We start from the raw sequence: 57,074 nt of genomic DNA on the forward strand, positions 1-57,074 counted from the left end.
TGCCTCTTTTGCTTTGCAAAAAGTAACAGAGGCAATGTTCTGACTGTGAAGCCGGGCTGTAAGGCATCCGGTGGAGTGATCAGAAGTGAGAATGTTGACATGAGTAGCGACAAACAGGGTGAGAGACCCTGTCGCCGAAAGTCCAAGGGTTCCTGCTTAAAGCTAATCTGAGCAGGGTAAGCCGGCCCCTAAGGCGAGGCCGAAAGGCGTAGTCGATGGGAACCAGGTTAATATTCCTGGGCCAGGAGATGGTGACGGATCCCAGAGGTAGTTCATCCTTATCGGATTGAATGGGCTGCTGAGGGGTTCCTGGAAATAGCCCTCCACAAGACCGTACCCTAAACCGACACAGGTGGACTGGTAGAGAATACCAAGGCGCTTGAGAGAACCACATTTAAGGAACTCGGCAAAATACCTCCGTAAGTTCGCGAGAAGGAGGCCCCGTTTGTAGGCAACTATAGGCGGGGGGCACAAATCAGGGGGTGGCGACTGTTTACTAAAAACACAGGGCTCTGCGAAGTCGTAAGACGACGTATAGGGTCTGACGCCTGCCCGGTGCCGGAAGGTTAAAAGGAGGAGTGCAAGCTCTGAATTGAAGCCCCGGTAAACGGCGGCCGTAACTATAACGGTCCTAAGGTAGCGAAATTCCTTGTCGGGTAAGTTCCGACCTGCACGAATGGCGTAACGACTTCCCCGCTGTCTCAAATGTGGACTCAGCGAAATTGAATTGTCTGTGAAGATGCAGACTTCCCGCGGTTAGACGGAAAGACCCCATGCACCTTTACTATAGCTTCGCACTGGCATCAGGATTGTGATGTGCAGGATAGGTGGTAGGCGCTGAAACCGGGACGCCAGTTCCGGTGGAGCCATCCTTGAGATACCACCCTTCGCACTCTTGATGTCTAACCGCGGTCCGTTATCCGGATCCGGGACCCTGCGTGGTGGGTAGTTTGACTGGGGCGGTCGCCTCCCAAAGAGTAACGGAGGCGCGCGAAGGTTGGCTCAGAGCGGTCGGAAATCGCTCGTTGAGTGCAATGGCAGAAGCCAGCCTGACTGCAAGACTGACAAGTCGAGCAGAGACGAAAGTCGGCCATAGTGATCCGGTGGTCCCGAGTGGAAGGGCCATCGCTCAACGGATAAAAGGTACGCTGGGGATAACAGGCTGATGATGCCCAAGAGTCCATATCGACGGCATCGTTTGGCACCTCGATGTCGGCTCATCTCATCCTGGGGCTGGAGCAGGTCCCAAGGGTACGGCTGTTCGCCGTTTAAAGAGGTACGTGAGCTGGGTTTAGAACGTCGTGAGACAGTTCGGTCCCTATCTGCCGTGGGTGTAGGATACTTGAGAGGAGTTGCCCCTAGTACGAGAGGACCGGGGTGAACGTTCCACTGGTGGACCAGTTGTCGTGCCAACGGCAGTGCTGGGTAGCTATGAACGGACAGGATAAACGCTGAAGGCATCTAAGCGTGAAGCCCCCCTCAAAACAAGGTATCCCTTGAGAGCCGTGGAAGACCACCACGTCGATAGGCCAGAGGTGTAAGCGCAGCAATGCGTTCAGCTGACTGGTACTAATGGCTCGATAGGCTTGATTTGATCCGGAAGAAGACAGACCTGTCTAAACTTCCAAAAGCATCAATACTTGGACAAACCGATCCCGAAAGGGAAACGCCGATTGCTTCTTTCCTGGTCTGGTGGCCAAAGCACGAGCGAAACACCCGATCCCATCCCGAACTCGGCAGTTAAGCGCCGTCGCGCCAATGGTACTGCGTCCTAAGACGTGGGAGAGTAGGTCACCGCCAGACCTGGTAAGAAGCAAACATATCTCTCATAAACGATGATAAAAAAAAGCGCCGCAAAACCAGCAGCGCAACCGGCGCGGGGTAGAGCAGCCCGGTAGCTCGTCAGGCTCATAACCTGAAGGTCACAGGTTCAAATCCTGTCCCCGCAACCAAATCCAAATATAGATACAGAACAACCTCGCTCCGCGGGGATGTCCTTGTTCGTCGTCCTCGCGAAATAAGCCGAAGCCTCAAAGCTTGAGGACGGCTGATAGGCACATCCCCATGCAGATGCGTGGTCGTAGGATGGCATCCCGAAGCACATCCACGAAAAAAGACGCCCATCCACGCGGTCGGGCGCCCTCAAGGTACAGAGCACAGCCTCACACCGCCGTCAGACCATAACGCTCCCGGATCGTCTCACCCGACCTATAGGCATCACGGAAAACGCCGCGAAGAGATGCCGGTGGGCCGAGATCATATTCGTGCACCCCGAGAGCATCGGCTCGGAGGAACGCGCACTCAGAACCAACCGATCCACCGCCGAAACACCCGCAAACACGCAGCCTCGAGGATTCCGGGCTTTCCTTTCGTTATGTTTGGTGAGATATAACGAAACCGATGTAGGTGCAGGATGCCTGGCAGGTCCGTCTCGGGGGCCCGGCGGGACCGGATGTGAACATGGCGCGATTTGTCATCTATACCCGCAGCGGCCCCGAGGATCTCGGGCGAGCCGATGTCAGCCTCGCGGCGCAGAACCGCGATATCGAGCTGTATCTGGCCGATTACGTCAGCGCGCCGGATATTCTGGGCCATTATTGTGACCGCCTGACCAGCATCGAGGAGCGCGCGCGCAATCTCGATACGGCGCTCTCGCTCTGTCAGGAGACGGGAGCGACGCTTCTGGTCGCGCGCACCGACCGTTTGCCCTTCGACGATATGGGATTCGCCCCGTTTTTTGCCAATGCGGGTCTGGCCTTGCGGGTAGCCTCGCTGCCCGACGCGCCGAAATCCGAGCTTCTGGTTTTTGCCCGGCTGCAGGCGCAAGAGCGGCGTTTCGATCATCGGCAGGCGCGGCAGGCGTTACCCGATGAGATTACCACGCGTCAGACCTATCAACGCCCGCGTGGCCACGACCAGATCGAGCAGATCGCCCGGATCGCGCTGCCCCTGCGCCACCGTGGCGCGACCATGGGCGATATTGCCTCCGAGCTGAACCGCGCCGGGATCACCACGGCGCGCGGAGCGGCCTGGCGGGCAACCAATGTCTCGCGGATTCTCAGCTATCTTGAGACCAATCCGGCGACGTGAAGCGCCGCCTTGCGCCGTTCCGGCGGGAAAGCCCCAGCGATGTCTCACCTCTCGGACGCCGAGCTTCAGCGCATTCTCAACGACGATTGCCCCTATTCGGACCCGACCACCGAGGGTCTCGGCATTGCCAATGTCGTCGCTCAGGCAAGTCTGACGGCGCGCTATGATATGACGGTCTGCGCCAGTGAAGAGGCCGCGCGGATGTTCGAGCTGGTCGGTGCGCGGGCCGAGATCCGCGTTCCGACCGGCGGTTTCGCTCCGACGGGCACCTGCTTGCTGCAAGTCGAGGGCTCTGCGGCGGCGCTGCATCGCAGCTACAAGATGGCGCAGACCCTGATGGAGATTCTGTCGGGAATGGCCAGCTCTGCCCGCGCGATCGTTCAGGCCGCCGAGGCGGTGCGTCCCGATATTCGCGTGGCCTGCACCCGCAAGCATATGCCCGGCATGAAGACAGCCGCGCTGCGTGCGATCGAGGCCGGCGGCGCGGTGCCCCATCGCCTGGGCCTTTCCGATTTCGTGCTGATCTTTGAAGAGCACCGCACGCTTCTCGATGCCCAGATCCCGCTCGCCCGCCATTTCGCCCGGCTGCGTGCGCATTCGCCCGAGCGGCGGCTGGCGGTCGAGGCCTCGGGCGTGATCGAGGCCGTCGCCTTTGCCGAAGCCGGGGCCGAAATCGTGCAGGTCGACAAGGCCTCGCCCGAGGAGATCGCCGAAATCGCGCGCTGCTTTGATCTCTTGCCACAGCGCCCGCTGCTGGCAGCGGCGGGCGGGATCAATGCGGGGAATGCGGCCGCTTATACGGCGGCGGGCGCGGATATTCTGGTGACCTCCGCGCCTTATTATGCACCGCCCAAGGATGTGAAGGTGCGCATCTTTCCGCGTTAATCCGGCACAGCCTGCCCGAGCGAGGCCGAGCCGGGCTCGGGCTTGGGTTCGGGCACCTCGCCCTCTTCCCCGGTCATCACCGCAACGATATCGGCGGCCATCGTGCCCAGAAGCTCGATCTCTTCGTCGTCCAATTTGCGCGGCTCGGTGTCGAGCAGACACAAAGCGCCCAGCACATGGCCTTTGTTCGTGGTCAGCGGCGCGCCTGCATAAAAGCGGGTATGCCACAGCCGGATCGCAGGATGTTCGGCGAAATGCGGATCGCGCTCGGTGTCATTGACGACAAGGGTTTCGCCCGAGGCAACGACATGGTCGCAGATCGCATCATCGCGCGGCATGACGATCATCTCGGTGCCGTCACGCGTCAGCTCGCCGGGCAGCTCCATGCTTTGGCCGACGATGAACTCGCGATCGGCGTCGATCGCCGAGATCACCGCGAAACGGACGTTGAAGACATCGGCGGCGCGCTTGGCCAAAGCGTCGAGCTCATCGCGGGCATGGCCGTCGAGAATGTCGGTCTCGAGCAGCGCCTCGACCCGCGCGGCGTCGTTTTCCGGCGCATCTGCGATCAGGGCCTGCTCGGCGATTTCGGGCGAGATCATGCGCGCGATCCGGCGCACCGCCTCGTCGACCGAGGCCACGACCTCATCGGCGCCTAGCGCGCGGATCTGGTCGGGGTCCAGCAGCGTTTCCGGCGCGTTCCAAAGCGCGAGCACGATCTTGCGGCCGGGCCAGCGTTGGCGAAGACGGCGGCAGAAGCTGCGGATCGAGCTTTCGGGATCGCGGCTGAAATAGCTCAGACAGATGATCTCGATCCCGTCGAGATCCAGCTTATCGACATAGCGCGAGGTCAGCGCGCCCTCGCGCCGCTCGGTCGCGGGCAGGCCTTCGAGCGAAAGCGCATGGCTCAGCATCTCGCAGGCGATGCTGTCGACCTCCCATTTGCCGCCGATACAGGCGATGCGCGGGCGGGTCTGACCAGCCGCAGGCGGCGGATAATCGGCGCGCAGATCTTCGAGCAGCAGATCCATGCCATTCGCGACGCGCAGCCGGTGCTCGGCGCGGGCATTGCCCAGAAAATCGTCGCTGGCCTGCCGCAGCACCGCGATGCCGGTGTCGCTGTAAAAGCCCGCGACATCGCCGTCTTCGATGGTGTCCTCGACGATGGTCAGCGCATCATCCGGATCATCCGCCAGCAGGCGTTGATAGATCCGGGTTGGCACATCCAGCACCGGGGCAGAGCCCAGCAAGGTCTCAAGGAACTGCAATTGCGGCAGATAGCGCCCAACCACCAGCAAGCAGACGGTCAGCGGCGTCGACAGCACCAGCCCGACCGGCCCCCAAAGCGCTGTCCAGAAGGTCGCCGCCGCAATGAGCGAGATCGCCGACAGACCCGTCGTGGTGCCATAAAGCAGCGGCTCGATGATATTGCCGCTCACGAGCTCCAGAAAGACGATCAGGATCGTCGTCCAGATCACCATATCCCAGCCCGGATCGACGGCGAAGGCCAGACCGATCGGAAAGATCGCCGAGAGCATCGAGCCGATATAGGGGATGAAGCGCATGAAGGCCGCGAAGACCGCCCAAAGCAACCAGCCCGGAACGCCGAGATACCAAAGCCCGAGCCCCAGAGGCAGCGCATAGGTGACGTTCACGATGATCTGCATCAGCAGATATTTCGAGATCCGCGTCCCGGCTTCGTCCAGCGCATCGGTCGAGCGATGAAGATTGCCGCCCATGAGCCGCAACAGCCGGTCGCGCAGATCTCCGCTGTCGAGCAAGACCAGAAAGACGAAGACCAGCACGATCCCCGCCGTGGCCAAGGGCGACAGCGCGGGGATCAGCCAGTCTTTCGCGGTCTGGAAGGGCGAGGTCGCGGCGGGAACAACCTCGACCTTGCTCACACCCGCAGTCTCGGGGCTGCCCTGAACCGCCTGCGTGACCTCTTTCTGGACGGTGTTGACCGTCTCCAGCGCGCCGTCAAAGACCCCCGGACCGCGCATTTGCTGGGCCAGCGAGTCGATCTTGGTGCGGATCGTTGTCTGATAGGTCGGCAGTTGCGCGCTGAGCGTGCGGACCTGAGAGCCGACCAATGTGCCGATCCCGGCGATGACGATGCCGACGGTCAGCATCACCAGACCGACCGCGAGCAGCCGCGACAGGCCGCGTCGCGCCAGCCAGTTGACCAGCGGACTCAGCACAAAGCTGATGAGAAAGGCGATGGCCAGCGGGATCAGGACGCCCTTGCCGACATAGAGCGTGCCGATGAGGATCGTGACGATCACCAGCGCGGCGGCGAGTTTCACGACATCGGTCTGGTCACTGCGGAAGGTCGGGACTTGGCCGTCAGAGCGAGGATCTTGCGTCATTGCGGCTCTCAGCAGGGAAGGGGTATGAAGACCAACGGCGCGGTGCACGAAATAGTTGCATCCCACGCGCGCTTTGGTCCGAGGGGGGCGACTTGCCATTTTGCCGCGATAGGTCGATAACCCGCGCCTTGGCTCAATCCTGCGAAAGATCTGCGCTTGTCCCCCCCGCTCTCCGCGCCGCTCACCACCGTTTCAGGCATGATCGAGGCCGGGCTCGCCCAACCGGATGAAGCTGCGCGTCTTGAAGAGGTCGCGGCAGAGTTCCGGCTGCGGATCTCGGCGGAAATGCATGGCGCGGTGCGGGCAGGCGATCCGCGCGACCCGGTTGCGGCGCAATTCGTGCCCGATGCGCGCGAGCTGCAGATCCGCCCCGAAGAGCTCGCCGATCCGATTGGCGACGAGGCCCATAGCCCGGTTCCCGGCCTCACCCATCGCTATCCCGACCGCGTCATCTTGCATGTGACGCACAGCTGCGAGGTCTATTGCCGCTTCTGCTTCCGCCGCGAGGTCGTGGGCGAGGATGGCGCGCTGCCCGAGCCGCAGCTTGACGCTGCGCTGGCCTATATCGCGGCCACCCCGGCCATTCGCGAGGTCATTCTAACCGGCGGTGATCCGATGGTCTTTTCGGCGCGGCGCATGGCCGGGCTGATGGCGCGGCTGGGCGCGATTGCCCATCTCGATCTTCTGCGCATTCACACTCGGGTGCCGGTCGTGGCCCCGCATCGGATCGACGCGGCGATGATTGCCGCGCTCAGATCCGCCGGGCGCCCGGTCTGGTTGGTGATCCACACCAATCACGCGCAAGAGCTGACCGAGGCCGCTGCTCAGGCGCTGAACCGGCTGGCCGATGCCGGGATCCCGCTTTTGTCGCAAAGCGTGCTGCTGAAGGGGATCAATGCCGATCCGGCCAGCCTTGAAGACCTGTTTCGCGCGCTGCTGCGGTTGCGGGTGAAGCCCTATTATCTGCATCATTGCGATTTGGCCCGGGGCACCGGCCATTTCCGCACGACCATCGCGGAAGGCCGCGCGATCATCGCGGCTTTGCGTGGGCGGCTGTCCGGCACGGCTTTGCCGACCTATGTGCTCGACCTGCCAGGAGGCTATGGCAAAGTGCCACTCATGCAACAAGATGTTGTTGAGGTCTTGCCGGGTCTATACAAAATCCGCGATTGGCAGGGCCGCGAGCACGAATATCGCGATCCCGAGCCGCTTAATTCGGCAGATTGACCGGCTCCAGCGCGGGTTTGCCGCCCTGATCGGTGACGCGAAAGCTCAACCCGGCCTCGGCGGGATAGGGAACCGTGCCGCGCACGGTGCCGTCGTCCAGACTGACGATCTCGACCTCCATGCTTTGCCCATCAGAGTGGCGGATCAGCAGGTTCTTTTCCTCGATGTCGAAAAAGACCGTATCCACCTCAAATCTTGCGTTGATCTCCAGATCCGTCAACAAGATATAGTCCTGAAGCCGCAAAGCCTCGCCTTCGCCGCTGTCCAGAGTGACGCCGTATCTGCCCGTCGGCGAGACCACGATGACATTGCGGTTGTCGTCCGGCACCGCCAGCCCGTCCTGACCGATCATCACCCGGACAAAGCCCGGCCCGTCCTGTTGCGGCGCAAAGAAACGCGTGCCGTCGCAGGACAATTGCGCGAGCTCCAGCACGTTCGGCAGCAGCGAGGGGTCCTTCACCGGATTGCCGTCATAAAGATCGGTGAGCGGGAAATCCTCGGCCGCGACAAAGCTGTCGCTGTCGAGCAATTGCAGATGCCCCGCCTCGGTGAGGAAGGGCAGGAGGCTCAGACATTGGGTTTGGCCCGCGCCGGGCAAAAAGCGCAGGCCGGGCAGGCGCTTTCGTTCCTTGCCCTTGAGGTCGAGCACCACGGCATCCGCGCCGTCCTGACGAATGGCGCAGCTGCCCGCGCAAGCCATCCAAGCCGGACCGCCCGCGATCTGTGCCGCGCGCTGATCCGAGCACGCGCGCTGAGCGCCAAGATCCGCGCCGTCGCAAGGGGCGCTTGTCTGCGCATGAACCGGGGGGACCATCAGGAACAGCGCCGCTATTGCCCCGAGGCCGGCGGCTCGGCGCGCGGCACTCCGGGATCCAGACGTTGGGCGATCTGCTCTTTCGTCAATGCGGTGACGGGTTCGACCACGCTCGTCCATGCCTGTCCTTTCAACCGGAACTTGTTCACGATCTTCTTGGCGGTGTTGCTATAGGCGCCGCTGGTGTCCCCATTGTAATAGACATGGCGGCCGCGGTCACCTGTCGGACCGTTGCGCTCGTTTTCGGCGGCGCTGTAGGTCGGCCTCGCGCCTTCGCCGACGCGGGCATTCATCCGCGCCTCCGTCCCGCCGCCGGGCGAGATCACGCCATCGCCGTTCTTGCCCTGAAACTTGCGGATCGCGGCAATCGTCGGATCATTCGGATCAGCAGAGTTGATCGCGGCTCCGGGCGCGCCGGTATATTCGCCGGTGCGGATCAGCACCTCCTGCACCGCGCGGACATCGGCGGCGGCATTGGCGCCGTTCAGCCCGACCGAGCCGGTCAGTTTCAGCGTGCCATAGATCGAATCGGTGCTGGCGAGCGTGCCATTCGGGTCGTTCAGGATCAGCCATTCGGAATGGCCGTCGTGTTTGACGACCGCGCCAATGACGATCATCACATGGCCGTCGGTGGCATAGGTCGAGGTGACCGCGGGCACGCCTCGGGCGGCAAGCTCGGTCAGCGCATCGGCATAGGGGCCCGGAATGGTCTCGACATCGGCGCCGGCGGGGCCGTTGCCGACCGTGAAGCTGCTTGGGTTCGAGGCATCGGCCAGATCCTTCATCGCGCCGCGCAAATTGCCCCAATCCTGCCAGGGGCGGGGGAAGGCGCTGAGGCTGAAGGTCTTGGGCGCGCGCGCATAGCTGCGCTGCATGATGTCGAGCCGGTCCATCGCGGTGCGGGTGACCTTGCCCGCCTTGTCGGTCTCGGTCTTCTGGATGTTCCAGTAGCGCGCCTGCATTTCAGCCGAGCTTGGCATACACAGGATCGAGCCCGACGAGGCGACGCCATTGATCGAATCGCTGCGGTCGTTCTGGTTGCGATAGGGCACGGTCAGCGACAGCGTCGCCAGTTTGACGCGGACATGGATCTCGAAAATCCCGCCCGGCCCGACGGTGACCAGATCGCTGCCCGCATAGCTGTCGGTGAAATCCTTGTCGCCGGGAAAGCCACCCTCGCCCGAGCCGAAGACATCCTGCACCTTCGAGATGAAGTTCCGCGCCGCGCCTCCGGTGGCGCGTTTGGCCTGCGCGTCGATCCCGGTGATTTCCAGCGTGAACTCTTCGCGCTTCACGCGGCGGTCGGAGTTTTCATAGACCGCCTTGAGCCGCAGCGCGCCATTGCAAGCCGAGGCAGTGCCGCGCAGTTCGCCCTTTTCCGTGGTCACGCCCAGCCGGGTGCCGTCGACGCTGACCGTGACGCCCTTGACCGGGACCGCCCCGGCGCGGGTTTCAGTGGTGACGACCAAAGTGACCGGGCAGGGGGTGACATCCGCGCCGACCTCGGTGTTCGAGGTCTGGGCCAGCCATTGCTCGAGCCGGCTGTTGTCGGCGCGCCCGCCCGGCACCGGAATCCCGATGCGCCGCGCGGCATTGCCGGTCGTTTGGCCAAGGCTGCCCAGGAGGTCGCCGAGCATATCCCCGATGCCTCTGTTGCCGGTCTGCGCTTCAGCCATTCGATGTCTCTTCGGTTAGCGGTTCCAGGGTCAGAAGCTGCCGGATGGCGCTGGCGACCAAGGCAGAACGTTCGGCGGGGGCGGCATGGCGTTGGGCGAAGGCCTGAGAGAGTTGGCGATATCGCGGATCGTGGAAGAAGTAGATCCCGAGATGAAGCGAAAACACTGAGAACATTACCGCCACATCCGCAGGCATTTGTTGCTGCACGATATTCCGATTTAGCAAATCGCAAAACCATTCCAATGCCCTGAGCGGAAAAATAGCCGTTCGATCGGGCCAAGCTTCGCGCAGAACAGCAACCTGCATGTCCCGCGGAAGCTCATAGGTTGAAATCGGATTGCTCTCCAGCAGGCCGAGCATATCCTGACAGGCGAGCAACAGCCGTGCGGGCTCGCTGGCCTCGACCGCAGCGATTCGCTGCCAGCGGCTGGCGAAGGGCATCATCGCCGCCGGATCGGGCGCGCGCCGCAGCTGGTCATTGTCATCCGACCAGCCCGCGCGGCGCAATTCGCTTTGATAGAGCGGGTTGGCCTCGAAGGCGTAACCGCACAGCACCGAGATCGCGAGATAGCTCAGATGTTCGCGGCTGCGCGCGATGCCAAGGCTGCGCGAGCGCTCCAGGCAGGCGCGGGCAAAGTCGCGGCGCAGCTCGGACGTGGCCAGAAGCGGGTCGTCATCATAGGCGAAGTCGAGAAATTGCTCGGCCTCGGTCAAATATTGCTCGACCAGCTCGTCCCGGCTGGCGCGACGCGCGTCCTCTGACAGGATGTCCACGAGTTTCAGGGCGCAGTCTCCATCAACGCGGGGGGAGGGGGAGACATGCCGGGCGCGGACAGGCTTTGGGAAACGATCAGGCAAGCGCCCTCGCGCGGCACCGGGGCGATCAGAACCGGGCAGGGACGAAAGAAGGCGGCGGCGCTGGGAAGATCGCGGCTGAGATAGAGCATTCGGATCGAAATGGCTTCCCAGAAGCGGAAATAGATCCACTTTCCGGCCTCGTCCTCGATCCGGGTGAATTTGCGGAAATGACGCCAAAGCTCGTGCAGGCCAAGCGTCGAGGTGAAGTAAAGCGCGGGCGCAAGATCCCACAGCCCGACAGGCCCCTCGCCTTGGGTGAACAGGCGGCGGGTCAGCCGGTTTTCCTGATCGAGCGCGACAAGCCAGGGCGCGACATGGCCCCAGGTTTCCTGCGCGGCGCCCTTGAACAGGCAGCGATGCGGCAGGCCGCTGGTCTCAAGCGTTTCGGACAGATTGACCAGCTTGGCCGCGTCGAGAATGGCATAGGCCCGCGGCGTGCCTTCAGGCATTTCCGGGGACGGGGGCCGCTCGGGCGGGAAGAGCAGGGGCTCGAGGAGGTCGATCACCGCGCGCTTGGGAAAGGACCCAAGCTGCTCGTCCAGAGGCGATAGCCCCTCGAGCCGGGTCATGGACAATCCCATAGGCGGCAGCGTTACCGCTTGCGCCCGAGACCACCAGGCCTCCTGTCCACCTCCCTCTGGCACCGACATGCCGCCATCCGTTGCAAAATTTCTGGCGATAACCATAGCAGTGGCGACCGGCTACAACAAGGAAGTTGCGGACAAATTACGCAAATGACGGGGCGGAGTTCACCCCTAGAGACCGGTCAAAGGGGTGGCGCGGACCACCTCCCAGACGAGTTCCTGCATCCTCTGCGCGAGTTCGGGGCTGGGCGCGGTCGCCGGGCTGCCGTCAGCGCGCTGCAACGCATGGGGCAGGCCGACCGGCGACTTGCCATAGATCACCGCATAATGAGTCAGCGCGACCAGATAATTGCCCAGATCGTTCAGATGGATCGGGTCGGGTTTGCCGTCAGGCGAGATCGCGAAGAGGTCGCGGCGGGTCCTCAGTTCCGCGATACCCTCGGGCGTGGCCTCGGCCTCGGTGACGACGCGGGCCATGACCTGCCCGGCCGGGATCAGCCAGACCGGCTTTTTCGCGGCCCGCGCCGCAGGCCAGAGCAGATTCGGCACCCACATTGCCTGAAGATCCTCGGGCAGCCGCGCCAGCCAATCCGGCCCGGCGTCGAGCGCGTGCCAGCTTTCGTAAAGAAAGACCTCGATCTCGGGATTGCCCGCCACCGCCTCGGCCGCCCATTTCGCGGCATAGCTGCGGCTGTCGTGATAGCGAATCGCATCCTTGAGCGTGACCATTTCGGTCATCACGAAAGCATCATAGTCGCCGCTGGCCAGCGCCTGATGGGCATCGCGGGAAAAGGGCGTCGCGTTTTCCTGCTCGAAGCCGTTGATCTTCAGATCGGGCTCGAAATGCTCGCGCAGGCTGGTGCCCCAGCCCAGCTGCAGGCGGTAGTCATGGCCCTCTCCGGCAAGCTGGGACAGCATGGCGGGCATGTCACGGCCGACAAGGCTATGGCCGAGCTGAACGAGCTTGCGCGGCCCGGGCGGGATGTCGCGTTTGTGCTGGTAGAGCGCCTGCACATCCTCGCCGGTGTCGCGCGGGCGGGCATCGGCTTTCGGGCGCAGGACCAGAAAGAGCGCGGCTCCGATCAGGCAGAGCGTCAGCAGGGCAATCAGAATGCGCATGGGGCAGGTCCTTGAAGCGGGGCCGGTCCGAAGCGGAACGCGTAACCTGCTTTTCATCCCGCAGCCGGGGGTCTCGGTCAATCCGGCGCGATGTCGCAGCACAGCAAAAAGGGCGCCTCCAGCGGAAGGCGCCCTGAATTTATCTGCCGGTCCTCAGCTCTCGGGGAGGCTTGGCCGGTCGGGCAGGAGCGGCGGTCGGGTCTCGATCTCACGCTGCCATTCGCGCCAGATGGTGATGAGCAGCGCCATCAGCACCGGGCCGACAAACAGGCCGACGATGCCCATGGTCTTCACCCCGCCGATGAGGCCGAAGAAGGTGGGAAGGAAGGGCAGTTTGACCGGGCCGCCGACCAGCATCGGGCGGATGGTCTTGTCGACGATGAACAGCTCGACCGTGCCCCAAAGAAACAGGCCGATCCCCGCTGCGGGCGAGCCGCTGGCCGCGAGATAGCCCGAGATCAGCGTGAAGGACAGCGGCGCGCCGCCCGGGATCAGCGCCATGAAGCCTGTGATCACACCGAAGGCCACGGGCGAGGGCACGCCCGCCACCCAATAGGCGACGCCGAGCACCAGCCCCTCGCCGATGGCGATCAGGGTCATGCCGGTCACGGTGGCGCTGATCGTGGCGGGCACGACGCGTGAGAGCCGGTCCCAGCGCTCGGGCAGGATGCGGGCGCCGGCGCGGTCGATCTGGGCCACGATCTTTTCGCCGTCGCGGTAGAAGACGAAAAGCGTGACCAGCGTGAACAGCAGCGTCAGCGCCATATGCAGGGTGAGCACGCCCGCGGTGATGATGCCGCGATAGAGCACCGCGATATTCGAGCCGCTGACCGCCTGCACGATTTCACTGATCGAGCCCGGGCGGCCGATGAAGACCTGCCATTGCTCGTCAAGCCAGGGCCCGACTTGGGGCAGCTCGACCATCCAGTCCGGGGTTGGCGCGCCGACGGCATTGACCTGCAATGCCCAGGAAAACCAGCTGCGCAGCTCGGCGATCGTGTAAAACAGCGCGAGCGTCAGCGGCACGACCAGCAACAGCACGATGGCCAGCACCATGAGCGTGGCCGCCCAGGTCGGGCCAAGCCCAAGCCGGTTCGCCAGCCGGTCGCGCAAGGGCCAGCTTGCAACCGAGACCACCGTCGCCGCCAGAACCGGGACGATGAAGCCATGGAAGAAATAGATCGAGGCGATCAACACCCCAAGCAGCAGCCAGCGCGCCGCCGAGACATCGGTGATCAGCGGGCTGCGATAGCGCGCGCGCGTCGTCGGACTTGCTTCGGGACTTCCGGAATCCGCGGAGCCGGTTATCGCAGGAGGGGCAGCCGGAGAGAGGTGAGAGGAATCGGCCATCTGCGTCGTTCGATGCTCCTATGGTCAGGACGGGATACCAGATGTGTGGACCTTAGGTCTGGCATGTCACGGTTTTCTTAAAAACACATTTCCTGCACCTGATCAGCCCGAACCAGCGGAAAAGTGATCACATTCCGCTGCGAAGCACCTCCAGCACGGCTCCGACGCGGAAAACCGGCCATTTCGGCAGGGCGCGTCAGCGGCGCGGGCCAGATGTGGACACAGAGAGGATCGGGGCAGAGGGGTGGACATCAGCCGGAACTCTAGCTGGCGTCCGGCGAAAGATAAATCACGAGAATCGGATAAAAGTATGAGGATGCATGGGCTTGCACGATCCGGTTGTCTCGTGTTTCCGCATGCATTCCTGTGGTTGTTCTGATCAAGCGCGCGGCTTCGTCCCGCAAAGATCTGACATCGTGTCAGATGAGGGGCTCTGATTGCGGTTTTGAGGGGTGACAGCCTTGATGAGACTGGCTAAAGACAATCTTCTCAGTAATGATGAAATCCTGAAATAATCTTCGGGTAATTCTCCTTTCGGGCGCAAAAATACACCCTTGTTCTTCTGGTCTCGCAAGGTCAGAAGGGTTGTGTCAAAATGTCGCAAGACTTTTGTATTAACCGGAGAAGATTACATGTCTGAGATTTCCACGGGAATGACGAGGCGTAACCTCCTGGCGATGGTGGGCATCGCTGCTGGCGCATCCGCAATGTATAGCGCGATGGCCGGGATGGGTTACGCTGGGGCGTCCGACTACAAGGGCCCCTTGAAGTTGGAAGGCGATCCCAAGGGCACCTCTGTCCTGATCCTGGGTGCTGGTCTTGCCGGCATGACCGCCGCCTATGAGCTGCGCAATGCGGGTTATAAGGTCCAGGTTCTGGAATATCGCGAAAAGGCCGGTGGCCGTTGCTGGACCCTGCGGGGCGGCGATGTGTTCACCGAACTCGGTGGCTTCAAGCAGGAAGTCAAATTCGCCGAGGGCAACTACCTGAACCCCGGCCCGTGGCGCATTCCGTCGGACCACTATGCGGTTCTGGACTATTGCAAGCGCTTTGGCGTCAAGCTCGAGCCCTTCATTCAGCAGAACTACAACGCCTATCTGCACAACACCAATGCCTTTGGTGGCAAGCCGCAGCGCTTCAAGGAAATCCAGGCGGATTACCGGGGCCAGATTTCCGAGCTTCTGGCGAAAGCTGTCGACCAGAAGAAACTCGACGAGCTCGTGACCGAAGAAGACGCAGCGCTCCTGATCGAGTCGCTGAAGAAATACGGCGTGCTGAACGACAAGATGGAATATGTGAAGTCGGACGACGTGTCGGGCTATCGCGGCTGGGAAAAAGATCCGGGCGGCGGTGTCGATTCGGCCGGCGTTCCCTCGGACATCATCTCGCTCTCGGACATCCTCAAGGGCCGTCTGTGGAACGATCTGATCACCGGCGAGTCGATTGACCACCAAGCGGCGATCTTCCAGCCGATCGGCGGCATGGACATGATCGCTCAGGGCTTCGAGAAAGAAGTCAAAGATCTGATCACCTATAACGTCAAGGTCATCAAGATCGAGGGCGGCGAAAACGGCGTCACCGCGACCTATGTCGATTCGAACGGCGGCACCGAAGAGAAAACCGCCAAGGCCGATTACTGCATCTGCACCATTCCCTTCTCGGTGCTGGGTCAGATCGACCACAACTTCAGCTCGGACATGACCGCGGCCATCGAGGACGTTTACTACGCCTCCTCGGTCAAAGTCGGTCTCGAGTTCAAGCGTCGCTTCTGGGAACAGGACGAGCATATCTACGGCGGGATTTCCTACACGAATACCCCGATCACGCTCATCTCCTATCCCTCGACCAACTTCTTCAGCGATGGTCCGGGCGTTCTGCTGGCGGCTTATTCCTGGGGTGCGGCCTCGTATCAGTTCAACGCGGTTCCCGCGGAAGAGCGGATCGAGAAAGCCCTCGAATTCGGCGCCGAGATCCACCCGCAGTATCGCGAAGAGTTCTCGAACGGCGTGGGCGTTGGCTGGCACCGCGTGCCGTGGACGCTGGGTTGCTACGGCGTCTGGCGCGACATGGATGCGCATTACGACAATGCCTGCAAGATGGACCAACGCACGCTGATGGCGGGCGAACACATCTCGCACCTGCCGGCATGGCAGGAAGGCGCGATCCTGTCGGCTCTGGATGCGATCCAGCGTCTGCACAAGCATGTCACCGGCGCGTGATCGTCAGAAGGGAAGCACAGACATGAAACGTCAGATCTCTCTGGTCGTCTTCGCGGCCACCCTTGCGATGTCGGGTTCGGCTTTCGCACAGGACTTCGTGCAAAGTGGCGCGGCCGCTGGCCTGCCGCAAACGCATGGCAAGGAAATCTACAACGCGATCTGCTCGGCATGCCACATGCCGGACGGTTCGGGTGCCGTGGGCGCTGGGCATTACCCGGCGCTGGCCAAGAACGAATTCGTGGAATCGCCGGATGCGGTGATTGCATGGGTTCTGCACGGCTACCGCGCCATGCCGCCGCTGGGCGGCGTCCTCAATGACGCGCAAGTTGCCGAGGTTGTGAATTACGTTCGCCACGATCTTGGGAATAATTACGAGGGCGAGACGACGGCTGCCGACGTGGCCGCAGCTCGCTGATCTGAAGGGGCTCGAAAGAGCCCTTTCTTTTTCCTATGTTTTTGGAAGGAACATGATGATGAAAAAGACCTTCGTTCTTGCTGCAGCACTTTGCGCTGCGCCGCTGCTTGCCCATGCGGAAGATGTGATCCGTCACAAGACGCCGGGCTCGGATTTCCCGATTGCACGCGCGGTGGAAGTTCCGGCAGGCAAGACGACCGTTTATGTCAGCGGCATGGTTCCGTCGATCGCCGATGAAAAGGCCGACCCCAAATCCCCCGAGGCCTGGGGCGACACCAAGACCCAGACCGAAAGCGTTCTGAAAAACATCGACGCTGCTTTGAAAGACCTGAAACTCACCATGGGTGATGTCGTCAAGATGCAGGTCTATCTGGTTGCGCCCGAAGGCAAGCCGGCCGATTTCGCAGGCTTCATGGAAGGCTATACCCAGTATTTCGGGACCGAAGCCCAGCCGAACCTGCCCGCACGTTCGGCGATGATCGTGAACAAACTGGTCAACCCGAACTGGCTGGTTGAAATCGAAGTGACGGCTGTCCGTCCCTGATCTGTGACGGGCCGCCCTTGCGAGGGTGGCCCTGTCTGCACGGCGCCCCGGCCAGATGCTCCGGCCGGGGTTGTCGCTGAAGCGAAAGCGCAGCGCGGGATTTATTTGTAAAAGCCCTGACGCAGCTTCACCCCATGTTCGAGCCAAGCCTTCATGGCGCAGAGCATCCCCGTCCAGCCCTCGCAATTCTGATAGCTCGATCGCCGCCCTTCGGCCGTGTCGGGCCAGCCGGATTCGGTGATGCGCAGCAATGTTCGATCGGGCGCGATGGCCTCGAAATCGAAGATGACGCGGGTTGGGCTGCCGGTGCTGGCGTCGCCCGGCCAAGACAGCTCGATGCGGCGGTCCTGCTCTGCCGCCTCGACCTGAACCGGGAAGGCGCCCGGAAAGTCGTGAAAGTCCCAGCTGACCGTGGCCCCGGGATCAAGGCGGCCCCTGGCGCCGCCGGTGGTGAAATATTCAGAGAGTTTTGCTGGATCGGCAACGGCCTCATAGACCTCGTGGATCGGCTTTGCGATCCGACCGCCGACCGTGAAGGAAAGTTCCATCTGCCACCTCCCGCTTCGCACCTCTGGGGCGCGTCGAAGGCAACGCGAAACGCGGGCCGATGGATCCCGAAGCCGCGCGCCTCAACGGGCTGCGGCTTCGGGGAAAAGGCGGATCAGCCCTTGGCGCGCTCGACGTAAGAGCGGTCTTCGGTGTTGATGACGACCTTGGTGCCGATATCGATATGGGGCGGCACCATGACGCGGACGCCGTTGGTCGCAATCGCGGGCTTATAGCTCGACGAGGCGGTCTGGCCCTTCACGACAGGCTCGGTCTCGGCGATCTCGACCACGACTTTCTGGGGCAGTTCCATCGCAATCGGAATGCCGTTGTGGACCTGCAGGAAGACGCGCACGCCTTCGCCAAGGAAGACGTTGTCGTCGCCGACCACATCCTTCGAGGCCACGAGCTGCTCGTAGCTTTCCGGCTCCATGAAGTGGAAGCCCTCGTCGTCTTCGTAGAGGAAATCGTATTCACGCTCATCGACATGGGCGCGCTCGACCTGCTCGGTCGTCTTCCAGCGCTCGGACACTTTCGTGCCGTCCGAGATGCGGCGCATATCGACCTGCGTGGTCGGCGTGCCCTTGCCGGGGTGGAAGCTGGTGGCGGTCAGAACGACGTAAAGCCGATCGTCGAGTTCGACGACATTGCCTTTACGGAGACTCGAGGCGATGACTTTCAAGGTGTTTCCCTTGGCTGCTATTTTGATAAACCGACGGTCGGCCCTGTTCTCATGCCGACAAAGATGGGGTCCAATAGCCCATTCCGCATGAAATCGCCAGTCGCAAGAGAGAATGCCATGACCCGACCCCCGCAGCCTCCGGTTCTGGCCAGCCCGTGGTGGGACCGCGACCGCCATGCCGGGCGCCGGCCTCTGCTGCTCGCGCGCAACCGCATTCAGCGCGCGATCCGCGACTGGCTGGAGAGCGAGACCTTCCTCGAGGTCGATCCGGCGGCTTTGGCGATCAGCCCGGGCAATGAGGCGCATCTGCACGCTTTCGCCACCACCCAGATCGGCAATGAGGGGATGGGGCGGCAGATGTATCTGCACACCAGCCCTGAATTCGCGATGAAAAAGCTGCTGGCAGCGGGGGAGGAGCGCATCTTTGCCTTCGCCCATGTCTGGCGCAACCGCGAGCATACCCGGCTTCACAGCCCCGAATTCACCATGCTCGAATGGTATCGCGCGGACGACGATTACCGGCGGCTTTTCGACGATTGCGCACAATTCCTGCGCCTCGCCGCCGAAGCGGCTGGGGCGGAAAGTCTGCAGTATCAGGGCGCGACCTGCGATCCCTATGCCACGCCCGAGGTGATGAGCGTGGCCGAGGCCTTTGCCGAATATGCCGGCATTGATCTTTTGCCGACGATCGACGGCACCGAGACCGACACCGCGGCGCTGCGCGCGCAAGCCGAAGCAAAGGGGATTCGCACCGCGGCGGATGATAGCTGGTCCGATATTCTCTCGCGCATTCTGGTCGAAAAGGTCGAGCCGCATCTCGGCCATGGCCGCCCGCTGATCCTTGATCGCTATCCCGCCCCCGAAGCCGCCTTGGCCCGCCGCGCCAGCGACGAGCCGCGCGAGGCCGAGCGCTTCGAGCTTTACGCTTGCGGGGTCGAGCTCGCGAATGGCTTTGGCGAATTGACCGATCCCGCCGAGCAACGCCGCAGGTTCGGTCTCGAAATGGACGAGAAATCGCGCGTCTATGGCGAGCGCTACCCGATCGACGAGGATTTTCTGGCCGCTTTGGCCTTCATGCCGCCCGCCTCGGGCTGCGCGCTTGGCTTTGACCGGCTGGTGATGCTGGCGACCGGCGCGCCGCGCATCGACGAGGTGCTGTGGACCCCGGTCGCGCCGTAACTGCGCGCAAAAGAAAACCGGCCCGCATCCTTTGACGGGGCCGGTTCAATTGTCTCAGACCGGATCAGAGCGCCGCGTTGATCTTGTCGGCGGCTTCCGGCGTCACCCAGGCTTTCCAGGTGTCGGGATTGTCCTTGAGGAATTTCTTCGCGCCTTCCTCGCCCGTGGCCTGGTTGTCGCTCATCCAGGCCATCAGCTTGTTGACGGTGTCATTCGTCCAGCTGCGTTTCGAGAAATAGTCGATGACATCCTTGTCGGCTTTTTCCGAAAAGCCCTTCGAGACCAGCGTGTAGACATTGTCTTTCGGGAAGGCGTTGGGCTTGGGATCGGCGCAATCCGCGACCGAGGTGCAGCGCTTCCACTCGGCCGGGTCATTCGGCACGCCCAGATCGATGCGCACCATCTCATATTTGCCCAGAAGCGAGGTCGGCGCCCAATAGAAGGCGAGAATGCCCTTCTTGTCGCCGTAAGCCTTGGCAATCGCCCCATCAAGCGCGGCGGCCGAGCCGGTGCTGACGACCTCGAAATTATGGCCGGGCAGATCGAAGGCCTTGGCGAGCTGGTCGGTCACGATCGTGCCGCCCCAGCCTTCCGGGCCGTTCATGATCGCGCCCTTGCCCGGATCTTCGGGAGCGGGGAAAAGCTCGGGATGTTTCAGCACGCCGGCAAGGGTCGCAAGCTCGGGATTGGCATCGACCATATATTTCGGCACGAACCAGCCTTGCTGGCCGCCATCCGAAAGCGAGCTGGCCAGCTCGACGATCTTGCCGTCTTTCAGACCGCCCGCAACGACTTCGGGGACCAGATCGACCCAAGCCTCCGGCACCACTTCGGGTTGGCCTTTCTCGACCAGCGAGGTGATCGCCGGAACCGTGTCCGAGGTCACGATCTGGGATTTGCAGCCATAGCCGTTGTTGAGGATGAACTGGTCGAGATTGGCCAGAACCTCGGCGCTTTGCCAGTTCATGCTGGCCAGCGTGAACTCACCGCAATCGGCCCAAGCTGCGGCGCCGAAGCCGATCATGGGTAGGGCGAGCAATGCCGAAATGGCACGGGTTTTCATAGGCAACTCCCTGCGCGACTTGTGTCTATCGGGCGCGCAGCCTGCCGCAGGGGTGCGAGCCTCGCCGTGCGCGGCGGGCCCGGCACGATCCATATTCTGGATGAGATCAGAATAACTGTACAATGCTGTCGAGCAAGATCACGATAGAGATATAAGACTTTTGGTTGATAACCCTGTGCAGGCTAGCCCGCGCCAAAGATGAAGGCATTCAGCGCGCGCGGCGCCACCGGCTTCATCATGACCTCGATCCCCAGATCGCGCGCGCGGTTCTGCACTTCCTCGGAGCGGTTCGCGGTGACCAGTCGCATCCGCAGATCTGGACCAAAGCGCATCCGCAGCGCGGTCAGGCAAGCGAGCCCGTCCATGCCCTCGCCAAGCTGGTGATCGACCAGACAGAGATCGGGCTCGACCTCGGTTTCGGCGATCAGATCCAGCGCCGCCTCGCCGCTGGTCACATCCAGAACCGTGAGGCCCCATTTCTCGAGCAGCTCGGTCATGGCGCGCGACAGCTCGGCGTCATTTTCGACGAGCAGCAGGGTGAGCCCGCTTTGCTCATCGGCGCGTGGCTCTTCGGCGGGCGCGGGCGTGGGAAGCTCGACGGGTGCGTCGATGGCGGGGGTCAGGGTCAGCGCGAAGGTCGAGCCGCAGCCGGGCGCGGAGCGCAGCGATAGCGGATGCCCGAGCAGCGAGGCCGCGCGCTCGACGATGGCGAGCCCGAGGCCCAGACCCTCGGCCGCCGAGGCACCGCTGCCGAGCCGGTGAAACTCGCGAAAGATCGCCTCCTGATCCGCGGGGGCAATGCCGGGGCCAGAATCGCGCACCTCGGCCAGCCACATCGCGCCGCGCCGCCGCAGCCCGACAAAGACCCGGCCCGTCGCGGTATAGCGGATCGCATTGGAGATCAGGTTTTGCAGGATGCGACGCAGATAGACCTGATCCGAGATCACCACCGCCTCGACCGGGCGGATCACCAGTTCCAGCCCTTTGCGCGCGGCCAGTGGGGCGAATTCGTCGCGCAATTGCCGAAAGAGCGGGCCAAGCGCCACCGGCTCTAGCGTGACCGCGGCATAGCCCGATTCCAGCCGCGAGATGTCGAGCAGCGCACTCAGCAACCCCTCGACCGAATCGAGCGAGCGCTGCACTTTCGAGATGGTTTTCTGCGCCCGCTCGCCCATCGGCTCGTGCTGAAGCGAGGTCAGGTAAAGCGTCGCGGCGGACAGCGGCTGCAAGAGGTCATGGCTTGCGGCGGCGACAAAGCGGGCGCGCGAGGCATTGGCGCGCTCGGCCCGCGACAGGGCATCCTCAAGCTCAAGCGTGCGCTCGGTGACGCGCGCTTCCAGCGTTTCATTGGCGCGTGAGAGATCCTCGAGCGCGCGCCGCTCGGCAGAGACATCGTCAAAGGACATGACGAAGCCCCCGCCCGGCACCTCTTGGGCGAAGATTTCAAAAACCTGCGCGCCGCCTTCACGCGTCACCTCGATCGAAAAGCTGTCACGGCGACGCACCCGGCGCACCCAATCCGAGATGCGATGCGCCGACAGCCCGTGCGGAAAGACGAATTGCTGCTGCACCTGCGCCAGAAGCTGGTCGAATTGCATCCCCTGACGCACGCGGGTGCGGGGCAGGGTGAGGAATTCGGTCAGCTTGTCGTTCCAGCCCAGAAGATGCAGCCGCGCGTCGAAGATGCAGACGCCAAGCTTCAGATGCTCCAGCGTCGCGCGCAGGATCAGGGCCTGATCGTCGAGCATCCGGCCGCGCTCTTCGCGCTCGCGGCGCAGCAGGTCGGTGACCTCGGTCTGCAAGATGACGGTGCCGCCGTCGCGGGTGCGATGCTCCGAGATCTGCATCCAGCGATCCGCGCCCATGCCTTGCGTCAGGATGAAATGACGCTCGGCATGGCGCTTGCGCCGCATCTGCACCCAATCCGCCGGGCTCATGCCCTCGGGCATCACCAGATGCGCCGAGCTGGCCGCAAGTTCGAGATAGGCGTCAAAGCCCAGCCCCGGACGCAGCCGGTCGAGAATATCGGGCAACAGCGCATTGAATCGCGAATTGCACATGACCATGACATCATCGGGGTCAAAGAGCGCAAAGCCCTCCTGCACGGTCTCGATCGCGGCGGCGAGGTTCTGGCGCGCGGCTTCGGTTTCGCGATTGGCCGCCGCGAGCCGGGTGTTCGTGGTGTTGAGCAGATCAAGCGCGCGCTCCAGATCCTGCGTGCGCGCGCGGACCTGATCTTCCAGCATGGCGGCGCGCTGGAACTGGGCATAGCCGGTGCCGTGATCTTCGGGCATGTCCTCGACCTGCCGGATCAGCGCGCCCGCGATTTGCAGCAGCTTCTCATTGCGCCGCTCAAGCGTATCCTCGGCATGGAAGAGAAAGGACAGATCCGGCGGCGGGGCGGCTTGGCTCATCCGGTCTGCTCCGGCGGATAGAAGGCGATGCCGGTCAGCGTCTGGTTCACATGGAGCCCGCCATATTGCTCGCCATAGGTGGAAAAGCCGATGACCCGGTGGCGGGCAAGCAGACGCGAGACCTCGGTCGCTTGCTGGCGGCCCTCGGCGTCGATGCGGCGGAAGATGCAGTCAAAGCCAAGGATCAGCGCGGGGGCGCGGGGCTGACTCAGCCGGCCAAGCTCGGTCTTGAGGTGCGCGGCCATATCGCCGGGCTCGGAGACGGTCAGGACCATGCCCTCGGCGACGGCGCTGAAAAAGACCAGCGCATTCCCGGCCCCGACATGGCGGATGGCGCGGGCATGATAGCGCCCGCCCGCGCGCACCAGCACCGGATGGGTGGCGAAAACATGGCTCGACAGCGCCTCGACCGGCAGGCCGATCAGCCGGGCATATTCCTGCGCGGCCGGTTCGTCATTGATGCGCAGCGCGGCGCGGCTGGCGGGATCGGCGGCGGTGACGATCATCCGCGCTGCCGAGGCCCGGGTATGGTCCAGGGAAAAGTCGCGCATCTCGCCCTTGCTGCGCAACAGGCAAAGGATCGCGGCATTCTGCAGCACGCGGCGGCCCGAAAAGACGCTGGCATTGCGAAACTCGCCTGCATCGCCCGCCGAGCCGCCGATCATCTGGACCTGACCGAGCCCGCTGGACAGCGCGGCGACCAGCGCCTCTTCCTGCCCCGAGAGCCCATCCACCAGCAGGATCGCGGCATCATGGGGATGGCTTGTCACATGGGCCGAGAGCGCCTGACGCGCGTCGAGCACCTTGGCGATGGTGCGGCGGGTGTCGAGCTGGTCGATGTCCTCAAACAGAACCGGGGCCGCGACAAAGCCCGCCGCCGGAAAGGCCAGCGCGACGATCTGGCCGCTGGCATAGCCCGTGGCATTGATTTCGCCTGCGGTGGTGCAGCCGACGATCTGGGTGCCCGGAAAGCGCTGGGCCATGCGGTCCAGAAGCGGCCCGAGCGCGGCTTCAAGCGAGACAAAGAGCACGATCAGCGCGAAAGGGTCGGGGCCGAGCTCGCGCGCCAGCTCGCCCACCGGATCGGGGCTGTCTGCGGCGACAGAGAGGCTGCGCGGCATGGTCGGTTCGGGCTGCGGCGCTGGGCCGGTTTCGCCGCCGATCTGGCGACCGATCTCGCCAAGAAACTGGCTGTCGGGGTCGCTGCCGCAGGACATTGTGCTCATAACCCACCTCCGAGGCGGGAAGGTTAGGGGCTTCCTAATGGCCCGACAAGGGGCCGGGGCCCTGCGCTTCGCGGGCCATCAGCACCGCCTGCGTGCGCGAATAGACCCCGAGCTTGCGCATGATCGCGGTGATATGCGCCTTCACCGTGGTCTCGGCGATCGACATGTCATGGGCGATCTGCTTGTTCATCTTGCCCGCGCAGACCTGTTCGAGAATCTTCGCCTGTTGCCGGGTCAGCTGCGAGAGGCGACGAATGGCCTCGTCCTGCGGCGTCAGCTTCTTGGCGTCGATCAGCGCGCTCAGGCTGACCTCGGGGACAAAGACCTGCCCGCGCCCAATGGTCTCAAGCGCGGTGTGAAAGAGATCGCGGCGCGAATGTTTCGACAAAAAGCCCGCCGCCCCGGCCAGCAGGGCCGAGCGCACGGTGCGCGGCTCCGCCGCCGAGGTGACGATGACCACCGGCAACAGCGGCGCGGCCTGACGCAAAGCCATCAGCCCCTCGAGCCCGGTCACATCCGGCAGATGCAGGTCGAGAAAGACGATATCGGGCGCGGGGCCCACCTCGATCCGGGACAGCGCCGCTTCGAGGGTTTCGCAATGCTCGACCGTCTCGATCCCTTCGACCGTTTGCAGCGTCATCACCAGCGCATCGCCGAACAGCGGATGGTCCTCGACGATCAGCGCGGTGCGAAAGCCGGTTTTCGGGCAGCTGAAGGCGGGTTGCTCCTGCATGGTCACCTCTGTTCGCGGGGCCTTTCGGGCAGTCTACCCCGGAAAGGCGGCGGGGCGGTATTGCTGAAAAGTCTCGATTGCCCCGGCTTTACCGCGGCGCGAGGGCGTGGGCAGTGACGGAACGGCTTGCGTTGGCCCCGGCGCTCTGATTGGCGTGGGGCGCGACACGCGCGAAAGGATGGCGATGACCACGCTTTATATCGATGCCGATGCCTGCCCGGTGAAAGCCGAGGCCGAGCGCGTTGCGACCCGTCAGGCCGTGCCGATGGTGCTGGTCTGCAATGGCGGCATCCGGCCCTCGGCCAATCCGCTGGTCTCGCTGGTGATCGTCGATGCCGGGCTCGATGTCGCCGATGGCTGGATCGCGGATCGCTGCGGGCCGGGCGATGTCGTCGTGACCTCGGATATTCCGCTGGCCGACCGCTGCGTGAAGGCGGGAGCGCGGGTGATCCAGCCCAATGGCGAGGTGCTGACCGAGGCCAATATCGGCCAACGGCTGGCTTTGCGCGATCTGATGAGCGACATCCGCTCGGCCGATCCGTTTCATCAGGGCGGCGGGCGGCCCTTTGGCAAGACCGATCGCGCGCAGTTTCTGCAAGCACTCGACCGGGTGCTGACGCAGGCGCGGCGCGGCTGAAAGCCATTAAGGCTTGCCTTGAGCGCGCCGCACTGAAACCTTGGGCTTTGGCTGCACAGACGGAACGGGAGATCCGGGATTGCGCGAAAGCATGAGGAAACTGGCCCCGAAAGGGCGCTTTCTGCCGGTCATCGGCGGCTATCTTTACGAGACCGAGCGCAACGGGCCAGCCTGCCTGATTTCGACGCAAGAGCGCGCCGATCTGGTGCGCCAGATCCTGCGACGGCTGCCTTTCGCGGTGGTGATCCCTGTTGTTTTGGGCGTCGGTGCGGGCGCTTTGGCGGGGCAGGCCTTGCCAGAGCTTGGCGCGAATTTTCCGGCGCTGCTGCTGATCGCGCTTACGCTTGTCGCCGGGCTTTATGCGGCGCTGCGCTGGGTGATGCAGGGCCCGATGCGCGCCCTTGCCAACCGACCGCAGCTGTCCCCCGACGAGGCCCGCGCGCTGCGGCTGGGCTATGAGGACAGCCTGCCCGAGCGCCCGCGCTGATTCGTCGCAGGGCTGGCCGCGCGGCAGAGGGCCGTCACATCATTTCGACCCTAGCGGGAATATCATTTTGCGAGGTCAATCCTGACCAGAAATCGGTCGATTTTCGGGTGCCGATCGACGCCGAAAACGGGGTAAGGATCCCGGTTGGGCCGGCTGCATTTTGCTCGTTTTCGAGGTCTTCCGAGATGAAATCCCCGGGAAATGCTAGATGAAAGATGAAATGCATCTCACGGAAATTGTTCTAAAATATTTTCTCTCCCGAGGACGGTTTACGAAAATTTCTCGCAGAGTGAAAAAATTTCACCCCTAAGTCTCAATTGCTCCGGTCATTCTTCCGTGATTGCCTCTCTGTGCGCGATTGTATGCCCATTCTCGGGCGCCTTCAGGGAGGGAGGATATGGCATCCATCGATGAAGCCATTGCGATGCCGGGGAGTGAGAACTCGGTACCTGATTGTATTTTCTTTCCGGACACCTACACGACGGCGACCCGTGGCGCGATTCTTGCCGCGTCCGCTGCTGCTGGGGGTGTCGGTGGATATCTGATGTCGCAAAGTGCGGACCTCACCGGTGCGCTCTGGGCGGTTATTGGCGTGGCAGCACTGGCGGGCGGCGTTCTGTCGACCTGGTCGCCCTGCGGCTATTCTTCGATTTCGCTGCTGCGTCCCAATGGGCGCGGCGTCAAGGCCGCTATCGGCTGGCTGCCGACCTTTGCCATGCATGGGGTCGGTTATGCCGTTGGTGCGGTCATTCTGGGAACGCTTCTGGGCGCTATCGGCGCACTCGCGGGCTTTACCGGCTTTGCCTCGACTGTGGCTTTGTCGGTTCTGGCCATCATCGGTCTGCTTTATGGGGCGCATCAGCTGGATTTCCTGCGCGTGCCCTATCCGCAGCGCCGGGCGCAGGTGCCGCATGACGCGCGCAACCGGTTCCCGAAATGGGTTATTGGCGGTCTTTACGGTCTGTCGCTGGGTCTCGACTATCTGACCTATGTGCAGACTCCGCTGCTTTACATGATGACCCTCGCGGCGGTCTTCACCGGGCATATCCCGGCGGCAATCGCTGTTATCGCGCTCTTCAATCTCGGTCGCTACCTGCCGGTCGCAGTCAATCTGCTGCCCTGCAAGGATTACGCCATCCAAGCTTGGCTGGCCCGGAACCAAGAGCGTGCGGCAATTGCCGATGGAGCGATTCTGGTCGCTCTGGGTGCTGCCTTTGCGGTGCTTGCCCTGATCTGACGATCGGGGGGCATTGCATTCATGCCCCGAAGAGATTTCCGGCGGCGCGACCCGGCGCCGCGGGCATCAGTATGCCATCATAGGGAGGAAACGATGGCCACTCCACGCAATATTCTGCCCGCAGATCTGGCGCGCCTGCTGTGCGCAGGCCTGACCTGCTCGGTGCTCGCGCTTGGCACGGCTTATGCCGAGACCGCCGCGGCCCCTCAGACCGAAGGCCAAAAGCAGGCTGCCGAAGGCGCCGCGAAACTGGCCAAAGGCGAGGATGACGAGCCCCATATCGGCACGATGCCGAAGGCTGACGCGCACCGCGTTTATGTGAACGACCCGGCACACTTCGCCGCGATCACCCAGCAGTTCATCATCGACGGCGCTTCGGGCAACGTGCTTGGCATGACCGACGGTGGTTTCCTGCCGAACCCGGTCATCTCGAATGACGGCACGGTTATCGCTCAGGTCAGCACCGTGTTCGAGCGCATCGCTCGTGGCAAGCGCACCGACTATGTCGAGGTCTTCGATACCGAGACCCTGCTGCCCTCCGCTGACATCGAGCTGCCGAACACCCCGCGCTTCCTGATCGGCACCTATCCGCAGATGTCGACGCTGACGCCCGACAACAAGACCCTGCTTTTCTACCAATTCTCGCCCTCGCCGGCGGTGGGTCTGGTCGATCTGGCGAACAAGAAGTTCGACCGCATGATCGACGTGCCGGATTGCTACGAGATGTTCCCGACCGCGAATGACACCTTCTACATGCACTGCCGTGACGGCAGCATGGCCAAGGTCGAATTCGGTGGCGCCGAACCCAAGATCAGCCATTCGGAAGTCTTCCACGGCGAAGACGACCACCTGATCAACACGCCTGCCTATTCGATGAAGGCCAAAAAGATCCTGTGGCCGACCTATACCGGCAAGATCTACCCGGTCGATCTGTCGGGCGATCAAGCCAAGGTCGACAAAGCGATCGAAGCCTTCACCGAAGCCGAGCGCAAAGAGGGCTGGGCTCCGGGTGGCTGGCAGCCGATCGCCTTCCACCGCGTGAAAGACCGCATCTATCTGCTGGCCGACAAGCGCGAAGAATGGACCCACAAGGATCCGAGCCGCTTCGTCTTCGTCATCGACGCCAAAACCGGCGAGCGCGTGAAGAAGATCGAGATGGGCCACGAGATCGACGCGATCAACGTCAGCCAGAATGCCGAAGGCACGCTGCTTTATGGTCTCTCGACCGGCGACCGCACGCTCTACATCTATGATGAAGAGACCGGCAAAGAAGTGCGCCACGTTGACCAGCTCGGCCGCGGCCCGCAGGTCATCACCGTCTCTGACATGGAGTCGTAATCCATGCAGGCGATTCTTCACGAACCACTGCTCACGATGGCACTGCGGGTCTTTCTCGCATTGCTCTTCGCGACAGCGGCTCTGTCGAAGCTGAGCCGCATCGAGGAGTTCTACGGCGTCGTGCGCAACTTCCGTCTTCTGCCCGATGGGCTGAGCCGTGTCGTTGCGTTCGTGCTGCCTGTTTTCGAGCTGGCAGTAGCCGTAGGGCTGGTCATCCGGCCGTTGGCGGTTCCCGCCGCTGCGGCCGCCGCTGCCCTGCTGATCGTCTTCGCTTTGGCGCTGGCGATCAACGTGGTCCGCGGACGGACCTATATCGACTGCGGTTGCTTCCGTCAGGGCCTGAAGCAACCCGTGAGCTGGCTGCTGGTCGGGCGCAATATCGTGCTCACCGCTCTGGCTCTGGCCGTCGCCTATCTTCTGCCGTCCGTTCCGGCGGCCGGTCTGGCGGATGGCTTTGTCGGGCTGATGGCAGGCGTGCTTGCCATGGTGCTCTACTTCAGCGCTTCGCTGCTTGGCGGTCTTGCCGCCGCGCAATCATCCACTCATTCCGCGAAAGGACGCTGACATGACTTTCCTGGTTGCCTCAAACATTCTTCTCTGGCTCGCCTTCCTGGGAGTGACGCTTGTCCTTCTTGGCGTGGTGCGTCAGGTCGGGCTGCTGCACGAGCGTTCCTCGCCGATGGGCGCGATGATCACCGATCACGGCCCCGATATGGGCGACAAGGCTCCTGAGTTCGAGCTGCCCGATTACTTCGGCCGGAGCGTCAAGATCGGTGGCCCCGCCGCCGATGGTCGTCAGACCCTGATCATGTTCACGGCGCCGACCTGCCCGGTCTGCGACAAGCTTTTCCCGATCATCAAGTCGATCGCGAAAGCCGAGAAAATCTCGGTCATCATGATCTCGGACGGCGCGCAGGATGAGCACAAGCGCTTCCTCGACAAGCATGAACTCGGCCAGATCCGCTATGTCGTTTCGGCTGAAGCCGGGATGGCCTTCCAGGTCGGCAAGATCCCTTATGGCGTCCTCATCGACTCGGATGGCGTCATCAAGGCGAAGGGCCTGACCAACACGCGTGAGCATCTGGAAAGCCTGCTCGAAGCCGACAAATCCGGTTTCGCCTCGCTGCAGCAATTCATGTCGAGCCGCAAGAAACAGGCGGCCTGAGCTGGCCGCTACCCGTTACAACCCCGAGCAGAGGGAGGATAATCGATGCTGGGGAATTTCAAATTCGACGATATGGTCGAGAAACTGTCGCGCCGCGTTGCTGGTCGCACCAGCCGCCGCAGCGTGATCGGCAAGATCGGAACCGCAGTCGCTGGTGTGGCCATTGTGCCGCTGCTGCCGGTTGACCGCCGTGGCCGCGTCAGCCGCGCTGCCGCCGAAGGCGCAACCCATGCGCCCGGCCCGCGTGAGGCCCGTGGCAAATGGGAGCCGCAGGACCATGACGTTCAGTCGTGCAACTACTGGCGCCACTGCTCGATCGACGGCAACATCTGCGACTGCTCCGGCGGCTCGCTGACCACCTGTCCTCCGGGCACCAAGCTTGCGACCGCGTCGTGGGTGGCCAGCTGCTACAACCCGACCGATGGCCAAAGCTACCTGATCGCCTATCGCGACTGCTGCGGTGCGAACGTGTCGGGCCGCTGCCCCTGCCTCAACACCGAGGGCGAGCTGCCGGTCTACCGTCCGGAGTTCGGCAACGACATCATCTGGTGCTTCGGCGCAGAAGATGACGCGATGACCTATCACTGCACGATCTCGCCGATCGTCGGCAAAGCCAGCTGATGAGCGACGCCGGATGCGGGGCCATGCCCCTGCATCCGGCACGCCTCACATTTCCCAAGGAGAAAGACATGATTTCTGGGATGAAAACCCGGTCGCTTCTGGCCGCTCTCGCCCTGGCAACGCTCGGCGCAACCGGCGCGTTTGCTGAAGACAAAGTCACCGTTCCCTCGCACGACGCCGTCGCCGCTGCTGAAGCGCCGAAAGATGCCGTGGTCGTGAACATCGCCAAGATGAAATACGAAACCCCTGAGATCAAGATCAAGCCGGGTCAAACCGTCGTCTGGATCAACCAGGAAGCCATGCCCCATAACGTCGAGTTTCAGGCTGGTGTGACCGGTGAAGCGGCGCTGAAAGGCCCGATGCTCAAGAAGGAACAGGCCTATTCGGTCACCTTCAACGAAGCTGGGGAATTCCCCTACCACTGCACGCCGCACCCGTTCATGCGCGGCAAGGTCATCGTCGAGTGACCTGCAACTGAAAGGAGCCGGCCATGTGGATCCCCTATGACATCCGCGCCTCGCTGAAGGCGGAAAGCGACCCTGCGTCGATCCGCATGTCGCGCGCCGACGAGAGCCAGAGGGATTTTCTGGTTGGCTTCTTCCTGCGCAACCCGGTGACCCAAGCCTGGGAGCTCGACATTGTCGCGAGCGCCGCAGGTCAGGAGCTCGCGACCCTCGCGACCCCGCCGGGCATGCGCATCAGTTTTCACGGCAATGATGCGGGCAAGCTGAGCGAGGTCATCTATCGCCTGCCCGCAATCTCGGCTCAGGATGCGCTGCATCGGGCCCATGATGATTTCCAGCGCCGCGTGCTGCGCTATATGGCCGAAATCGGTCGCGGCATGGCGATTGCCGGCTGGCGGATTGCCGATACCGGCCATTCGGCGCGCTGGCGCTGCACGCCGTTCCGGCCCTCGGCGATGAATCTCGATTTCGACCGTCTGGCCCCGATCGCCAGCGATCTCGCGCCCTATGTCGAGCTGTTCCAGCGCGCGCGCAATGCGCCGGACGCGGCCAGCCGCCTGCTTGCCGCTTATGCGCTGATCCATGCGGCCCTCGGCGGCGCGCCTGCGCTGGCGGGTGCGGGCCAAAGCGATTTCGCGGTGACGCAAGAAATGCTGATCCATGCCGGAGCGATGGAGTTCTCGGACCGGCTTTTGGGCCGTTCGCTCGCCGATCTGGCCGAGGTGCTGCGCCCCGAGCAGCAGCGTCTGGCCGCGCCCGAGGGCGTTCTGGCGGCGCTCTCGGACAGTCTGGCCGCGCAGCAGCGGCTGGCGCAGCTCGCCAATCTGGCCGATCTGGTCGCCCATCGTCTCATTCAGGCCGAGCTGCGTCAGCGCGCTCAGCCCACGACGGCGCGGCCGCTTCTGGCCGCTCAAGCCGATGGCACGCCTGCCCATGCCTCCGGAGTGCAGCCATGTTGACGCGCCGCACCCTTGCCTGTGTCGCGGCCGCCGGTGTTTTGGCGGCCTCCGTCGTCGCGGGGCTTGCCTCGAGCGAGAAAAGCGAAGCGCCCGCCGCCGCCGATCAGCAGGCGATGCTGGCAGCCCTTGGCTCGCAGCTTTTCTTTGACCCGGCTTTGTCCAAGAACGGCACGCAATCCTGCTCGACCTGCCACGACCCCGATCATGCTTTCGTCGATCCGCGCGAAAGCGTGGCCGGAACCTCGGTCTCGCTTGGCGATGACGGGGAATCGCTTGGTGATCGCAACACGCCGACGCTTGGCTATGTCTCGCGCGCACCCTCGTTCCACCTCGCCGACAGCGGTGAATACAAGGGCGGCCAGTTCTGGGACGGGCGCGCCGATGATCTGACCGCGCAGGCCGGTCAGCCGATGCTGAACCCGGTCGAGATGGGGATGCCCGACAAGGCCGCTGTGGTCGAGCGGCTGCGCCAGAACGTCGCCTATGTCGAAAGCTTTGACCGGATCTATGGCCCGAATGCGCTTGGCGATGTCGAGCAGGCGTTCAATCACGCCGCCGCAGCACTTGCCGCCTATCAAAGCACGCCGGAATTCTCGCCCTTCGATTCGCGCTTCGACCGCTATCTGCGCGGCGAAGAGAAGCTGACCAAGCAGGAAGAATTCGGCTATACCGTCTATCTGACCTGGAACTGCCGCCTGTGCCACCAGATCCGCACGCAGGGCGTCGAGACCCATGAGACCTTCACCAATTCCGAATACCGCAACATCGGCATTCCGGTGAACCACGAGGTCCGCGCGCTGAACGGCAAGGGTGACGGCTTTGTCGATCCCGGCCTTGCCGGACATCCCGGGCTCGATGACCCTTCACAAAAGGGTAAATTCAAGGTGCCGACCCTGCGAAATGTCGCCGTGAGCGGGCCTTATATGCATAATGGGGTTTTCAAGGATCTGCGCACGGCGGTGGTGTTTTACAACAAATACACCACCAACAATCCGAAATGGCAGATCAACCCGGAAACCGGCGAGGCTTGGGGCGACCCCGAGGTTCCCGAGAATCTGGCGATGAAAGAGCTGCGGTCGGGGCTGACGGTCAGCGATGAACGGGTCGATGCGTTGGTCGCCTTCCTCGAGACGCTGACGGACAAGCGCTATGAGCCACTGCTCGCCGAGCAGAAGGCCGAGCGCGAAGCGGCACGGCTGCGCGTGGAGGCAGCGAACTGAGCGACCGCCTCGGTGCGGTCCGGCAGGAGAACGGAAATGGCACCCAGCAAACGCAAGGTCACCCGCCGTCAGGCTCTTACCGAAACCGCGAAAGCTGCGGGGGTCGCCTGTCTGGGTGGCTTCTCGCTGGCGGCCTTCATCAAATCCGCCGATCCGGTCGATGCGCGCGCTCTGCGCCCGCCGGGAGCCTTGTCCGAGGCGGCGTTTCAGGTGGCCTGCGTCCATTGCGGCCTTTGCGTCGAGGCCTGCCCCTATGGCACGCTTTCGCTCGCCGAATGGGGCGAGGGCGCGCCTTTGGGCACACCGTTTTTCACCGCGCGGGAAACGCCTTGCTATATGTGCAAGGACATTCCCTGTGCGAAGGCCTGCCCGACCGGGGCGCTTGACCGCGATCTGCCCTCGATCAGGGACGCCAATATGGGCGTGGCCGTGCTCGTCGGCCATGAGACCTGCCTGAACTACAAGGGGCTGAACTGCTCGATCTGCGTGCGCGTCTGTCCTATCCGGGGCGAGGCGATTTCGCTTGAGGATCAAGAGATCAACGGGCGTAAGCTCAAGATCCCGGTCGTGCATTCCGACAAATGCACCGGCTGCGGCACCTGCGAAAAGCAATGCGTGCTGGGCCATGCCGCGATCCGCGTCCTGCCGCGCGATCTGGGTCTGGGTGGCAAGGGTCGCAACCGCGCCGGGAGAAACTTCTGATGCTGCGCTGGTGGATCTCTGACAGCCGTCGGCTGGGGGTCGAGGCGCATGGCGTGACGCGGGCCCATAAGTGGTGGTTCCTGCGGCGCATGACACAAATCTTTGTGTTGGCGATCTTCATGACCGGGCCGCTTCTCGGCTTTTGGATCGCACGCGGCAACTTCGCCTCCAGTCAGTTGCTCGGGTTGGTCGATCTGAGCGATCCCTATATTTTCCTGCAATCGCTGGTCGGGCGGCATTGGCCGATCCTGCCCGCGATCACCGGCGCGCTGTTGATCGCCGCGATCTATATTCTGGTCGGCGGGCGCGCCTATTGCGGCTGGGTCTGCCCGGTCAATGTCGTGACCGATGCCGCCTATTGGATGCGCGAAAAGACCGGACTGACGCGGGACCGCAAACTCGACAAGCGCACGCGACTGTTCATTCTGGCGGGCACGCTGATCGCCTCGGCGCTGACCGGCACGATCGCCTGGGAGTTCCTGAACCCGGTCAGCCTGTTGCAGCGCGCTTTCATCACCGGGATCGGCATCGGCTGGGTCATCATCCTTGCGGTGTTTCTGCTCGATCTCTTCGTGGCGCGGCGGGCCTGGTGCAGCCATCTTTGTCCGGTCGGCGCCTTTTACGGCCTGCTCGGGCGGGTCAGCCTTGTCCGGGTCTCGGCCCGCGACCGCGAGGCCTGTACCGATTGCGGCGCCTGTTTCAACATCTGCCCCGAGCCCCATGTCATCGTCCCCGCGCTGAAAGGCAGCGGAGACGACACCCGCCTGATCCTGCATGGCGATTGCCAGAATTGCGGCGGCTGCATTGATTCCTGCCCGGTCGATGTGTTCCGCATGACCACGCGGGTGCGCCCCTGAACCGATCAATTTCGATCTGTCATCTGCTTGTCATTGTCGCCGAGGCTGCGCACTATCGCGAGTCTGGCGCGGGATGCTGCGCCGTGACACAGGTATCGCGCTTTGAATCCGACCATCGAGCTCGTGAATATCCTTGGCGCTGCGGCGCTTCTGCTCTGGGGGCTGGGGCAGATCAAGCTTGGCATTATGCGCGCCTTCGGGGCCTCGCTGCGGCAATGGATCGCCAAGGGCACCAAGAACCGGGTTCTGGCGGCCTTCTGGGGCTTTATCGCGACGCTCGCGCTGCAATCGAGCACCGCCGTCGCGGTCATCACCGCCTCTTTCGCGGCGCGTGAGTTCATCTCGCTGGGGATGGCGCAGGCGGTGATGCTGGGGGCCAATCTTGGCACCTCGATCGTCGCGCTGGTGCTCTCGGCCGATGTCAGCGCCTTTGGCAGCGTGCTGATCCTGATCGGCGTCGCCATGTCGATGTCGGCGACGGGGACGACCTCGAAAGGCGTGGCGCGGGCGATCCTCGGGCTGGGGCTGATGCTGCTGGCGCTGCGGCTGATGGATGAGGCGACCCTGCCTTTGCGCGATTCACCGCTGGTCGCGACCATTCTGAGCGCGCTTGGCAATGCGCCCTTGCTTGCGGTTCTGATGGCGGCAGGGCTTGCGGTGCTGGCCTCGTCGAGCCTTGCCGTCATCGTTTTGGCGATGGTTCTGGCGGGGGGCGGCATCATTTCTCCGGCTATGGCGATCTATCTGGTCGCGGGCGCCAATCTGGGTGGCGCGATCCCGCCTTGGCTTGCCGTCGCGGGCGAGGGCGTCGAGGCGCGGCGTCTGACGCTGGCCAATCTGATCGTGCGCGGTATCGGTGCGCTGGTGGTCACGGTGCTGGCCGCGCCGATTGCCGACCTGCTGATCCGGCTGACCGGCGATGCGCGCAGCCTGCCTGCAATCGCCCATATTGCCTTCAATATCGCGCTTTTGCTGATCTTCCTGCCACTGATCACGCCCATCGGCAAGCTGGTGGTGCGGATCCTGCCCGATCACCCCAGCGCGCAGGGCGAGCGGCCGTCCTATCTCGATGAAAGCCTGCTCGACACGCCAGAGCTCGCCTTGGCGGTGGCCAAGCGCGAGACGTTGCGGCTGGGCGATATCGTGGCCGAGATGCTCGATGATGCGATGAAGGCGGTGGCCGCGCCCGATGATAGCCTCGCGCCCCGCATCGCCACGCTGGAGCAGCAAGTCGACAAGCTGCATGAGGCGATCAAGCTTTATGTGGCGCGGATGACCCTGTCCGAGCTGGATCCGGCCGACAGCAAGCAGGCCAATGAGATCATTTCCTATGCGATCAACCTTGAGCAGGTCGGCGATATCATCAAATCCGGCCTGACCGAGCTTCTGGACAAGAAGGCGCGCAAACAGCTGAGCCTCTCGCCCGAGGGGCTGGCCGAGATCGACAGCTTCTTCCACCAGACCCGGGACAATCTGCGCATGGCGCAGGCGATCTTCCTGTCGCGCGATCTGACGCTGGCGCAAAAGCTGGTCGAGGCCAAGGTCAATGTCCGCCGCATCGAAGAGGCTTCGGCGGAAAAGCATCTCGACCGGGTGCGGCAAGGCCGGGTCGAGACGATCGAGACCAGCTCGATCCATATGGATCTGCTGCGCGATCTCAAGCGCATCAACGCCCATGTCGCCTCGGTCGCCTATCCGATCCTCGAAGAAAAGGGGATGCTGCGCGAAAGTCGGGTGGTCGCGGCAAGCGGCTAGGGGCGAGCGGATCAGAAACCTGTCCTTTGTCAGTCTCTTGACAGCTGTGACCAGTTTCGCGCTTCATTCCTGAAGACAAGCGGCCGGATCAACCGGACGACCGAGGGAAGAAAGCTGATACCATGACGTTTCCGATCATTGCTGACCTTGTGCTTCGCCATGGCAAGATCTGGCCGGGCTATGGCGCCCCCCTTGCCGAGGCGGTCGCGGTCAAGGGCAATCGCGTGCTGGCTCTGGGCCGCAGTGACGAGATCGCCGCGCTGATCGGGCCCGAGACGCAGGTCGTCGATCTGGGCGGTCGCTTCGCCATGCCGGGGCTGAATGACGCGCATCTTCATTTGATCTCGACCGGGCTGTTGCGCGGGCAGGTTGATGCGACCGCTGATGCCGCGCCGACGCGGGCGGCACTGATCGCGGCCTTGCAGGCGCGGGCCGCGGATACGCCGAAAGGCGAATGGGTGCAGGCGCGCGGCTTTGACCAGACGCGCTATCCCGATGGGCTGATGCCGACGGCGCAGGAACTCGATGCGGCTTTGCCCGATCATCCGGTCTCGGTGACGCGGGCTTGCGGCCATATCACCGTCGCGAATTCGGCGGCGCTGGCCTTGGCCGGGATCACCTTCGAGACGCCCGACCCAGACGGCGGGCTGATCGGGCGGGCCGAGGGGCGGTTGACCGGGCTGCTCGCGGAGAACGCGCAAAACCTCGTCTATCACGTCCAGCCCACGCCCTCGCTGGAGGACATCATCGAGGCAATCGAGGCCGGGGGCCGCCATCTGATCGAATATGGCATCACCTCCTGCATGGATGCCGCGACCGGCCATATCGACGGCATGACCGAGATCCAAGCCTATCATCTCGCCGACCGCGACGGCCGTCTGCCGGTGCGGGTCTGGGCGACGCTTCTGGGCGATCCCGGTTCGTCGATCGTCGAGCGTTGCCATGCCGTCGGGCTGGTCACCGGCGCGGGCAATGACATGTTCCGCATCGGCGGCGTGAAGATCTTCACCGATGGCTCGGCGGGCGGGCGCACGGCGTGGATGAGCCAGCCCTATCAGGGCGAGCCACAGAATTTCGGCGTGCGGATGCTGCCCGACGATCAGCTGTTCGAGCTGGTCGATCGCTATACCGGCATGGGCTATACGATGGTCTGCCACGGCATCGGCGACGCCGCGATTGACCAACTTGTGCGCGCTTATGAACGTGTGCGCGCCGCCAATCCCGATCACAGCCACCGCCACCGGATCGAGCATTGCGGCTATGTCGATGATGCAATGAACCAGCGCATGCTGGCCGCGGGCGTGCTGCCCGCGCCGCAGCAGGCGTTCATCTATGATTTCGGCGATGCCTATGTCGCGGTTTTGGGCGAGGAACGCGGCCTGCGCTCTTATCCGATCCGGACCTGGGACCAGCTTGGCATGAAGCCCTCGACCGGCAGCGACAGCCCGGTGTGCTCGCCCAATCCCTTCCCGGATCTTTACGCGATGATCACGCGCAAGACCCATAAGGGCACGGTGATGGATGCCTCGGAAATCCTGACGCCGGAAGAGGCTCTGCGCGCCTATACCGAGCATGGTGCCTATTCGCAGGGCGCCGAAAAGGTGAAGGGGCGGCTCGAGCCCGGAATGCTGGCGGATATCGCGGTTTTCTCGAATGATCTGCTGACGGCTTCGCCCGAGGCGATCCTGCGCGACACCCGCTGCGAGATGACCATTCTGGACGGGCGCATCGTCCATGACAGGATCGGTGCGCAGGCCTGAGGAGAGCTGCGCGCCGGGAAGACGGACGGCAACAAGATCAACAATGGGGGCAAAATGCCCCCAACAGGGAGAGAGAACATGCTGACCCGACTTGGCCTGATGGCCGCGCTGACGCTGGGAACCGCAAGCCTCGCGCTTGCGCAAGACGCCACCCCGCGCGACGGCGGGACCTTTGTCTTTACCGCGCCCTATGGCTCGTCCATTGGCTCGCTCGACATCACCGCGACGCCGCATACGCAGGACGAAATCGTCGCCAAGGCGATGAACCGTTCGCTCTACAAATGGAACCCGGAAAGCGGCAAGCCCGAGCTCGATCTGGCGGAATCGGTCGAGAAATCGGCGGATGGCAAGACCTATACCTACAAGCTGCGCGAGGCGACCTTCCACAACGGCGATAAGCTGGATGCCGATGACGTGGTCTGGAGCTACAACCGCATTGCCGATCCGAAAAAGGCCCTGACCGGCGCCGAGCAGATGCTGCAAATCGCCGGCGTCGAAGAGTTTCAGGCGGGCAAGGCCGATCACATTTCGGGCGTGAAAAAGATCGACGACCGCACCGTCGAGATCACCGTGACCAACCTCTCCGATCCGGGTTGGAACCTGATGTCGAACTATGCGCCGATCTATTCCAAGGATTACCCCGAGGATCAGCTCGCCTCGAAACCGAACGGCCTTGGCCCGTTCAAACTGGCGAATTATGTGCCGGGCTCGAAGGTCGAGCTGGTCAAGTTCGACGATTACTTCGAGAAGGGCAAACCCCATCTCGCGAAGCTCGACATCATGCTGATGGGCGAGGCTGCGGCCCGCGACGTGGCTTTCCGCAATGGCGAGATCGACGCCAACGTTTTGGGCCCGGTGCAATATGAAGCCTACGGTCAGGATGCGGCGCTGAAGGACCATATCCTCGAGGTCGCCGAGGTCTATACCCGCAACATCGGCTTCAACCCCAAGGTCGAGGCCTTCAAGGACAAGCGCGTCCGCCAAGCGATCAACCATGCCATCAACAGCGAGGTGATCGTCAAGAAACTGCTCAAGGACAAGGCCTATCAGGCGACCTCGTGGCTGCCGATTTCCTCGCCCGCCTTTGACCACGATGCCAAGCCCTATTCCTATGATCCCGAGAAGGCCAAAGAGCTGCTGAAGGAAGCGGGCTATGAAAAGGGCCTGAAATTCTCGGTCACCGCGACGCCCAACGAAAGCTGGGGCGTGCCGATCGTCGAGGCGATCATTCCGATGCTCGCCAAAGTCGGCGTCGAGGTCACGACCGATCCGGTCGAGGGCCCGGTCCTGTCCGACAAGATCGTCTCGGACAATTTCGAAAGCTTCATCTGGTCGAACTCCTCGGGGCCGGATGCGCTGAAATATCTGACCTGCTTCCATTCGAAGACCTCGCAGGCCGCGTGTAACTACGTGAAATTTGCCAATGCCGATTTCGACAAGCTGATCGATCAGGCGGGCGAGGAAACCGATCCCGCCAAGCAAAACGAGCTGCTGAAACAGGCCAACAACCTCTTGCAAGAAGAAGCGCCGGTCTGGTTCTTCAACTATAACAAGGCGGTTATGGCCTATCAGCCTTGGGTCCACGGGCTGAAGGCCAATGCGATGGAGCTCGCGGTTCAGGATTACGAGGATATCTGGATCGACGACACCGCGCCCGCCTCGCGCAAGTGATCGGCTGACGCATCGGGAATGGCCCGCAACCGGGCCGTTCCTTCCTCGCGCGCCTCGCCGCGCGCCCCAGACCAAGACCAACGAAAGGCAGAACCCAAAGATGATGGGCTTCATCCTTCGCCGGACATTGCAGATGATCCCAACGATCCTTGCGGTCGTGCTGATCATCTTCGTGATCTTCAGCGTCATCCCCGGCAGCTTCATCTCGAGCCTGATGGCCGAGGGTCGCAATGCCACAAATGCCGATACGCTGGCGCATCTGAACGAGCAATTGGGGCTGGATCAGCCCTTGCTGGTGCGGTTGGGCAATTACCTCTGGGGGCTTTTGCATTTCGATCTCGGGATCTCTTATCGCACCCGAGAGCCGGTCTGGAACGTGATCGAGCCGCGACTGTGGCCCTCGGTGAAGCTTGCGCTTTTCGCGATGGGCTTTGCGGCGGTGGTGGGGATTCCTCTGGGCTTCATGGCGGCGCTGCGGCCTGGCAGTCTGTTCGACACCGGGACGATGATGGTCGCGGTCTCGGGCCTGTCGGTTCCCGAGTTCTGGCTGGGTCTGCTGCTGATGTATGTCTTCGCGCTGCATCTGGGCTGGCTGCCGAGCTTTGGGTATCAGCCGGGCAGTCTCAAACACATCATCCTGCCCGCGCTGGCCTTGGGGGTTTCGCCGATGGCTTTGCTCGCGCGGACGACGCGGGCCGGGGTGCTCGATGTGATGAACGCCGATTTCGTGCGCACGGCGCGCGCCAAGGGCCTATCCGAGCCGCGTCTGGTCAAAAGCCATGTCGCGCGCAATGTGCTGGTGCTGATCCTGACGACGATGGGGCTGCAAATCGGCGCGCTGATGGGGCAGGCGATCGTCATCGAGAAGCTGTTCTCTTGGCCCGGCATCGGCTCGCTGCTGGTCGATAGCGTGGCCGCGCGCGACATTCCGGTGGTGCAGGGCGCGGTTCTGGTGATCGTGCTGTGGTTTCTGGTCATCAACATGCTGGTCGACATTGCCTATGCGGTGATCGATCCGCGCATCAAGGTGAGCTGAACCATGCGCCTTCGTTTCAATTTCACCCTTGGCCTCGTGCTGGTCACTCTGGTCATTCTGGGCGCGGTCTTTGCCCGTTTTCTCGCGCCCTTCGATCCGATCATGGATGCCGATCTGATGAATTCGGAAATGCCGCCAAGCTGGGAGCATTGGATGGGCACCGACGGGCAGGGCCGCGATGTCTTCTCGCGCGTGCTTTACGGCGCGCAGGTCTCGCTGACCGTCGGGCTGATCTCGCAGCTCATCAACTCGGTGATCGGCACGGCGCTTGGCGTCTCGGCGGGCTATTTCGGCGGCTGGTGGGATGATCTCGTCAACGGGCTGACCAATGTCATGCTGGCGATCCCCTCGCTGGTCTTTGCGCTGGCGATTATGGCGGTGCTGGGGCCGGGGCTCCCGAGCCTTCTGATCGCGCTTGGCGTGACCAACTGGTCCTGGACCTGCCGGATCGCGCGCTCCTCGACGCTTTCGCTGAAAAATCAGGGCTTTGTGCAGGCGGCCAAGACCGCGGGCTTTGGCGATGCCAACATCATGCGCACCCAGATTCTGCCGAATATCCTTGGCCCGGTGTTGGTTATCGCGACCCTTGGCATCGGCGGCGCGGTTCTGGCCGAGGCGGCGCTGTCGTTTCTGGGCGTCGGCATCCGCCCGCCGCAGCCAAGCTGGGGCAATATGCTGACCGATGCGCGCGAGCTGATCCGCGTCGCCCCTTGGGCCGCGATCTTCCCGGGCCTCGCGATCTTCGTCACCGTGCTCGGCTTCAACCTGCTGGGTGACGGGCTGCGCGACATGCTGGACCCCCATATGAGGACGCGGAAAGCATGAGCGATTTTCTTCCCGATCCGATCCTTTCGGTGCGCAATCTGCGCCTTGGCGTCGGCAAGCGGTTTCCGATCCTGCATGGCGTTTCCTTCGACATCCTGCCCGGCGAAACCTATGGGCTGGTGGGCGAATCCGGTTCCGGCAAAAGCGTCACCGGGCTGGCGGTCATGGGGCTGTTGAAATCCCCGTTGACCGTGACCGGTGGCACGATCCATTTCGAGGGCCGCGACGTGTTGGGAATGCGCCCGCGCGAGCGGCGCAAGCTGCGCGGCGACCGCATCGCGATGGTGTTTCAGGAACCGATGACCGCGCTGAACCCCTTGGTCACCATCGGTCGCCAGATTGCCGAGATGTATGTGATCCATCGCGGGATGGGCTGGCCCGAGGCGCGCGCGAAAGCCGTCGAGGCCTTGGAAAGCGTCCGCGTCCCCGCGCCCGAGGAACGCGCTCGCGCCTATCCCCACCAGCTCTCCGGGGGGATGCGTCAGCGCGTGATGATCGCGATTGCGCTCGCCTGCCGCCCGGCGCTTCTGATCGCCGATGAGCCGACGACCGCGCTGGATGTGACGGTGCAGGCGGGCGTCTTGGAACTGATGGCGGACCTCTGCCGGGCCGAGGGAACCGCTGTGCTGCTGGTCAGCCATGACCTCGGCGTCATCGCCAATATGTGCCAGCGCGTCGGCGTCATGGACCGCGGCCGGCTGGTCGAGGAGCAAGACACCCGCAATATCTTCACCAATCCCCTGCACCCCTATACGCGCGGCCTGTTGGCGGCGCGCCCGCGTCTGGGCTTGCGTCAGCCGGGCGAAAGGGGGCGGCTGACCGAGCTTGACGAGGTCGTTGCGGACAAGGATCGCGGGCGCGAGGCACCGACGCTGATCACCCCGCGCGGGCCGCGAACGGGGGTGATGGCATGAGCGCGCCGCTTCTCGAAATCCGCGATCTCAGCGTGCATTTCTCGTTGCCGCGCCAGACGCCCTTTGGCCCGCGCCGCATCCTGCGCGCGGTCGAGGGCGTGAATCTGGTGCTGAACGAAGGCGAATGTCTGTCCATCGTCGGCGAATCCGGTTGCGGCAAATCGACGACCGCGCTGACCGTCATGGGCCTGCAAGAACCGACCTCGGGGCAGGTGCTTTACCAAGGCAAGCCGCTGAACGGCCCCGGCGCGCCGGGCCGCAAAGAGCGCGCGCGGATCGCGCAGATGGTCTTTCAGGACCCCTATGCCTCGCTCAATCCGCGCCAGACCATCGGCTCGACTTTGGCGGCGCAGTTGAAGCTGCACGGGCTGGCCTCGGGGACGGAGGTTGGCGAACGGGTCGCTGCGATGCTGACCCGCGTCGGTCTGCAAGCCGATCACGCGAAACGCTTTCCGCATGAGTTTTCGGGCGGGCAGCGCCAAAGGATCGGGATCGCCCGCGCGCTGATGCTTGATCCGAAAATCCTTGTGCTGGACGAGCCGGTTTCGGCGCTTGATGTCTCGATTCAGGCGCAGATCATCAACCTGCTGATGGAGCTGCAAGAGACGTTGAAGCTCAGCTACATCATGATTTCGCACGATCTTTCGGTGGTCGAACATGTCAGCGACCGCGTTGCGGTGATGTATTTCGGCCGTGTCGTTGAAGAGGGCGGCTGGCAGTCGGTCTTTCACCGCCCGACCCATCCCTATACGCGCCGTCTGATCGGTTCGGTCCCCGATGCCGAGGCGATCCTGACCGGCGCGTGCGCTATTCCCGACGCCGCTCCGATCCCGCCGGGCCGCCGTTTCTCGCCCGATGTCGCGACCCGTCCCGACCCAAGCCTTCCCCCCGAACCCAGCGCGCTGGCCGAGATCGGCCCCGATCACCGCGTGCGCCTTGCCGATTGAGCCCCGATGAGCTTCACCGTCCTGACCGCCGAATTCATGCATGAAAGCAACACCTTCTCGCGCTACCGCACCGATCTGCCGCAGTTTCAGGTCGATGCTTTGCACTACGGCGAGGCGGCTTTTGCCGCGCGCGGGGCCGCGAATACCGAGCTCGCCGGGTTTCTCGACGTGGCCGGGCCTGCGGGCTGGCGGGTGATCCATGCGATTTCCGCCCATGCCGTGCCGGGCGGGCAGGTGACGCAGGCGGCTTACGACCATATCGCCGGGGTAATTCTCGACAAGGCCCGCGCCCATCAGGGTCAGCTTGACGGCGTTCTTTTGGGCCTGCACGGCTCGATGGTGCCCGAGTTCTGTCAGGACGGCGAAGGCCATCTTCTGGGGCTTCTGCGCGAGGTCTTGGGCGACGAAATCCCGATTGCGGTGACGCTCGATCTGCACGCGATGGTCTCGGAGGAAATGGTCGAGCGCGCGCAGATTTTCGTCTCTTACAAGACTTATCCCCATGTCGATATGCGCGAAACCGGCACCCATGCGGCGCGGCTTTTGGACCGCGCGATGAAGGGCGAGATCGCGCCCCGCACCGCGCGCGCCCATGTGCCGATGCTCGATGAGGCGAATTCCGGGCGCAGCGACATTCCCGAGACCTTTGCGCTTTACCAACGCGCCAGCGCCGCCGAAGCAAGCGGGCTGCTGGCGGTTTCGGTCAATGCGGCCTTTACCGGCGCGGATGTCGCCTGCGCCGGTCCAACGGTGCTTGCGACCTATGACCGGCGCGACCCGACGCAGCAGGCCGAAGCCGAGGCTCTGGTCGAGGATCTCGCCGCGCAGATCTGGGATGGGCGGCTGAAAAAGCGCAATGTTTTCATCGAGGTCGATGAGGCCGCTGCCGAGGCTTTAGGCTGGACCGGCGAAAAGCCCCTCGTCATCGCCGATTATGCCGACAACCCCGGCGCGGGCTCCTATGGCGATTCCACCGCGCTTCTGTCGGGGCTGATGGCGGCGGGCGTCACCGGCGCGGTGTTCACGCCGATGATCGACCCCGAGGCCGCGGCCGAGTTGCACCGCCACCGCGAAGGCGAGACCGTCACGCTGCATATCGGCGGCAAGGGCGATCCGCGCTTTGGTGGCGGGCCGATCGAGGTGACGGGCGTGATTCGTCATCTTTCCGACGGGGCCTATACCGGAGACGGGCCGATTCAGGGCGGGCTTGCGCATAGTTTCGGGCCGACCGCAGTGCTGGATCTGGGCGGGATCGAGGTGCTGATCGTCTCCGAGGCGCAGCAGATGGTCGATCTGCAGCAGCTCCGTGCCTTCGGGATCGAGCCGACCCAGCGCCGCGTGCTGGCGCTGAAGTCGATGCAACATTTCCGCGCCGCCTTCGAGCCCATCGCGGGCAAGGTCATCATCTGCGACGCGGGCGCTTTGGCGACGCCGCGCGCCGAGCGGCGGCCCTATCTCCGCGCGCCACGCCCGCTCTGGCCGCTCGATCGGGACTTCGAGCGGTAGCCAAGCGTCAGGCCTTGATGCGCGCGCCGCTCGGGTCGTAAAGCGGCGTCAGGCTGGCCTCGGCGGCAAAGATCTGGCCCGCGACCTCGATCTGATAGCTTGAAGCCAGCATCTCGTCGGGGCTCTCGCCCGGCGCGGTGCAGGGCACATAGCCAAGACCAATCGCGCCGCCCAAAGCATGGCCGTAATTGCCCGAACTGAGCTGGCCGACGATCTTGCCATCGCGCAGGATCGGCTCGTTGTGAAAAAGCAGCGGCTCGGGATCGGTGAGCCGGAACTGCATCAGGCGACGCGCCAGCCCCGCCTCGCGCTTGCGCAGAACCGCCTCCCGGCCCATGAAATCCGGCTTGGCGGTGCGGACAGCAAAGCCGAGACCGGCCTCGAGCACGTGATCCTCATCGGTGATGTCATGGCCGAAATGGCGATAGGCTTTCTCGATCCGGCAACTGTCCATCGCATGGATGCCGCAAAGCTTGAGTTGGGGCGCGGCTTCGATCAGCGTCTCGAAGACATGGGCGGCCTGATCGGCGCTGACGTAAAGCTCCCAGCCGAGCTCGCCGACATAGGTCACGCGATGGGCGCGGGCGAGGCCCATGCCGATCTCGATCTCGCGCGCCCAGCCAAAGGGATGCGCGTCGTTCGAGAAATCATTGGGCGAGACGCGCGACAGAACCTCGCGCGATTTCGGCCCCATCAGCGAAAAGACCGCCTCATTCCCGCCCATATCGATGACCGAGACCGCGCTTTCGCCGATATGGCGACGCAGCCACGCCAGATCGCGCTGGAGGGTCGCGGCCGGCACCACCAGCAGGAACGAGGTTTCGCCAAGCCGCGTCACGGTCAGATCGCTTTCAATGCCGCCGCGCGCATTCAGCATCTGGCTATAGGTGATCCGGCCCACCGGCACGTCCATCTCGCCCGCGCAAAGATGGTTCAGATAGGCCAAAGCATCGCGGCCCTCGACCCGGATTTTCCCGAAAGAGGACATGTCGATCAGGCCGACGCCCTCGCGCAAGGCCAGATGCTCGGCGCGCTGGTTCTCGAACCAGTTCTGGCGCTTCCAGCTATAGCGGTATTCGCGTTCCTGGCCTTCGTTCGCATACCAATTCGCGCGCTCCCAACCGGCGGTTTCGCCAAAGACCGCGCCCTGCGCCTTGACCTGCTCATGGACCGGGCTGCGGCGGATGCCGCGCGCGGTGGCGGGCTGGCGATAGGGGAAATGGTCGGCGTAAAGCAGGCCCAGAGTCTCGGTCACGCGGTTTTTCAGGTAAAGCCGGTTGCGCTGGAACGGATGGGCGCGGCGGATATCGACCTCCCAGAGATCAAAGGGCGGCTCGCCGTCGTTCATCCATTGCGCCAAAGCCATGCCCGCGCCGCCGGACGAGACGATGCCGATCGAGTTATAGCCCGCCGCGACCCAGTAATTACCGAGCTCGGGGACTTCGCCGAGGTAGTAGCGGTCATCGGGGGTGAAGCTTTCGGGGCCGTTGAAGAAGGTGTGAATCCCGGCCTCCGCCAAGATCGGCATCCGGGCCACGGCTTTTTCGAGGATCGGCTCGAAATGGTCGAAATCTTCGGGGAGCTGGTCGAAACAGAAATCCTCTGAGATGCCGTTCATCCCCCAAGGTTTAGCGGTCGGCTCGAAGGCGCCCAACAAGATCTTGCCCGCATCCTCTTTGTAGTAAGCGCATTCGTCGGGCACGCGCAGCACGGGCAATTGGGCAAGTTCGGGGATGTTTTCGGTGACGATATAGAAATGCTCGCAGGCGTGAAGCGGCAGGGTCACGCCGTTCTGGCCCGCAAGCTCGCGCCCCCACATGCCGCCGCAGTTCACGACATGATCGGCGGCGATATGGCCCTGCTCGCCGCCCTGCACCCAGTCAACGCCGGTGACGCGACCGTCCTTGGCGGTCACCGCCTGCACCTTGACGTTCTCGATGATGCGGGCGCCTTTCATGCGCGCACCCTTGGCCATGGCGAGCGCGATATTGCCCGGATCGGCCTGCCCGTCCAAAGGCAGGTGCACGCCGCCGGTGACGCCCTCGATGTTGAGATGGGGGTAGAGGTTCAGCACCTCGGCTGGCGAAAGCTCGGTCACATCGACGCCGAAAGCGCGGGCGAGGCTCGCCTGCCGCCACAGCTCTTCGCGGCGCTCACCGCTCAGCGCGACCGAGATCGAGCCGCATTGCCGGAACCCCGTCGCCAGCCCGGTCTCGGCCTCGAGACGCGTGTAAAGATCGGCCGAATATTTCGCGAGCCGGGTCATGTTCTGGCTGGCGCGCAATTGCCCGATCAGCCCCGCCGCATGCCAGGTCGTCCCCGAGGTCAGCTGTTTGCGCTCCAAAAGCACGATATCGGTCCAGCCGAGTTGCGCCAGATGATAGGCGACCGAGCAGCCAGAGATGCCGCCGCCAATGATGACGACGCGGGCCTTCGAGGGAATATCGGACATATGCGTTCCAGAGATGAGGCGGGGGAAGATTGCCCTCAGCCTGCCGTGCCTCAAATGAAATTTCAATCAGAAATTTCATTATTAAGGAAGGATTGTCGCGCCCTTCAGGATTTTGCGTTTCCAACCGCGATCCGGCATGACAATCTGACCACGGCGCCCCGGCGTCAGGACGGCGGCAGACGGGGGCCAGATGAGCAAACAGATCGGCGACGACATTCGCGCTTTGCGCCGCGGTCGGGGCATCACGCTGAAAGAGCTGGCCGGAGCGGTCGGGCGCTCGCTGGGGTGGCTGAGCCAGATCGAGCGCGGCCAGACGGCGCCTTCGGTTCGTGATCTGGGCGCGATTGCCGATTTCTTTGGCATCAATATCAGCTTCTTCTTCCGCTCTGCCAGCCGCGCCGAGGAAGAGCAGGGGCTGATCCTGCGCGCGGCGGATCGCATGGCGATCGGCTCGCATGAAAGCGGGCTGACCGAAGAGCTGCTCTCGCCCTCGCTCAGCGGCTCGTTCGAGATGATCAAATCGGTCTTCGCGCCGCATTCGACCAGCGGCGGCGAGGTCAAGGCGCGCGAAAAGGAAGATGGCGGGATTCTGGTCTCGGGGCGGCTGTCGCTTCGGATCGGCGAGCTGTCTGTCGATCTGGAGCCGGGCGACAGTTTCCAGTTCATCAACCGCGCCTATTCATGGGAAAACCACGGCGAAGAGCCCGCCGTGGTGATCTGGGTCGTGTCGCCGCCGGTCTATTGAACCAGCCGCGCGGGTCTATTCTGCAACCATCGCCTCAAGCGTGCGGCGCATCGACAGGACGCCCAGCCGGGTGCCGTCGCTGGTGACCACGGTGACATGCTCGGCGCCGATCCGGGTGAAATGGCGCGCGGCATCTTCCAGCGTCTCGCCCTCGTGGATGGTGAGATCCGGCCAGCCCGAGGGATCGCCGATCGCTTCGGCCAAGGCGCGCGCCTGAATGACCTTGGCGCGGTTGACCTCCTTGACGAAGCTTTCGACATATTCATCGGCGGGGCGCAGGACGATGTCCTGACTGGTGCCCTGCTGGATCAGGTTGCCGTCGCGCAGGATTGCGATCTGGTCGCCCAGACGCAGCGCCTCGTCGAGATCGTGGGTGATGAAGACGATGGTCTTGCGGATCTCTTTTTGCAGATCGAGCAGCACCGTCTGCATATCGACCCGGATCAGCGGATCGAGCGCCGAATAAGCCTCGTCCATCAGCAGGATCGGCGCATCGTTCGAGAGCGCGCGCGCCAGACCGACCCGCTGTTGCATCCCGCCCGAAAGCTGGCTCGGGTAATGGTTCTCATAGCCCTTCAGCCCGACACGCTCGATCCAGCGCATCGCGGTGTCTTCGCGCGTCTTCTTGTCGACGCCCTGCACCTCAAGGCCATAGACCGTGTTGCCCAGAACCGTGCGATGCGGCAGCAGCGCAAATTTCTGGAAGACCATCGCGGTTTGCAGGCGGCGGAACTGACGAAGCTCTTCGCGGTTCATCTTCACGACATCGACGCCATCGACCAGCACCTCGCCCGCAGTGGGGTCGATCAAGCGGTTGATGTGGCGGATCAGGGTCGATTTCCCCGAGCCCGACAGCCCCATCACCACCTGGATCGAGCCCGCCGGGATCGAGAGGTTGATGTTGTTCAGGCCCAGAACATGACCGAATTCGCGGTTGAGCTCGGCTTTGCCCAGACCATTGCGGACCTTGTCGACCATGGCCTCGGCGCGCGAGCCGAAGATCTTGTAGAGGTTCTTGATCTCGATGGATGCGCCGGTTTTGTCCTCAGTCATTGGCGAGCTCCATGTGTTTTTGCAGGCGACGGCCAAAGGCCTGGCTGGCGCGGTCGAAGATGATCGCAATGCCGACGATGGCGAAACCGTTGAAGAGGCCGAGCGTGAAATACTGGTTCGAAATCGCTTTCAGCACCGGTTGGCCCAGACCCTGAACGCCGATCATCGAGGCAATGACGACCATCGACAGCGCCATCATGATGGTCTGGTTGATCCCCGCCATGATCGTCGGCAGCGCCAGCGGCAGCTGCACGTTCTTGAGCTTTTGCCAGCTCGACGAGCCAAAAGCATCAGCGGCCTCAAGCACGTCGCGGTCCACCAGTCGGATGCCGAGATTGGTCAGGCGGATCATCGGCGGCACGGCGTAGATGACCACGGCGATCAGGCCGGGCACGCGGCCGATGCCCAGAAGCATGACCACCGGGATCAGGTAAACGAAGCTCGGCATGGTCTGCATGACGTCGAGGATCGGGTTGATGATCGCCTGCACACGGCGCGAGCGCGCCATCATGATCCCGATCGGCAGGCCGACGGCGATGGCGATCAGCGTCGAGACAAGGATCATCGACACGGTCTTCATCGTATCGTCCCACATGCCGAAGGCACCGATCAGCGCCAGCGTGATCCCGGCAAGTGCCACGATCTTCCAGTTCCGGCTGGCGAACCAGACGATGGCCACAATCGCAAGCAGCACGATGAACCATGGCGTCTGGGTCAAAAGACGCTCCGACCAGATCATCAGCGTTTGCAGAGGAGAGAAGAAGGCCTCGATCGAATCGCCATAGGCGCGGGTAAATTCGCGAAATCCGTCGTCGATCGATTTCTTCAGCACGCGCAGCGTATCGTCGCTGATCGCGGGAAACTTAGACAGCCAATCCATGCGTCCGCCTTATCTGGAAGGGTTGCTCTTGCGTAGCGGTGGGCAGGCGGCGCGCCCCGGGAGGAGGAGGCCGCCTGCGTCTCGGGTCAGATCAAAGCGCGGCTTTGATCTTGTCGGCAGCCTCGGGCGAAACCCAGGGCGTCCAGAGATCGGGGTTTTCCTTGAGGAAATGCTTGGCGCCATCCTCGCCAGTGGCCTGGTTGTCGGACATCCAGGCCATCAGGCCGTTGACCGTCTTGTTCGACCAGCTGCGCTTGGAGAGATAATCCTTCACATCCGCCGGGGCACGCTCGGCAAAGGGCGTGGTGATGATCGTCGCGACCTTGTCGATCGGCCAGGCGTTCGGCTTCGGATCGGGGCAATCGGCGACCGAGGTGCAGCGCGCCCATTCCGCGCCGTCATAGGGCACGCCGAAGTCGAGCATGACCATCTCGTATTTGCCCAGAAGCGCGGTCGGCGCCCAATAATAGCCGATCCAGCCCTGCTTGCGCTCATAGGCGCGGGCGAGCGAGCCATCGAGACCAGCCGCCGAGCCGGTATCGACGAGGTTGAAGTTATGGCCCTTGCCGTCATAGGCGGTGAAGAGCTGGGTCGAGATCAGCGTGCCACCCCAGCCCTGCGGACCGTTGAAAACTGCACCTTGCGAGGGGTTTTCCGGATCGGGGAACAGCTCGGGATGTTTCAGCGCATCGGCGATCGTCTTGATATCGGGATGGGCGTCGACCAGATATTTGGGCACCCACCAGCCTTGCTGGCCGCCGTCCTGAAGCGCATCTCCGAGGATCTGGATCTTGCCCTCTTTGGTGCCGTTCGCGATGACTTCGGGGACCAGACCGGTCCAGCCTTCGGGCGCAAGGTCAGGCTGACCCTTTTCCACCATCGAGGTGAGCGAGGGCACGGTATCGCCGACAATGACTTCGGCGTTGCAGCCATAGCCCTTGTTGAGGATGAACTGATCGAGGTTGGCCAGCACCTCGGCGCTTTGCCAGGTCATGCTGACGATACTGACATTGCCGCAGCTCTCGGCGGCAAAAGCGGCCGGGGCCATGGCAGCGAAGCCAAGGACGCAGCTGGTCGCGAGTAATTTCTTCATCTTTCCTCCCTGTTTTGTTCGGCGGTGCCACAGCTCCTCTGCGACCGCCTTTGTGCTTTTTGCGGGGCGCGCTTGCCCAGAATGCTATTTTCCTCGCCGGACCATCCCATCGGCCGAGCCCATGCCCCGAGCATGACAGCCCGTGCCGAGATCGCCAGATAAAACTGCAGAAATGATGCCACGAATACGCCGAGCCGCTCCGGTTGACCGGTTTTTCGGCAGGCCGCCCCGACCCTGCTGGGCGGGCGAGCTGGCAGGGTGCGGCTGGCTCATCATGTCATCCGGTTGCTTGCCCCAAAAGGGCGGCGAGTTGATAACAGTTATTTCACCACCCATATGGCGTCGGAAAAAGGTCTGGAACGACCTCTCAGAAGCGAAAAGCGGCGTCTGTTCAGACCCGACGAGGAGCCTGACAGAGCTGTCAGGTTTCCACGACGAATTGTTCACAGCAAGATAATAGTCGCACATAAATTCTAAAAAATGAAGAAATCATTTGAAATTTCACGACGGCCAGATAGCTTTCGAAGCGATCTCACCCTTTTGGATGGGGTCCAATCCGGCCTGGAAGGGGAGTGAATATGGCGGCTATGTCGGAAAAGGTGCGCGTTCTGGTTATTGGCGGGGGCGCGGTGGGCGTCTCGTGCCTCTATCATCTCGCCAAAGCAGGCTGGACGGATTCGCTTCTGGTCGAGAAAAACGAGCTGACTTCCGGCTCGACCTGGCATGCCGCGGGCAATGTGCCGACCTTCGCGGGCGGCTCTGCCTTGATGAACATGCAGCGCTATTCGGCCGAGCTTTACCGCCGTCTGGGCGCCGAGGTCGATTATCCGATGAACTATCATGTCACCGGCTCGCTGCGGCTGGGACATAGCGAAGAACGCATGGATGAATTCCGCCGTGCCATCGGTCAGGCCAAGCGGCAGGGCATGGAGTATGACCTGCTTGGCCCCGACCGCATCCGTGAGCTTTACCCTTTCCTTGAAACCCACGGCGTCAAAGGCGCGCTTTACGACCCGCTCGACGGCGATATCGACCCGGCGCAGCTGACGCAGGCCTTCGCCAAGGGCGCGCGTGACATGGGCGCGCGAATTGAGCGTTTCTGTTCGGTCATCTCGGTCCGGCGCGAAAGCGAGGAGTGGGTGGTCGAGACCGACAAGGGCGAGATCCGCGCCACCTATGTCGTGAACGCGGCCGGCTACCGCGCGCAGGAGCTCGGCCGGATGTTCGGGCGCGAGGTGCCGATGATGGTGATGAGCCATCAATATATCCTCTTCGAAGAAATCCCCGAGCTCGCCGCCTGGTCAAAAGAGGTCGGCCACAAGCTGCCGCTCTTGCGCGATGTGGATTCGTCCTACTATCTGCGGCAGGAAAAGGCCGGGATGAACCTTGGCCCCTATGAGCGCCATGGCCGCGCCCATTGGGCGACGCCGGGCGATCCGATGCCCGATGATTTCAGCTTCCAGCTTTACCCGGACGATCTCGACCGGCTGGAATGGTATCTGAACGATGCCGTCGAGCGCGTGCCGATTTTGGGCACGGCGGGGCTCTCGAATGTCATCAACGGCCCGATCCCCTATGCGCCCGATGGCAATCCGCTGATCGGGCCGATGCCCGGCGTGCCGAATGCCTTCGAGGCTTGCGTCTTCACCTTCGGCATCGCGCAGGCCGGAGGGGCGGGCAAACTGCTCGCCGATTGGATCGTCAAGGGCCGCCCGGAATGGGATGCCTGGTCCTGCGACCCGCGCCGCTTCACCGATTACGCCGATCCCGATTACTGCGTCGACAAGGGGCTCGAGGTTTACGGCCACGAATATGCGATGCATTTTCCGCGCCACATCTGGCCCGCCGGACGCGACCGCAAAAAGTCGGCGGTCCATGACGAGGTCGCGGCTTTGGGCGCGCAATTCGGCCCCTATAACGGCTGGGAGCGCGCGCTGTGGTATGCGCGTGAGGGCGACGATACCTCGGAGGAGGCGACGCTGACCTGGGATCGCAACGGCCCCTGGCAGGCTCGCGTGGCCGAAGAATGCCGCGCGGTGCGCGATGCGGTGGGGATCTTGGACCTGCCGGGCTTTTCTCGGTTCGAGATTGTCGGCGGGAAGGCGAAAGCTTGGCTCGAGGGGCTCATCACCGGAAAGGTTCCGAAGGTCGGGCGCATCGGACTTGGGTATTTCTGTGATGAAGAAGGGCGGGTCGTGACCGAGATGTCGGTGATGACTTTGGCCGAGGATCGCTTTTTGCTGATCACGGCGGCGACCGCGCAATGGCACGATCGCGACTGGCTGCTCCGTCATTTGCCCGGCCATGGCGGCGTCACGCTGATCGATGTGACGCGGGAGTGGTCTTGCCAGATCCTGACCGGGCCGAAGGCGCGCGATGTGTTGGCGGCGGTGACCGGGGCTGATCTGGGCCAACCGTGGCTGAGCCATCAAGAGGCCGTTCTGGGCGGGCGTGCCTGCCATCTGGTGCGGGTGTCTTTTGCCGGGGAATTGGGTTGGGAGATCCATTCCCGGCGCGAAGATACGCCAGCGATCTGGGCCGCCGTGACCGAGGCTGGGGCGGCGCATGGGCTGCGGCCTTTCGGCATGTATGCCTTGGACAGTCTGCGGCTCGAGAAGGGGTATCGCGCCTGGAAGCAGGATCTTTCGACGGATTACACGGCTTTGGAGCTGGGGCTTTCGCGGTTCGTCGATTGGGAGAAAAGCGATTTCATCGGCCGGGCCGCGCTTTTGGCCGAGCGCGAGCGGGGCTCTGCGCGCCGCTTTGCCGTGCTGGAGTTGGAGGATCACCCGAAGGACGCGCCCTATCTGGCGAATGTGCTTTTGGGCGACGAAATCGTCGGCGATGTCACCTCTTGCGGCTATGGTTCTCGCTGCGAGAAGCTGATTGCGCTCGCGGTGTTGCAGGCCGATCTGGCCGAGCCGGGGCAGGCGTTGGAGGTCGATGTTTTCGGGCAACGCGTCAAGGCCGTGGTCGCCGGCGATGCGGCTTTGTGGGATCCGGCGAATGTACGGTTGCGGGCCTAGATCGGCCCACAGCTCCGTTGAGGAAGGCGGCCCTTAGGCCGCCTTTTGCACCATCAGCCGCGAGGGCGCGACCTGCAGGTGGATGTTCGCACCGATTTCGGGCACCGGCTCGTCCGCGCCGTTAAAGACGACGAAGGTGATCGGCGTGCCGCTGACATCCGCCGCGACCGAGACCAGCGCGCCGAGGAATTCGACCCCGGTCACCGTGGCCGGGATCCCCATCGGAGCAAGCCGGAAGGCCTCGGGGCGGGCGGCAAGGGTGACGCGGCCTGCGGGCAGGTTGCGCTCGAGCGCGATTTCCGTGTCACCGACGCGGACGCGGCCCGCGGCGGGGTCGGTCACCTCGGCGGGCAGGCGGTTCAGCGTGCCGACGAAGCTTGCGACGAATTCGGTCGCCGGGCTGTTGTAGATCTCTTGCGGCGAGGCAATCTGATCGGCGATGCCCTGATGCATGACGACGATGCGGTCGGAAATCGCCATCGCCTCTTCTTGGTCATGGGTCACGAAGATCGTGGTGATGCCGAGCTGCTGCTGGATCTCGCGGATCTGGTTGCGCAGCGAGACGCGGACCTTGGCGTCGAGCGCCGAAAGCGGCTCGTCGAGCAAAAGCATCTGCGGTTTCGGCGCAAGCGCGCGGGCCAGAGCGACGCGCTGCTGCTGACCGCCAGAGAGCTGCCACGGATAGCGGTTGCCGAGATCGGGCAGGCCGATCAGGTCGAGCATCTCCTGCACGCGAGCGGCTCGGTCACGGCTGGGCACGCCTGCAACCTTGAGGCCGAAGCCCACATTTTGTGCCACGGTCAGGTTCGGAAACAAGGCGTAGGATTGAAACACCATGCCGACATTGCGCTGGTTGGCGCGCAGGCGGGTGATCTCTTTGCCATCGACGCGGATCGCGCCGCTCGTCGGAGTCTCGAAACCCGCGACCATGCGCAGCACCGTGGTCTTGCCGCAGCCCGAGGGACCGAGCAGCGAGATGAACTCACCCTTGGCGACATTGAGGTTGAAATCCTTGACGACGCGCGTGTCGCCGAAGGTCTTTTCAAGATGTTCGAGGTCGAGGAAGCTCATTTTCCCATCCTTCCAACGCGCGCCAGCCGCGAAATCAGGCTCATCACGCCCATACATGCCCAGGTGATGGCAAAGGCGATGACGGCGAGGGCTGCCGGTTCATAGGCGCGGTTGGCGCCGAGGATCTGCATGTAAGGGCCGAAAGCCGGCCGGTTCAGAAGCGAGGCCATGGTGAATTCACCGATCACGATGGCAAAGCTGAGGAAGGCGCCCGACATCACCGCGCCAAAGACATTGGGCAGGATCAGGCGGCCGAGGATCGTCACCCAGCCCGAGCCGAGGCTTTGCGCGGCCTCGGTCAGGCTGCGCACGTCGATGGTCGAAAGCCCGGTATCGACGGCGCGATACATATAGGGCAGCGCCAACACGACATAGCCAAACATCAGAAGGATATTCGTTCCCATCGCGGTTCCGGTCATCGGCAGCACCGAGGAGGTGTTGAAGAGCCGGATATAGCCGAAGACCACGACGATCGCCGGAATGACCAGCGGCAGCAGGGTGATGAACTCGATATAGGGCCGCATCCGGGGCAGGCGCAGGCGCACCCAATAGGCGGTCGGCACGACGATCAGCACGCCAACCACGATGGTGGCCAGTGCCATGATGACGGAGTAGCTCAGCGTTTCCTGAAAGCGCGGGTCGTTCAGAACCGAGCGATAGGCGTCGAGCGAATATTCCCCGCGCCGCATCCGCAGCGAGAATTCCAGCGTGCCGATCAGCGGCAGGAAGAAGTAGAGCCCGCCGATGATCAGCGCGGCCCAGGACCAGAAACGTCTCATCGCATCCACCTTTCCGCGCGGGTGCGCAGCACGATGTAGACGAGGTTCGCGAGCCCGGTGACGACGATCATGCCGAAGGCCATGGCATAGCCCAGATGCGGGTCTTGCAGCACGTCGCCGCGGATTTGTGCAAAGAGCATGATCGGCACGATCGAGAGCGTCGAGCCGGTCAGCGCATAGGCCGTCGCCACCGCGCCGAAGCTGTTGGCGAAGAGCAGCGCGAATGTGCCCAGCAGCGAGGGGAAGAGGACCGGCAGGGCGACCATGCGCCAATATTGCCAGCCGGAGGCGCCGAGCACCTCGGCCGCCTCGCGCCATTCCTTCTTCAGCCCGTCCAGCGCCGGGGTGATGATCAGGATCATCAGCGGGATCTGGAAGAAGAGATAGGTCAGCGTCAGGCCCCAGAAGCTCAGCAGGTTGAAGCCCATCGCATAGATGTTGATCCCGAACCATTGCTTGAGCAGCACGGTCACCAGACCGACGCGGCCAAGCGTCGCGATGAAGGCGAAGGCCAGCGGCACGCCTGCAAAGTTCGAGGCCACGCCCGAGAAGGTCGAGATCGGCCCGCGCAGCCATTTCGGCAAGCCGCCGTGGACCATGGCCGCCGCAATGGCAAAGCCGATCACACAGCCCAGAATGGCCGAAGCCGCCGAGACCTGAATCGAGAGTTTGAAGCTGTCCATGATCCGGGGCGTCAGCAGCCCCCTCAGATTGTCCAGCGTGAATCCGCCATCAGCGGAACGAAAGGCGCCGAGAACGATATTCATCGTCGGCAGCACCAAAAACAGCAGGGCGAAAGCAAGGAAAGGGACAAGCCCCAGCCAATTCAGCCCGATCCGTCGGTTCATTGCATCGCCCGTAAAGGGGCCCCGCCACAGCA

49 protein-coding genes, 1 tRNA gene and 2 rRNA genes (1 of these 52 only partly in view) are annotated in these 57,074 nt (G+C 63.2%); 32 read left to right on the top strand and 20 right to left on the bottom strand.

What is annotated here, in order from left to right; genetic code table 11:
- The 5 genes from JCM7686_RS00400 to modD all read left to right on the top strand — a co-directional run.
- Positions 1-1,594: ribosomal RNA gene (locus tag JCM7686_RS00400) — 23S ribosomal RNA — on the top strand (it extends 1,235 nt beyond the left edge of the window).
- Positions 1,595-1,688: 94 nt separating this feature from the next.
- A 5S ribosomal RNA gene (gene rrf / locus JCM7686_RS00405) occupies positions 1,689-1,803 on the top strand.
- Between the two features lie 72 nt (positions 1,804-1,875).
- Positions 1,876-1,952 (top strand) — tRNA-Met (locus tag JCM7686_RS00410).
- 508 nt (positions 1,953-2,460) lie between these two features.
- Complete coding sequence (locus JCM7686_RS23255; RefSeq protein ID WP_020948892.1) at positions 2,461-3,090, top strand: recombinase family protein; 630 nt, start codon at positions 2,461-2,463, stop codon at positions 3,088-3,090.
- A gap of 39 nt (positions 3,091-3,129) precedes the next feature.
- On the top strand, positions 3,130-3,975 hold the full coding sequence (gene modD, locus JCM7686_RS00420) for a ModD protein (RefSeq protein ID WP_020948893.1): 846 nt from the start codon (positions 3,130-3,132) through the stop codon (positions 3,973-3,975).
- Here the strand turns inward: modD and JCM7686_RS00425 are convergent.
- A complete protein-coding gene (locus JCM7686_RS00425) occupies positions 3,972-6,344 on the bottom strand; it encodes an AI-2E family transporter (protein ID WP_051201490.1) in 2,373 nt (790 codons plus the stop codon). The two genes, modD and JCM7686_RS00425, sit on opposite strands and share 4 nt — an antisense overlap.
- Positions 6,345-6,542: 198 nt before the next feature.
- On the opposite strand from JCM7686_RS00425, the gene JCM7686_RS00430 reads away from it, so the two are divergent.
- The gene (locus JCM7686_RS00430) at positions 6,543-7,571 is read left to right on the top strand and encodes a lysine-2,3-aminomutase-like protein (protein ID WP_020948895.1); all 1,029 of its coding nucleotides are present in this window, start codon (positions 6,543-6,545) and stop codon (positions 7,569-7,571) included.
- Here the strand turns inward: JCM7686_RS00430 and JCM7686_RS00435 are convergent.
- From JCM7686_RS00435 to JCM7686_RS00460, 6 genes are all read right to left on the bottom strand, one after another.
- Positions 7,555-8,385, bottom strand: a complete 831-nt coding sequence (locus JCM7686_RS00435; RefSeq protein WP_041527021.1) for a hypothetical protein — start codon at positions 8,383-8,385, stop codon at positions 7,555-7,557. The genes JCM7686_RS00430 and JCM7686_RS00435 overlap by 17 nt on opposite strands.
- Positions 8,386-8,399: 14 nt before the next feature.
- Positions 8,400-10,061 carry a cysteine peptidase family C39 domain-containing protein gene (locus tag JCM7686_RS00440; protein WP_041527022.1) on the bottom strand — a complete coding sequence of 554 codons (1,662 nt, stop codon included), beginning with the start codon at positions 10,059-10,061 and terminating at the stop codon, positions 8,400-8,402.
- Positions 10,054-10,836: a hypothetical protein gene (locus JCM7686_RS00445; protein WP_020948898.1), complete on the bottom strand. Its 783-nt coding sequence runs from the start codon at positions 10,834-10,836 to the stop codon at positions 10,054-10,056. Before JCM7686_RS00445 ends, JCM7686_RS00440 begins: the two co-directional genes overlap by 8 nt.
- Positions 10,837-10,841: 5 nt before the next feature.
- Positions 10,842-11,489 (bottom strand): DUF4123 domain-containing protein, encoded by a 648-nt coding sequence (locus JCM7686_RS00450; protein ID WP_020948899.1) that lies wholly within the window; start codon positions 11,487-11,489, stop codon positions 10,842-10,844.
- A 186-nt stretch (positions 11,490-11,675) separates the two neighbouring features.
- Positions 11,676-12,623 carry a hypothetical protein gene (locus JCM7686_RS00455; RefSeq protein WP_020948900.1) on the bottom strand — a complete coding sequence of 316 codons (948 nt, stop codon included), beginning with the start codon at positions 12,621-12,623 and terminating at the stop codon, positions 11,676-11,678.
- A gap of 153 nt (positions 12,624-12,776) precedes the next feature.
- Entirely contained in the window at positions 12,777-13,973 is a 1,197-nt protein-coding gene (locus tag JCM7686_RS00460; protein ID WP_020948901.1) for an AI-2E family transporter, read from the bottom strand.
- Between the two features lie 632 nt (positions 13,974-14,605).
- On the opposite strand from JCM7686_RS00460, the gene JCM7686_RS00465 reads away from it, so the two are divergent.
- Genes JCM7686_RS00465 through JCM7686_RS00475 form a run of 3 tightly spaced genes read left to right on the top strand, consistent with a single transcriptional unit; the run spans position 14,606 to position 17,151 of the window.
- The gene (locus JCM7686_RS00465; RefSeq protein WP_020948902.1) at positions 14,606-16,192 is read left to right on the top strand and encodes a flavin monoamine oxidase family protein; all 1,587 of its coding nucleotides are present in this window, start codon (positions 14,606-14,608) and stop codon (positions 16,190-16,192) included.
- Between the two features lie 22 nt (positions 16,193-16,214).
- A complete protein-coding gene (locus tag JCM7686_RS00470; protein WP_020948903.1) occupies positions 16,215-16,607 on the top strand; it encodes a c-type cytochrome in 393 nt (130 codons plus the stop codon).
- Positions 16,608-16,665: 58 nt separating this feature from the next.
- Positions 16,666-17,151 carry a RidA family protein gene (locus JCM7686_RS00475; RefSeq protein WP_236635858.1) on the top strand — a complete coding sequence of 162 codons (486 nt, stop codon included), beginning with the start codon at positions 16,666-16,668 and terminating at the stop codon, positions 17,149-17,151.
- 101 nt (positions 17,152-17,252) lie between these two features.
- Here the strand turns inward: JCM7686_RS00475 and JCM7686_RS00480 are convergent, their stop codons facing one another.
- The gene (locus JCM7686_RS00480) at positions 17,253-17,699 is read right to left on the bottom strand and encodes an SRPBCC family protein (protein WP_020948905.1); all 447 of its coding nucleotides are present in this window, start codon (positions 17,697-17,699) and stop codon (positions 17,253-17,255) included.
- A 113-nt stretch (positions 17,700-17,812) separates the two neighbouring features.
- Complete coding sequence (efp, locus tag JCM7686_RS00485) at positions 17,813-18,379, bottom strand: elongation factor P (RefSeq protein WP_041527025.1); 567 nt, start codon at positions 18,377-18,379, stop codon at positions 17,813-17,815.
- 117 nt (positions 18,380-18,496) lie between these two features.
- Between efp and epmA the strand changes: the two genes are divergently transcribed.
- On the top strand, positions 18,497-19,558 hold the full coding sequence (gene epmA, locus JCM7686_RS00490; RefSeq protein ID WP_020948906.1) for an EF-P lysine aminoacylase EpmA: 1,062 nt from the start codon (positions 18,497-18,499) through the stop codon (positions 19,556-19,558).
- A 64-nt stretch (positions 19,559-19,622) separates the two neighbouring features.
- Here the strand turns inward: epmA and JCM7686_RS00495 are convergent, their stop codons facing one another.
- The 4 genes from JCM7686_RS00495 to JCM7686_RS00510 all read right to left on the bottom strand — a co-directional run bounded on the left by JCM7686_RS00495 (position 19,623) and on the right by JCM7686_RS00510 (position 24,994).
- Positions 19,623-20,621 carry a glycine betaine ABC transporter substrate-binding protein gene (locus tag JCM7686_RS00495; RefSeq protein ID WP_020948907.1) on the bottom strand — a complete coding sequence of 333 codons (999 nt, stop codon included), beginning with the start codon at positions 20,619-20,621 and terminating at the stop codon, positions 19,623-19,625.
- A 182-nt stretch (positions 20,622-20,803) separates the two neighbouring features.
- Positions 20,804-23,035 (bottom strand): hybrid sensor histidine kinase/response regulator, encoded by a 2,232-nt coding sequence (locus JCM7686_RS00500; RefSeq protein WP_020948908.1) that lies wholly within the window; start codon positions 23,033-23,035, stop codon positions 20,804-20,806.
- Positions 23,032-24,261 (bottom strand): FIST N-terminal domain-containing protein, encoded by a 1,230-nt coding sequence (locus JCM7686_RS00505; protein ID WP_020948909.1) that lies wholly within the window; start codon positions 24,259-24,261, stop codon positions 23,032-23,034. The genes JCM7686_RS00500 and JCM7686_RS00505 overlap by 4 nt, the downstream gene beginning before the upstream one ends.
- Before the next feature lie 34 nt (positions 24,262-24,295).
- Positions 24,296-24,994 (bottom strand): response regulator transcription factor, encoded by a 699-nt coding sequence (locus JCM7686_RS00510; protein WP_020948910.1) that lies wholly within the window; start codon positions 24,992-24,994, stop codon positions 24,296-24,298.
- 184 nt (positions 24,995-25,178) lie between these two features.
- Between JCM7686_RS00510 and JCM7686_RS00515 the strand changes: the two genes are divergently transcribed.
- The 20 genes from JCM7686_RS00515 (at position 25,179) to JCM7686_RS00615 (ending at position 45,095) form a co-directional block, all read left to right on the top strand.
- Complete coding sequence (locus JCM7686_RS00515) at positions 25,179-25,631, top strand: YaiI/YqxD family protein (RefSeq protein ID WP_020948911.1); 453 nt, start codon at positions 25,179-25,181, stop codon at positions 25,629-25,631.
- Positions 25,632-25,722: 91 nt separating this feature from the next.
- A complete protein-coding gene (locus JCM7686_RS00520) occupies positions 25,723-26,118 on the top strand; it encodes a hypothetical protein (protein WP_020948912.1) in 396 nt (131 codons plus the stop codon).
- Positions 26,119-26,662: 544 nt separating this feature from the next.
- Positions 26,663-27,355, top strand: a complete 693-nt coding sequence (locus JCM7686_RS00530; RefSeq protein WP_328286675.1) for a methylamine utilization protein MauF — start codon at positions 26,663-26,665, stop codon at positions 27,353-27,355.
- Between the two features lie 93 nt (positions 27,356-27,448).
- Positions 27,449-28,693: a methylamine dehydrogenase (amicyanin) large subunit gene (gene mauB / locus JCM7686_RS00535; protein WP_020948914.1), complete on the top strand. Its 1,245-nt coding sequence runs from the start codon at positions 27,449-27,451 to the stop codon at positions 28,691-28,693.
- Positions 28,694-28,696: 3 nt separating this feature from the next.
- Positions 28,697-29,257 (top strand): MauE/DoxX family redox-associated membrane protein, encoded by a 561-nt coding sequence (locus JCM7686_RS00540; protein WP_020948915.1) that lies wholly within the window; start codon positions 28,697-28,699, stop codon positions 29,255-29,257.
- Between the two features lies 1 nt (position 29,258).
- Positions 29,259-29,858 (top strand): methylamine dehydrogenase accessory protein MauD, encoded by a 600-nt coding sequence (gene mauD / locus JCM7686_RS00545; RefSeq protein ID WP_020948916.1) that lies wholly within the window; start codon positions 29,259-29,261, stop codon positions 29,856-29,858.
- Between the two features lie 45 nt (positions 29,859-29,903).
- Entirely contained in the window at positions 29,904-30,479 is a 576-nt protein-coding gene (gene mauA / locus JCM7686_RS00550) for a methylamine dehydrogenase (amicyanin) small subunit (protein WP_020948917.1), read from the top strand.
- Positions 30,479-30,946 carry an amicyanin gene (locus JCM7686_RS00555; RefSeq protein WP_236635859.1) on the top strand — a complete coding sequence of 156 codons (468 nt, stop codon included), beginning with the start codon at positions 30,479-30,481 and terminating at the stop codon, positions 30,944-30,946. The genes mauA and JCM7686_RS00555 overlap by 1 nt, the downstream gene beginning before the upstream one ends.
- A 23-nt stretch (positions 30,947-30,969) precedes the next feature.
- Positions 30,970-31,902 carry a methylamine utilization protein MauJ gene (gene mauJ / locus JCM7686_RS00560; protein ID WP_020948919.1) on the top strand — a complete coding sequence of 311 codons (933 nt, stop codon included), beginning with the start codon at positions 30,970-30,972 and terminating at the stop codon, positions 31,900-31,902.
- Positions 31,896-33,122, top strand: coding sequence for a cytochrome-c peroxidase (locus tag JCM7686_RS00565; protein WP_020948920.1), 1,227 nt, complete (start codon positions 31,896-31,898; stop codon positions 33,120-33,122). The genes mauJ and JCM7686_RS00565 overlap by 7 nt, the downstream gene beginning before the upstream one ends.
- Before the next feature lie 36 nt (positions 33,123-33,158).
- The gene (gene napG, locus JCM7686_RS00570) at positions 33,159-33,824 is read left to right on the top strand and encodes a ferredoxin-type protein NapG (protein WP_020948921.1); all 666 of its coding nucleotides are present in this window, start codon (positions 33,159-33,161) and stop codon (positions 33,822-33,824) included.
- A complete protein-coding gene (gene napH / locus JCM7686_RS00575) occupies positions 33,824-34,681 on the top strand; it encodes a quinol dehydrogenase ferredoxin subunit NapH (RefSeq protein WP_020948922.1) in 858 nt (285 codons plus the stop codon). The genes napG and napH overlap by 1 nt, the downstream gene beginning before the upstream one ends.
- A 102-nt stretch (positions 34,682-34,783) precedes the next feature.
- Positions 34,784-36,436: a Na/Pi cotransporter family protein gene (locus tag JCM7686_RS00580; protein WP_020948923.1), complete on the top strand. Its 1,653-nt coding sequence runs from the start codon at positions 34,784-34,786 to the stop codon at positions 36,434-36,436.
- A 122-nt stretch (positions 36,437-36,558) separates the two neighbouring features.
- Positions 36,559-38,196 (top strand): amidohydrolase, encoded by a 1,638-nt coding sequence (locus JCM7686_RS00585; RefSeq protein WP_020948924.1) that lies wholly within the window; start codon positions 36,559-36,561, stop codon positions 38,194-38,196.
- A 78-nt stretch (positions 38,197-38,274) separates the two neighbouring features.
- On the top strand, positions 38,275-39,867 hold the full coding sequence (locus tag JCM7686_RS00590; protein WP_041527028.1) for an ABC transporter substrate-binding protein: 1,593 nt from the start codon (positions 38,275-38,277) through the stop codon (positions 39,865-39,867).
- A 103-nt stretch (positions 39,868-39,970) separates the two neighbouring features.
- Entirely contained in the window at positions 39,971-40,903 is a 933-nt protein-coding gene (locus tag JCM7686_RS00595) for an ABC transporter permease (RefSeq protein ID WP_268935167.1), read from the top strand.
- A gap of 3 nt (positions 40,904-40,906) precedes the next feature.
- On the top strand, positions 40,907-41,728 hold the full coding sequence (locus JCM7686_RS00600) for an ABC transporter permease (protein WP_020948927.1): 822 nt from the start codon (positions 40,907-40,909) through the stop codon (positions 41,726-41,728).
- Positions 41,725-42,642 carry an ABC transporter ATP-binding protein gene (locus JCM7686_RS00605; RefSeq protein ID WP_020948928.1) on the top strand — a complete coding sequence of 306 codons (918 nt, stop codon included), beginning with the start codon at positions 41,725-41,727 and terminating at the stop codon, positions 42,640-42,642. Before JCM7686_RS00600 ends, JCM7686_RS00605 begins: the two co-directional genes overlap by 4 nt.
- Positions 42,639-43,589, top strand: coding sequence for an ABC transporter ATP-binding protein (locus JCM7686_RS00610; RefSeq protein WP_020948929.1), 951 nt, complete (start codon positions 42,639-42,641; stop codon positions 43,587-43,589). Before JCM7686_RS00605 ends, JCM7686_RS00610 begins: the two co-directional genes overlap by 4 nt.
- Positions 43,590-43,595: 6 nt before the next feature.
- Positions 43,596-45,095, top strand: coding sequence for a M81 family metallopeptidase (locus tag JCM7686_RS00615; protein ID WP_020948930.1), 1,500 nt, complete (start codon positions 43,596-43,598; stop codon positions 45,093-45,095).
- Positions 45,096-45,102: 7 nt separating this feature from the next.
- Here the strand turns inward: JCM7686_RS00615 and JCM7686_RS00620 are convergent, their stop codons facing one another.
- Positions 45,103-47,547 carry a GcvT family protein gene (locus JCM7686_RS00620; RefSeq protein ID WP_020948931.1) on the bottom strand — a complete coding sequence of 815 codons (2,445 nt, stop codon included), beginning with the start codon at positions 47,545-47,547 and terminating at the stop codon, positions 45,103-45,105.
- A 190-nt stretch (positions 47,548-47,737) separates the two neighbouring features.
- Here JCM7686_RS00620 and JCM7686_RS00625 point away from each other — a divergent pair, with 190 nt between their 5' ends.
- On the top strand, positions 47,738-48,292 hold the full coding sequence (locus JCM7686_RS00625; RefSeq protein WP_020948932.1) for a helix-turn-helix domain-containing protein: 555 nt from the start codon (positions 47,738-47,740) through the stop codon (positions 48,290-48,292).
- Between the two features lie 15 nt (positions 48,293-48,307).
- On the opposite strand, the gene JCM7686_RS00630 is transcribed toward JCM7686_RS00625, so the two are convergent.
- The 3 genes from JCM7686_RS00630 to JCM7686_RS00640 all read right to left on the bottom strand — a co-directional run bounded on the left by JCM7686_RS00630 (position 48,308) and on the right by JCM7686_RS00640 (position 51,318).
- Complete coding sequence (locus JCM7686_RS00630; RefSeq protein ID WP_020948933.1) at positions 48,308-49,345, bottom strand: quaternary amine ABC transporter ATP-binding protein; 1,038 nt, start codon at positions 49,343-49,345, stop codon at positions 48,308-48,310.
- Positions 49,338-50,225 (bottom strand): ABC transporter permease, encoded by an 888-nt coding sequence (locus JCM7686_RS00635; RefSeq protein WP_020948934.1) that lies wholly within the window; start codon positions 50,223-50,225, stop codon positions 49,338-49,340. The genes JCM7686_RS00630 and JCM7686_RS00635 overlap by 8 nt, the downstream gene beginning before the upstream one ends.
- 91 nt (positions 50,226-50,316) lie before the next feature.
- Positions 50,317-51,318, bottom strand: a complete 1,002-nt coding sequence (locus tag JCM7686_RS00640) for an ABC transporter substrate-binding protein (RefSeq protein WP_020948935.1) — start codon at positions 51,316-51,318, stop codon at positions 50,317-50,319.
- 578 nt (positions 51,319-51,896) lie between these two features.
- Between JCM7686_RS00640 and JCM7686_RS00645 the strand changes: the two genes are divergently transcribed.
- Positions 51,897-54,344, top strand: coding sequence for a GcvT family protein (locus JCM7686_RS00645; RefSeq protein ID WP_020948936.1), 2,448 nt, complete (start codon positions 51,897-51,899; stop codon positions 54,342-54,344).
- A gap of 33 nt (positions 54,345-54,377) precedes the next feature.
- Here the strand turns inward: JCM7686_RS00645 and JCM7686_RS00650 are convergent, their stop codons facing one another.
- Genes JCM7686_RS00650 through JCM7686_RS00660 form a run of 3 tightly spaced genes read right to left on the bottom strand, consistent with a single transcriptional unit; the run spans position 54,378 to position 57,042 of the window.
- Complete coding sequence (locus JCM7686_RS00650; RefSeq protein ID WP_020948937.1) at positions 54,378-55,415, bottom strand: ABC transporter ATP-binding protein; 1,038 nt, start codon at positions 55,413-55,415, stop codon at positions 54,378-54,380.
- Positions 55,412-56,194: an ABC transporter permease gene (locus JCM7686_RS00655; protein WP_020948938.1), complete on the bottom strand. Its 783-nt coding sequence runs from the start codon at positions 56,192-56,194 to the stop codon at positions 55,412-55,414. Before JCM7686_RS00655 ends, JCM7686_RS00650 begins: the two co-directional genes overlap by 4 nt.
- Positions 56,191-57,042 carry an ABC transporter permease gene (locus JCM7686_RS00660; protein ID WP_041527464.1) on the bottom strand — a complete coding sequence of 284 codons (852 nt, stop codon included), beginning with the start codon at positions 57,040-57,042 and terminating at the stop codon, positions 56,191-56,193. Before JCM7686_RS00660 ends, JCM7686_RS00655 begins: the two co-directional genes overlap by 4 nt.
- Between the last annotated feature and the right edge of the window lie 32 nt (positions 57,043-57,074).

This window comes from Paracoccus aminophilus JCM 7686, from assembly GCF_000444995.1.
GTDB classification, from domain to species: Bacteria; Pseudomonadota; Alphaproteobacteria; order Rhodobacterales; family Rhodobacteraceae; genus Paracoccus; species Paracoccus aminophilus.

Bases quoted from the DNA above. Each gene is read 5' to 3' on its own strand.
- JCM7686_RS23255 (WP_020948892.1), top strand. From the start codon at position 2,461: ATGGCGCGATTTGTCATCTATACCCGCAGCGGCCCCGAGGATCTCGGG.
- modD (WP_020948893.1), top strand. From the start codon at position 3,130: ATGTCTCACCTCTCGGACGCCGAGCTTCAGCGCATTCTCAACGACGAT.
- JCM7686_RS00425 (WP_051201490.1), bottom strand. From the start codon at position 6,344: ATGACGCAAGATCCTCGCTCTGACGGCCAAGTCCCGACCTTCCGCAGT.
- JCM7686_RS00430 (WP_020948895.1), top strand. From the start codon at position 6,543: ATGATCGAGGCCGGGCTCGCCCAACCGGATGAAGCTGCGCGTCTTGAA.
- JCM7686_RS00435 (WP_041527021.1), bottom strand. From the start codon at position 8,385: ATGGTCCCCCCGGTTCATGCGCAGACAAGCGCCCCTTGCGACGGCGCG.
- JCM7686_RS00440 (WP_041527022.1), bottom strand. From the start codon at position 10,061: ATGGCTGAAGCGCAGACCGGCAACAGAGGCATCGGGGATATGCTCGGC.
- JCM7686_RS00450 (WP_020948899.1), bottom strand. From the start codon at position 11,489: ATGACCCGGCTCGAGGGGCTATCGCCTCTGGACGAGCAGCTTGGGTCC.
- JCM7686_RS00455 (WP_020948900.1), bottom strand. From the start codon at position 12,623: ATGCGCATTCTGATTGCCCTGCTGACGCTCTGCCTGATCGGAGCCGCG.
- JCM7686_RS00460 (WP_020948901.1), bottom strand. From the start codon at position 13,973: ATGGCCGATTCCTCTCACCTCTCTCCGGCTGCCCCTCCTGCGATAACC.
- JCM7686_RS00465 (WP_020948902.1), top strand. From the start codon at position 14,606: ATGTCTGAGATTTCCACGGGAATGACGAGGCGTAACCTCCTGGCGATG.
- JCM7686_RS00470 (WP_020948903.1), top strand. From the start codon at position 16,215: ATGAAACGTCAGATCTCTCTGGTCGTCTTCGCGGCCACCCTTGCGATG.
- JCM7686_RS00475 (WP_236635858.1), top strand. From the start codon at position 16,666: ATGAAAAAGACCTTCGTTCTTGCTGCAGCACTTTGCGCTGCGCCGCTG.
- JCM7686_RS00480 (WP_020948905.1), bottom strand. From the start codon at position 17,699: ATGGAACTTTCCTTCACGGTCGGCGGTCGGATCGCAAAGCCGATCCAC.
- epmA (WP_020948906.1), top strand. From the start codon at position 18,497: ATGACCCGACCCCCGCAGCCTCCGGTTCTGGCCAGCCCGTGGTGGGAC.
- JCM7686_RS00495 (WP_020948907.1), bottom strand. From the start codon at position 20,621: ATGAAAACCCGTGCCATTTCGGCATTGCTCGCCCTACCCATGATCGGC.
- JCM7686_RS00500 (WP_020948908.1), bottom strand. From the start codon at position 23,035: ATGAGCCAAGCCGCCCCGCCGCCGGATCTGTCCTTTCTCTTCCATGCC.
- JCM7686_RS00505 (WP_020948909.1), bottom strand. From the start codon at position 24,261: ATGAGCACAATGTCCTGCGGCAGCGACCCCGACAGCCAGTTTCTTGGC.
- JCM7686_RS00510 (WP_020948910.1), bottom strand. From the start codon at position 24,994: ATGCAGGAGCAACCCGCCTTCAGCTGCCCGAAAACCGGCTTTCGCACC.
- JCM7686_RS00515 (WP_020948911.1), top strand. From the start codon at position 25,179: ATGACCACGCTTTATATCGATGCCGATGCCTGCCCGGTGAAAGCCGAG.
- JCM7686_RS00520 (WP_020948912.1), top strand. From the start codon at position 25,723: ATGAGGAAACTGGCCCCGAAAGGGCGCTTTCTGCCGGTCATCGGCGGC.
- JCM7686_RS00530 (WP_328286675.1), top strand. From the start codon at position 26,663: ATGTCGCAAAGTGCGGACCTCACCGGTGCGCTCTGGGCGGTTATTGGC.
- mauB (WP_020948914.1), top strand. From the start codon at position 27,449: ATGGCCACTCCACGCAATATTCTGCCCGCAGATCTGGCGCGCCTGCTG.
- JCM7686_RS00540 (WP_020948915.1), top strand. From the start codon at position 28,697: ATGCAGGCGATTCTTCACGAACCACTGCTCACGATGGCACTGCGGGTC.
- mauD (WP_020948916.1), top strand. From the start codon at position 29,259: ATGACTTTCCTGGTTGCCTCAAACATTCTTCTCTGGCTCGCCTTCCTG.
- mauA (WP_020948917.1), top strand. From the start codon at position 29,904: ATGCTGGGGAATTTCAAATTCGACGATATGGTCGAGAAACTGTCGCGC.
- JCM7686_RS00555 (WP_236635859.1), top strand. From the start codon at position 30,479: ATGAGCGACGCCGGATGCGGGGCCATGCCCCTGCATCCGGCACGCCTC.
- mauJ (WP_020948919.1), top strand. From the start codon at position 30,970: ATGTGGATCCCCTATGACATCCGCGCCTCGCTGAAGGCGGAAAGCGAC.
- JCM7686_RS00565 (WP_020948920.1), top strand. From the start codon at position 31,896: ATGTTGACGCGCCGCACCCTTGCCTGTGTCGCGGCCGCCGGTGTTTTG.
- napG (WP_020948921.1), top strand. From the start codon at position 33,159: ATGGCACCCAGCAAACGCAAGGTCACCCGCCGTCAGGCTCTTACCGAA.
- napH (WP_020948922.1), top strand. From the start codon at position 33,824: ATGCTGCGCTGGTGGATCTCTGACAGCCGTCGGCTGGGGGTCGAGGCG.
- JCM7686_RS00585 (WP_020948924.1), top strand. From the start codon at position 36,559: ATGACGTTTCCGATCATTGCTGACCTTGTGCTTCGCCATGGCAAGATC.
- JCM7686_RS00590 (WP_041527028.1), top strand. From the start codon at position 38,275: ATGCTGACCCGACTTGGCCTGATGGCCGCGCTGACGCTGGGAACCGCA.
- JCM7686_RS00595 (WP_268935167.1), top strand. From the start codon at position 39,971: ATGGGCTTCATCCTTCGCCGGACATTGCAGATGATCCCAACGATCCTT.
- JCM7686_RS00600 (WP_020948927.1), top strand. From the start codon at position 40,907: ATGCGCCTTCGTTTCAATTTCACCCTTGGCCTCGTGCTGGTCACTCTG.
- JCM7686_RS00605 (WP_020948928.1), top strand. From the start codon at position 41,725: ATGAGCGATTTTCTTCCCGATCCGATCCTTTCGGTGCGCAATCTGCGC.
- JCM7686_RS00610 (WP_020948929.1), top strand. From the start codon at position 42,639: ATGAGCGCGCCGCTTCTCGAAATCCGCGATCTCAGCGTGCATTTCTCG.
- JCM7686_RS00615 (WP_020948930.1), top strand. From the start codon at position 43,596: ATGAGCTTCACCGTCCTGACCGCCGAATTCATGCATGAAAGCAACACC.
- JCM7686_RS00620 (WP_020948931.1), bottom strand. From the start codon at position 47,547: ATGTCCGATATTCCCTCGAAGGCCCGCGTCGTCATCATTGGCGGCGGC.
- JCM7686_RS00625 (WP_020948932.1), top strand. From the start codon at position 47,738: ATGAGCAAACAGATCGGCGACGACATTCGCGCTTTGCGCCGCGGTCGG.
- JCM7686_RS00630 (WP_020948933.1), bottom strand. From the start codon at position 49,345: ATGACTGAGGACAAAACCGGCGCATCCATCGAGATCAAGAACCTCTAC.
- JCM7686_RS00635 (WP_020948934.1), bottom strand. From the start codon at position 50,225: ATGGATTGGCTGTCTAAGTTTCCCGCGATCAGCGACGATACGCTGCGC.
- JCM7686_RS00640 (WP_020948935.1), bottom strand. From the start codon at position 51,318: ATGAAGAAATTACTCGCGACCAGCTGCGTCCTTGGCTTCGCTGCCATG.
- JCM7686_RS00645 (WP_020948936.1), top strand. From the start codon at position 51,897: ATGGCGGCTATGTCGGAAAAGGTGCGCGTTCTGGTTATTGGCGGGGGC.
- JCM7686_RS00650 (WP_020948937.1), bottom strand. From the start codon at position 55,415: ATGAGCTTCCTCGACCTCGAACATCTTGAAAAGACCTTCGGCGACACG.
- JCM7686_RS00655 (WP_020948938.1), bottom strand. From the start codon at position 56,194: ATGAGACGTTTCTGGTCCTGGGCCGCGCTGATCATCGGCGGGCTCTAC.
- JCM7686_RS00660 (WP_041527464.1), bottom strand. From the start codon at position 57,042: ATGAACCGACGGATCGGGCTGAATTGGCTGGGGCTTGTCCCTTTCCTT.